Source organism: Methanomassiliicoccus luminyensis B10 (assembly GCF_000308215.1).
GTDB lineage: Archaea > Thermoplasmatota > Thermoplasmata > Methanomassiliicoccales > Methanomassiliicoccaceae > Methanomassiliicoccus > Methanomassiliicoccus luminyensis.
The window spans coordinates 56,120-111,745 of record NZ_CAJE01000015.1 but is presented as its reverse complement, the minus strand read 5'-3'; the positions used below and the strand labels follow the sequence as shown (position 1 = coordinate 111,745).

General features: G+C 61.0%; 58 protein-coding genes and 1 tRNA gene (2 of these 59 only partly in view). 41 read left to right on the top strand and 18 right to left on the bottom strand.

Going from position 1 to position 55,626, the window contains the following annotated elements; translation table 11 throughout:
- The 5 genes from WYS_RS09575 to WYS_RS09555 form a co-directional block, all read left to right on the top strand.
- Window positions 1-1,995 carry the 3' portion of a metal ABC transporter solute-binding protein, Zn/Mn family gene (locus WYS_RS09575; RefSeq protein ID WP_049796323.1) on the top strand. 129 nt of this gene lie to the left of the window's left edge, so only the last 1,995 of its 2,124 coding nucleotides appear in the window; its start codon lies beyond the left edge, outside the window; the stop codon is at window positions 1,993-1,995.
- 249 nt (window positions 1,996-2,244) lie between these two features.
- The gene (locus tag WYS_RS14950) at window positions 2,245-4,689 is read left to right on the top strand and encodes a leucine-rich repeat protein (protein ID WP_019177950.1); all 2,445 of its coding nucleotides are present in this window, start codon (window positions 2,245-2,247) and stop codon (window positions 4,687-4,689) included.
- A complete protein-coding gene (locus tag WYS_RS09565) occupies window positions 4,686-6,791 on the top strand; it encodes a metal ABC transporter solute-binding protein, Zn/Mn family (RefSeq protein ID WP_236993856.1) in 2,106 nt (701 codons plus the stop codon). Before WYS_RS14950 ends, WYS_RS09565 begins: the two co-directional genes overlap by 4 nt.
- Before the next feature lie 25 nt (window positions 6,792-6,816).
- Window positions 6,817-7,608: a metal ABC transporter ATP-binding protein gene (locus WYS_RS09560; RefSeq protein ID WP_147654319.1), complete on the top strand. Its 792-nt coding sequence runs from the start codon at window positions 6,817-6,819 to the stop codon at window positions 7,606-7,608.
- Window positions 7,598-8,473 (top strand): metal ABC transporter permease, encoded by an 876-nt coding sequence (locus WYS_RS09555; protein WP_019177947.1) that lies wholly within the window; start codon window positions 7,598-7,600, stop codon window positions 8,471-8,473. The genes WYS_RS09560 and WYS_RS09555 overlap by 11 nt, the downstream gene beginning before the upstream one ends.
- A gap of 1 nt (window position 8,474) precedes the next feature.
- Here WYS_RS09555 and WYS_RS09550 read toward each other — a convergent pair whose 3' ends face one another.
- The 3 genes from WYS_RS09550 to eif1A are packed head-to-tail and all read right to left on the bottom strand — an operon-like array spanning window position 8,475 to window position 10,119.
- Window positions 8,475-9,014, bottom strand: coding sequence for a KH domain-containing protein (locus tag WYS_RS09550; protein ID WP_026068991.1), 540 nt, complete (start codon window positions 9,012-9,014; stop codon window positions 8,475-8,477).
- A complete protein-coding gene (locus tag WYS_RS09545) occupies window positions 9,011-9,787 on the bottom strand; it encodes a serine protein kinase RIO (RefSeq protein ID WP_019177945.1) in 777 nt (258 codons plus the stop codon). Before WYS_RS09545 ends, WYS_RS09550 begins: the two co-directional genes overlap by 4 nt.
- A gap of 5 nt (window positions 9,788-9,792) precedes the next feature.
- A complete protein-coding gene (eif1A, locus tag WYS_RS09540; protein WP_019177944.1) occupies window positions 9,793-10,119 on the bottom strand; it encodes a translation initiation factor eIF-1A in 327 nt (108 codons plus the stop codon).
- 288 nt (window positions 10,120-10,407) lie between these two features.
- Here eif1A and WYS_RS09535 point away from each other — a divergent pair, with 288 nt between their 5' ends.
- The gene (locus WYS_RS09535; RefSeq protein ID WP_019177943.1) at window positions 10,408-10,587 is read left to right on the top strand and encodes a hypothetical protein; all 180 of its coding nucleotides are present in this window, start codon (window positions 10,408-10,410) and stop codon (window positions 10,585-10,587) included.
- A 56-nt stretch (window positions 10,588-10,643) separates the two neighbouring features.
- On the opposite strand, the gene WYS_RS09530 is transcribed toward WYS_RS09535, so the two are convergent.
- Entirely contained in the window at window positions 10,644-11,393 is a 750-nt protein-coding gene (locus tag WYS_RS09530) for a ZIP family metal transporter (protein WP_019177942.1), read from the bottom strand.
- A 153-nt stretch (window positions 11,394-11,546) separates the two neighbouring features.
- On the opposite strand from WYS_RS09530, the gene WYS_RS09525 reads away from it, so the two are divergent.
- A tRNA-Glu gene (locus tag WYS_RS09525) sits at window positions 11,547-11,621 on the top strand.
- A gap of 64 nt (window positions 11,622-11,685) precedes the next feature.
- On the opposite strand, the gene WYS_RS16095 is transcribed toward WYS_RS09525, so the two are convergent.
- Window positions 11,686-11,853, bottom strand: coding sequence for a hypothetical protein (locus tag WYS_RS16095; protein WP_019177941.1), 168 nt, complete (start codon window positions 11,851-11,853; stop codon window positions 11,686-11,688).
- A complete protein-coding gene (locus WYS_RS09515; RefSeq protein WP_019177940.1) occupies window positions 11,843-12,166 on the bottom strand; it encodes a winged helix-turn-helix transcriptional regulator in 324 nt (107 codons plus the stop codon). The genes WYS_RS16095 and WYS_RS09515 overlap by 11 nt, the downstream gene beginning before the upstream one ends.
- A 146-nt stretch (window positions 12,167-12,312) precedes the next feature.
- Between WYS_RS09515 and WYS_RS09510 the strand changes: the two genes are divergently transcribed.
- The 5 genes from WYS_RS09510 (at window position 12,313) to WYS_RS09490 (ending at window position 18,328) form a co-directional block, all read left to right on the top strand.
- Window positions 12,313-12,999: an SDR family NAD(P)-dependent oxidoreductase gene (locus WYS_RS09510; RefSeq protein WP_019177939.1), complete on the top strand. Its 687-nt coding sequence runs from the start codon at window positions 12,313-12,315 to the stop codon at window positions 12,997-12,999.
- A 60-nt stretch (window positions 13,000-13,059) separates the two neighbouring features.
- Window positions 13,060-13,539 carry an NAD(P)-dependent oxidoreductase gene (locus tag WYS_RS09505; RefSeq protein WP_081579939.1) on the top strand — a complete coding sequence of 160 codons (480 nt, stop codon included), beginning with the start codon at window positions 13,060-13,062 and terminating at the stop codon, window positions 13,537-13,539.
- Window positions 13,540-14,600: 1,061 nt separating this feature from the next.
- The gene (locus tag WYS_RS14945) at window positions 14,601-15,095 is read left to right on the top strand and encodes a CDP-alcohol phosphatidyltransferase family protein (protein WP_019177936.1); all 495 of its coding nucleotides are present in this window, start codon (window positions 14,601-14,603) and stop codon (window positions 15,093-15,095) included.
- Between the two features lie 140 nt (window positions 15,096-15,235).
- Window positions 15,236-15,595, top strand: coding sequence for an ArsR/SmtB family transcription factor (locus WYS_RS09495; RefSeq protein WP_019177935.1), 360 nt, complete (start codon window positions 15,236-15,238; stop codon window positions 15,593-15,595).
- 378 nt (window positions 15,596-15,973) lie between these two features.
- Window positions 15,974-18,328, top strand: a complete 2,355-nt coding sequence (locus WYS_RS09490; protein WP_019177934.1) for a heavy metal translocating P-type ATPase — start codon at window positions 15,974-15,976, stop codon at window positions 18,326-18,328.
- A gap of 56 nt (window positions 18,329-18,384) precedes the next feature.
- Here WYS_RS09490 and WYS_RS14940 read toward each other — a convergent pair whose 3' ends face one another.
- Together WYS_RS14940 and WYS_RS09480 are read right to left on the bottom strand one after the other, a co-directional pair.
- Window positions 18,385-19,767, bottom strand: coding sequence for an NCS2 family permease (locus WYS_RS14940; RefSeq protein ID WP_019177933.1), 1,383 nt, complete (start codon window positions 19,765-19,767; stop codon window positions 18,385-18,387).
- A gap of 157 nt (window positions 19,768-19,924) precedes the next feature.
- Window positions 19,925-20,389: a flavodoxin family protein gene (locus WYS_RS09480; protein ID WP_019177932.1), complete on the bottom strand. Its 465-nt coding sequence runs from the start codon at window positions 20,387-20,389 to the stop codon at window positions 19,925-19,927.
- A gap of 183 nt (window positions 20,390-20,572) precedes the next feature.
- Here WYS_RS09480 and WYS_RS09475 point away from each other — a divergent pair, with 183 nt between their 5' ends.
- On the top strand, window positions 20,573-21,127 hold the full coding sequence (locus WYS_RS09475; protein ID WP_019177931.1) for a hypothetical protein: 555 nt from the start codon (window positions 20,573-20,575) through the stop codon (window positions 21,125-21,127).
- Between the two features lie 180 nt (window positions 21,128-21,307).
- Window positions 21,308-22,915, top strand: a complete 1,608-nt coding sequence (gene thsA / locus WYS_RS09470; RefSeq protein WP_019177930.1) for a thermosome subunit alpha — start codon at window positions 21,308-21,310, stop codon at window positions 22,913-22,915.
- Between the two features lie 14 nt (window positions 22,916-22,929).
- Here thsA and purN read toward each other — a convergent pair whose 3' ends face one another.
- Window positions 22,930-23,718 (bottom strand): phosphoribosylglycinamide formyltransferase, encoded by a 789-nt coding sequence (gene purN, locus WYS_RS09465; protein WP_019177929.1) that lies wholly within the window; start codon window positions 23,716-23,718, stop codon window positions 22,930-22,932.
- A 168-nt stretch (window positions 23,719-23,886) separates the two neighbouring features.
- Window positions 23,887-24,492, bottom strand: coding sequence for an isochorismatase family protein (locus WYS_RS09460; RefSeq protein WP_019177928.1), 606 nt, complete (start codon window positions 24,490-24,492; stop codon window positions 23,887-23,889).
- A 238-nt stretch (window positions 24,493-24,730) separates the two neighbouring features.
- Between WYS_RS09460 and WYS_RS09455 the strand changes: the two genes are divergently transcribed.
- From WYS_RS09455 to WYS_RS09435, 5 genes are read left to right on the top strand one after another with little or no spacing between them, the layout of a single operon-like run.
- Window positions 24,731-26,683, top strand: coding sequence for an outer membrane protein assembly factor BamB family protein (locus tag WYS_RS09455; RefSeq protein ID WP_019177927.1), 1,953 nt, complete (start codon window positions 24,731-24,733; stop codon window positions 26,681-26,683).
- 4 nt (window positions 26,684-26,687) lie between these two features.
- Window positions 26,688-27,197 carry a DUF4430 domain-containing protein gene (locus tag WYS_RS09450; protein WP_019177926.1) on the top strand — a complete coding sequence of 170 codons (510 nt, stop codon included), beginning with the start codon at window positions 26,688-26,690 and terminating at the stop codon, window positions 27,195-27,197.
- A gap of 10 nt (window positions 27,198-27,207) precedes the next feature.
- Window positions 27,208-28,074: an energy-coupling factor transporter transmembrane component T family protein gene (locus WYS_RS09445; RefSeq protein WP_019177925.1), complete on the top strand. Its 867-nt coding sequence runs from the start codon at window positions 27,208-27,210 to the stop codon at window positions 28,072-28,074.
- Window positions 28,071-29,531 carry an ABC transporter ATP-binding protein gene (locus tag WYS_RS14935; protein WP_019177924.1) on the top strand — a complete coding sequence of 487 codons (1,461 nt, stop codon included), beginning with the start codon at window positions 28,071-28,073 and terminating at the stop codon, window positions 29,529-29,531. The genes WYS_RS09445 and WYS_RS14935 overlap by 4 nt, the downstream gene beginning before the upstream one ends.
- A gap of 1 nt (window position 29,532) precedes the next feature.
- Window positions 29,533-30,273 carry an ECF transporter S component gene (locus tag WYS_RS09435; protein ID WP_049796321.1) on the top strand — a complete coding sequence of 247 codons (741 nt, stop codon included), beginning with the start codon at window positions 29,533-29,535 and terminating at the stop codon, window positions 30,271-30,273.
- Here WYS_RS09435 and WYS_RS09430 read toward each other — a convergent pair.
- Window positions 30,268-30,600 (bottom strand): hypothetical protein, encoded by a 333-nt coding sequence (locus WYS_RS09430; protein ID WP_019177922.1) that lies wholly within the window; start codon window positions 30,598-30,600, stop codon window positions 30,268-30,270. The genes WYS_RS09435 and WYS_RS09430 overlap by 6 nt on opposite strands.
- A 114-nt stretch (window positions 30,601-30,714) precedes the next feature.
- Between WYS_RS09430 and WYS_RS09425 the strand changes: the two genes are divergently transcribed.
- The 4 genes from WYS_RS09425 to cls all read left to right on the top strand — a co-directional run bounded on the left by WYS_RS09425 (window position 30,715) and on the right by cls (window position 34,284).
- Entirely contained in the window at window positions 30,715-31,389 is a 675-nt protein-coding gene (locus tag WYS_RS09425) for a histidine phosphatase family protein (protein WP_019177921.1), read from the top strand.
- A 44-nt stretch (window positions 31,390-31,433) separates the two neighbouring features.
- Entirely contained in the window at window positions 31,434-32,006 is a 573-nt protein-coding gene (locus WYS_RS09420; RefSeq protein WP_147654318.1) for a hypothetical protein, read from the top strand.
- Window positions 32,007-32,165: 159 nt separating this feature from the next.
- Entirely contained in the window at window positions 32,166-32,741 is a 576-nt protein-coding gene (locus WYS_RS09415) for an HdeD family acid-resistance protein (RefSeq protein WP_081579935.1), read from the top strand.
- A 79-nt stretch (window positions 32,742-32,820) separates the two neighbouring features.
- The gene (gene cls, locus WYS_RS09410; RefSeq protein ID WP_049796319.1) at window positions 32,821-34,284 is read left to right on the top strand and encodes a cardiolipin synthase; all 1,464 of its coding nucleotides are present in this window, start codon (window positions 32,821-32,823) and stop codon (window positions 34,282-34,284) included.
- Window positions 34,285-34,347: 63 nt separating this feature from the next.
- On the opposite strand, the gene WYS_RS09405 is transcribed toward cls, so the two are convergent.
- Window positions 34,348-34,629 (bottom strand): hypothetical protein, encoded by a 282-nt coding sequence (locus tag WYS_RS09405; RefSeq protein WP_019177917.1) that lies wholly within the window; start codon window positions 34,627-34,629, stop codon window positions 34,348-34,350.
- 151 nt (window positions 34,630-34,780) lie between these two features.
- On the opposite strand from WYS_RS09405, the gene WYS_RS09400 reads away from it, so the two are divergent.
- The 5 genes from WYS_RS09400 (at window position 34,781) to hgcB (ending at window position 39,113) form a co-directional block, all read left to right on the top strand.
- Window positions 34,781-36,070, top strand: a complete 1,290-nt coding sequence (locus WYS_RS09400) for a glutamate-5-semialdehyde dehydrogenase (RefSeq protein ID WP_019177916.1) — start codon at window positions 34,781-34,783, stop codon at window positions 36,068-36,070.
- Window positions 36,067-37,164 (top strand): glutamate 5-kinase, encoded by a 1,098-nt coding sequence (gene proB / locus WYS_RS09395; RefSeq protein WP_019177915.1) that lies wholly within the window; start codon window positions 36,067-36,069, stop codon window positions 37,162-37,164. The genes WYS_RS09400 and proB overlap by 4 nt, the downstream gene beginning before the upstream one ends.
- A gap of 283 nt (window positions 37,165-37,447) precedes the next feature.
- Window positions 37,448-37,726: an HgcAB-associated protein HgcC gene (gene hgcC, locus WYS_RS09390; RefSeq protein ID WP_019177914.1), complete on the top strand. Its 279-nt coding sequence runs from the start codon at window positions 37,448-37,450 to the stop codon at window positions 37,724-37,726.
- Window positions 37,727-37,738: 12 nt separating this feature from the next.
- A complete protein-coding gene (gene hgcA, locus WYS_RS09385) occupies window positions 37,739-38,713 on the top strand; it encodes a mercury methylation corrinoid protein HgcA (protein WP_019177913.1) in 975 nt (324 codons plus the stop codon).
- Window positions 38,714-38,819: 106 nt separating this feature from the next.
- Entirely contained in the window at window positions 38,820-39,113 is a 294-nt protein-coding gene (gene hgcB, locus WYS_RS09380; protein ID WP_019177912.1) for a mercury methylation ferredoxin HgcB, read from the top strand.
- 134 nt (window positions 39,114-39,247) lie between these two features.
- On the opposite strand, the gene WYS_RS09375 is transcribed toward hgcB, so the two are convergent.
- Window positions 39,248-39,790 (bottom strand): hypothetical protein, encoded by a 543-nt coding sequence (locus WYS_RS09375; RefSeq protein ID WP_019177910.1) that lies wholly within the window; start codon window positions 39,788-39,790, stop codon window positions 39,248-39,250.
- 85 nt (window positions 39,791-39,875) lie between these two features.
- On the opposite strand from WYS_RS09375, the gene WYS_RS09370 reads away from it, so the two are divergent.
- The 10 genes from WYS_RS09370 (at window position 39,876) to WYS_RS09325 (ending at window position 48,425) form a co-directional block, all read left to right on the top strand.
- Window positions 39,876-41,126 (top strand): APC family permease, encoded by a 1,251-nt coding sequence (locus WYS_RS09370; protein WP_019177909.1) that lies wholly within the window; start codon window positions 39,876-39,878, stop codon window positions 41,124-41,126.
- A gap of 66 nt (window positions 41,127-41,192) precedes the next feature.
- Complete coding sequence (locus WYS_RS09365) at window positions 41,193-41,744, top strand: THUMP domain-containing protein (RefSeq protein WP_019177908.1); 552 nt, start codon at window positions 41,193-41,195, stop codon at window positions 41,742-41,744.
- Between the two features lie 339 nt (window positions 41,745-42,083).
- Window positions 42,084-42,725, top strand: coding sequence for a corrinoid protein (locus tag WYS_RS09360; protein WP_019177907.1), 642 nt, complete (start codon window positions 42,084-42,086; stop codon window positions 42,723-42,725).
- 13 nt (window positions 42,726-42,738) lie between these two features.
- Window positions 42,739-43,851, top strand: a complete 1,113-nt coding sequence (locus tag WYS_RS09355) for a uroporphyrinogen decarboxylase family protein (protein WP_147654316.1) — start codon at window positions 42,739-42,741, stop codon at window positions 43,849-43,851.
- Between the two features lie 253 nt (window positions 43,852-44,104).
- Window positions 44,105-44,773 (top strand): GTP-binding protein, encoded by a 669-nt coding sequence (locus WYS_RS09350; RefSeq protein ID WP_019177905.1) that lies wholly within the window; start codon window positions 44,105-44,107, stop codon window positions 44,771-44,773.
- Between the two features lie 2 nt (window positions 44,774-44,775).
- Complete coding sequence (locus tag WYS_RS09345) at window positions 44,776-45,243, top strand: hypothetical protein (RefSeq protein WP_019177904.1); 468 nt, start codon at window positions 44,776-44,778, stop codon at window positions 45,241-45,243.
- A 4-nt stretch (window positions 45,244-45,247) separates the two neighbouring features.
- On the top strand, window positions 45,248-45,610 hold the full coding sequence (locus WYS_RS09340; protein WP_019177903.1) for a hypothetical protein: 363 nt from the start codon (window positions 45,248-45,250) through the stop codon (window positions 45,608-45,610).
- A gap of 54 nt (window positions 45,611-45,664) precedes the next feature.
- Complete coding sequence (locus WYS_RS09335; RefSeq protein ID WP_147654315.1) at window positions 45,665-47,701, top strand: hydantoinase/oxoprolinase family protein; 2,037 nt, start codon at window positions 45,665-45,667, stop codon at window positions 47,699-47,701.
- Entirely contained in the window at window positions 47,698-48,042 is a 345-nt protein-coding gene (locus tag WYS_RS09330; RefSeq protein WP_019177901.1) for a putative zinc-binding protein, read from the top strand. Before WYS_RS09335 ends, WYS_RS09330 begins: the two co-directional genes overlap by 4 nt.
- Window positions 48,039-48,425, top strand: a complete 387-nt coding sequence (locus tag WYS_RS09325; protein ID WP_019177900.1) for a putative zinc-binding protein — start codon at window positions 48,039-48,041, stop codon at window positions 48,423-48,425. The genes WYS_RS09330 and WYS_RS09325 overlap by 4 nt, the downstream gene beginning before the upstream one ends.
- Here the strand turns inward: WYS_RS09325 and WYS_RS09320 are convergent, their stop codons facing one another.
- From WYS_RS09320 to WYS_RS14925, 4 genes are all read right to left on the bottom strand, one after another.
- Window positions 48,426-49,547 carry an HAD hydrolase family protein gene (locus WYS_RS09320; protein WP_019177899.1) on the bottom strand — a complete coding sequence of 374 codons (1,122 nt, stop codon included), beginning with the start codon at window positions 49,545-49,547 and terminating at the stop codon, window positions 48,426-48,428. It abuts the gene before it with no gap.
- A gap of 157 nt (window positions 49,548-49,704) precedes the next feature.
- Entirely contained in the window at window positions 49,705-50,667 is a 963-nt protein-coding gene (locus WYS_RS14930; RefSeq protein WP_019177898.1) for a carbohydrate kinase family protein, read from the bottom strand.
- A gap of 82 nt (window positions 50,668-50,749) precedes the next feature.
- Window positions 50,750-51,709, bottom strand: coding sequence for a diphosphomevalonate decarboxylase (mvaD, locus tag WYS_RS09310; protein WP_019177897.1), 960 nt, complete (start codon window positions 51,707-51,709; stop codon window positions 50,750-50,752).
- Window positions 51,706-52,110, bottom strand: coding sequence for an archease (locus WYS_RS14925; RefSeq protein WP_019177896.1), 405 nt, complete (start codon window positions 52,108-52,110; stop codon window positions 51,706-51,708). The genes mvaD and WYS_RS14925 overlap by 4 nt, the downstream gene beginning before the upstream one ends.
- Before the next feature lie 82 nt (window positions 52,111-52,192).
- Between WYS_RS14925 and nadX the strand changes: the two genes are divergently transcribed.
- On the top strand, window positions 52,193-53,011 hold the full coding sequence (gene nadX, locus WYS_RS09300) for an aspartate dehydrogenase (protein ID WP_019177895.1): 819 nt from the start codon (window positions 52,193-52,195) through the stop codon (window positions 53,009-53,011).
- Between the two features lie 52 nt (window positions 53,012-53,063).
- Here the strand turns inward: nadX and WYS_RS16335 are convergent, their stop codons facing one another.
- Complete coding sequence (locus WYS_RS16335; protein WP_019177894.1) at window positions 53,064-53,423, bottom strand: hypothetical protein; 360 nt, start codon at window positions 53,421-53,423, stop codon at window positions 53,064-53,066.
- 138 nt (window positions 53,424-53,561) lie between these two features.
- Between WYS_RS16335 and WYS_RS09290 the strand changes: the two genes are divergently transcribed.
- Together WYS_RS09290 and WYS_RS09285 are read left to right on the top strand one after the other, a co-directional pair.
- The gene (locus tag WYS_RS09290) at window positions 53,562-54,650 is read left to right on the top strand and encodes an aminopeptidase P family protein (RefSeq protein ID WP_019177893.1); all 1,089 of its coding nucleotides are present in this window, start codon (window positions 53,562-53,564) and stop codon (window positions 54,648-54,650) included.
- Window positions 54,650-55,626: the 5' portion of a TldD/PmbA family protein gene (locus WYS_RS09285; RefSeq protein ID WP_019177892.1), read on the top strand. 400 nt of this gene lie beyond the right edge of the window; 977 of the gene's 1,377 nt are visible here — the first part of the coding sequence; it begins with the start codon at window positions 54,650-54,652; its stop codon lies beyond the right edge, outside the window. Before WYS_RS09290 ends, WYS_RS09285 begins: the two co-directional genes overlap by 1 nt.

Below are 55,626 nucleotides of genomic sequence, written 5' to 3'. Positions count from 1 at the left end.
TTCTACCCCTTGGCCTACATGGCCAAGACCATAGGCGGAGACAAGGTATCTGTCTCTACGCTGATTCCCGAGAACACCGAGGTGCATTCATGGTCACCCTCGGCGGCGGACATACTGGCCGCTGACAAAGCCGACCTTTTCATATACAACGGGGCGAGCCTTGACATGTGGGTGGAGAACCAGCTCCTGCCGGCCATCGATACCAGCGACACGACCGTGGTAAAGACCACCGCGGGCATGGTCCTGCACGAGGGCTCCGGCGAGGATGCCGTGGAGGATACGCGTTTCTTCGTGTTCGACAACGACAAGCAGCAGCTCCTGGTCTACGACTCCCACGATGGGGCCATGGTGCTGTCCCAGACCTTCCCCTTCGGGTTGAACATGACGGCGACCTATTCGGGTTATTTCGACCCGGCCATCGAGGCCACCAACTCCGCGGGGTACAAGCTGCTGTTCATACCGAACCTCAATAACGTCACCGTTCTGAACACCGGCCTCCATGGGGATCATTTCCACGATGCGGAGGTGGTCACAGTGATAGACGTGGGCAAGCCCCTGCACGCTCACGTGTCCGAGGACGGGCAGTACGTGGCCTTCGCCCTGGACAACGACAACGGGGTTCTGATAATACCCGTCAACGCGCCCGCAGAATACAAGGTCGTCCTGGACCCCGCCGGTTCATCCTCTACCAACCACGCCACCGTGGTCTTCGACGATGACAACCTGGTATATTATGCGGACATGAGGGAGACCGGGAACAATCCCGAGAACCTCATGATCGTAGATGCGGAAACCGGGGAGATCGTGCTTTCCGGCGGGTACGCCGGGAACGCCCCCCATGGGGGACAGTACTCCTCGGTGACCGGCAAGGTGTACCTGGACTGCGCCGACGGCCTGGCCGTAGTGGGTCCCGACGGGTACGAGAAGACCATCCCGTATGGGCATGATGGGGGCCGCCTCTCCCGGTCCTGGATCAGCGAGAACGGGACCTGGGTCATATCCTATGTGGGAGATACCGGCCGGGGGCTGGCCTATGCCTCCATCGTCGCCTATGACATTGTCAACGAGTCCCTGGTCGCGGAGATAGATGTAGAAGTACAGCAGAAGGCCAACCACGGCTGGCCCGCCTCAATCCTGCTGGAGGACGGCCGCACTGTGGCCATCTCAGACCCCGCGACCGGCAAGGTGCTGCTGATCGACGTAGCCACCGGTACTGTTGATGAGATCGACCTCGAGGCGGAAGCGCCTCTGATGATGAGGCTGGTCCAGGATGTCGACAGCCACAATCTGTGGGTGGTGACCGGTGACAACATGATGTACCTTATCGACCCGGAGCACGGGCACGTCGAGCTGGAGATGGAGGTCCCCGAACCCGAACTGGGCAGGAACATCGTGATGTCGGCCGTTTCCCCTACCGAAGGGGAAGGCCACTCTCATGACCATGACCATGACCATGAGGGGGTGTACGATCCCCACACCTGGATAAGTCCGTTCAACGCCCGGCAGCAAGCCAAGGCGATCTACGACGCCCTAGTGGCCGAGGACCCCGACAACGCTGATTACTACGCCGAGAGGTGGGAGGAGCTGGACCAGAAGCTCGCCGACCTTGACGAGAGGTACCAGAATGAGCTGGCGGAGACCTCGGCGGACGTGATCTTCGTCACCCACGAGGCCTATGGATATCTGGCGGACCGGTACGGCTTCGAGCAGGAGGGCGCCATAGGGATCTCTGCCGACGAGCAGCCCAGCGCTTCGGCCCTGGCCCATCTTGTCGAGGAGATGATGGAGCACGGGATCTACGTCGTCTACCTTGACCCCGTATACACGGACAGCTACGCCAACACCCTGAAGAACAACGTGGAAAGCCTGTCCGGACACAGCGTGCAGGTCCTGAAGCTCTACCTCATGACCGGTACCGTGGACGGCCTGGACTGCCTGGGGCAGATGGAGGCGAACCTGGAGAGCCTTAAAACGGGGCTAGGGGCGAGCGGATAAGCGCTATGCCCGAAGAGGGACGGTAGGCGGCCGTCCCACCAAGAAACCCTGGTCCGGGAGATCCTCGTGGTCGAGGGCCTCACCGGGCCCAACGGGGGAGTGGAGTCTAATATAACTAACCATGATGATAACGGTACATTATTAAAAATGTTAATTTATCATAGTTTATGTTAATAGTTATCTTAATAAAATCTAACATCATGCCCATAAAAAGGTTAGGTTATGGCCTCGAAAAAACACACATTGGCAATGGCCAGTATCGCGATCATATTACTGTTGTCCACGATCATAGGGCCCGTTCCCCTGGCCGGCACGGTGTCAGGCGCTGTGAGCGGCGACTACACTTACCAGCTGATCAACGGCGACACTGAGGTGGAGATTACCAAGTACAGCGGTACTGGTGAAGCTGTAATACCTGAGACGATTGAAGGGAAGAATGTCACCAGCATAGGGTATAGGGCGTTCTATCAGAACACCTTCGTGACCTCCATCATCATACCGAACAACGTCACCACCATCGGCGACCAGGCTTTCCGCGGTTGCACCGCCCTGGTCTCCGTGACCCTGCCGAACAACATTACCAGTATCGCCACCTATATGTTCTACGGGTGCTCCGTTTTGAGCTCGGTGACCATCGGCAACAAAGTTAGCACCATCGGCAACTATGCGTTCTTTGGCTGCACCGCCCTGACCTCCGTTACCATACCCAACAGCGTCACCAGCATCGACAACTATGCCTTCGCCGCTTGCTCCGCCCTGACCTCGGTGGTCATACCTGAGAGCGTAACCAGCATTGGCATCGGTCCGTTCCAGAGCTGTTCCGCCCTGACTGGGATCAACGTCGATGAGAGCAACGAGGATTACGCCAGCATCGACGGTGTTCTGTACAACAAGACCATACAACTGCTTGTTCAGTTTCCCGGAGGCAAGAGCGGTGACTTCACCATACCCAGCAGTGTTACTGCCATAAACGATCGTGCGTTCTCCTTATGCAAATCCCTGACCTCGGTGGCAATACCAGGTAGCGTTGTTACTATCGGAAGCTATGCCTTCAACAATTGCCAAAATTTGAAAGAGGTTACCATATCTAACGGTGTCAACACCATCGGCCTGCAAGCGTTCTTTGGCTGCTCCGCCCTGACCTCCGTTACCATACCCGGCAGCGTTACCAGTATCGGTCAGCAGGCGTTCGGCTCTTGCGCCGCCCTGAAATCGGTGATCATCGAAGACGGCGTTACCACTACCATCGGCCTGCAAGCGTTCTTTGGCTGCTCCGCCCTGACCTCCGTTACCATACCCAACAGCGTCACCAGCATCGGCAACAGTGCGTTCCAGAACTGTGTCGCCCTGACCTCCGTTACCATACCCAACAGCGTCACCAGCATCGGCAGCAGTGCCTTCTCCGGCTGCACCGACATGGTCACAGTGATCATAGAGGACGGCGTAACCGCCACCATCGGCAACTATGCCTTCTCTGGCTCCAAGGCCCTGACCACATTGACCATACCCGGCAGTGTCACCACCATAGGCAATGGTGCCTTCTCCGGCAGCTCCAACCTGAAATCAGTGGTCATCGAAGACGGCGTCACCGCCATCGGAGGCAATATGTTCCAGGGCTGCGTCAACCTGACCTCCGTTACCATACCCGGCAGCGTTACCAGTATCGGCAACAGTGCGTTCCAGAACTGTGTCGCCCTGACCTCCGTTACCATGCCCGGCAGTGTAACCACCATCGGAAACTATGCCTTCAGGTATTGCGCCCTGACCTCCGTTACCATACCCGGCAGCGTTACCAGTATCGGTCAGCAGGCGTTCGGCTCTTGCGCCGCCCTGACTGCGATCAATGTCGACGAGAGCAACGAGAACTATGCCAGCGTCAATGGCATACTGTACAGCAAGGACCTTAAAACATTAATACAGTGCCCGGCGGGCAAGAGCGGCGAGCTCATCGTATCCGACAGCGTCACCACCATCGACTACGGGGCCTTTTCTGCTTGCGCCGCCCTGACATCCGTGACCATCGGCAGCAACGTTACTGCCATCGGCAACGTTGCATTTTCTTCCTGTACCGACCTGACCTTAGTGGTTATCGGCAGCAACGTTACCGCCATCGGCAACAGTGCGTTCTACGGCTGCGTCAACCTGACCACAATGGTATTCCACGGCAACGCGCCCTCGGTCGGAAGCAGTTGGACAACAGGTGCCGACAACTTGGTGATATACTACCACAAAGGCGCGACCGGCTTCATCACTCCGATATGGAGCGATAACTACTGCTACCCCCTGAGCTATATCAACGGGACCGTGCTAGACGCTGATGGCATTGCGATCAGCGGCGCCACCGTGACGCTACCGGACGGGGTGTCCGTTCTCAGCGGACCAGACGGCAACTACACCATCGACGGCGTCCTTCCTGGTACGTACAACATCACCATCGAGAAGGAGGGGTACGTTAGCATCATTCATGAAGTTGAGGTGGAACAGGCTGAAGATGCGGTGGTGGAGCCGCTGAGCATGTCCCTGGTCCCCGCCGATCCAGATCCCATCGACCCTGACCCCAGCGATCCCGACCCCCAGACGAACCCCAAGAATGACGATGGGCTGGACATCACGCTCATCGCCGGAGCCGTGGCGGCGATCGCCGCGGTAATTGTGGCGGCGGTGCTGTTGGTGCGCAGGAGGTCTGGACCGTGATCTCGAAAAACCAGAAGATTTTCGCGATTGGCATAGTGGCTATATTGGCAATGTCAGGCATCGCGGCCCTCGTCCTTTCACCCGGAGGCGTTTCACCGGGGGACGAGAACGATGCGGACAAGCTGAAAGTAGTGACCGCGTTCTATCCCTTGAGGTACATGGTCGAGACCATCGGAGGGGACAAGGTCGAGGTCAGCTCACTGCTCCCCGATGGCACCGAGGGGCACGACTGGTCCCCGACGACCAGTGACATACTGAAGGCCGGCAAAGCGGACCTGTTCATATATAACGGCGCGGGCATGGACGATCCGTGGGTGGAGAACCAGGTCCTCCCGGCCATCGATACCGACAAGGTCACCGTGGTGAAGTCCGCCGAGGCGGTGGCCCTTTCCGAGAGCACCGTCAAGGGCACCAGGTTCTTCGTGTTCGACAACGACAACGACCAAACGCTGGTGTATGATTCATCCGACGCGAAGGTGGCCCTGGGCACGACCTTCGAATTCGATCTGGATGTCTTCGCGGCCTATTCGGGCTACTACGACCGGGCCGTCGAGGCCCTCAACTCCGCGCACTACAACCTGCTGTTCATACCGGGAGCCGACAGCGTCACCGTGATGAACACGGGCGCTCACGGGGACCATTATCACGCGCCCTCTATATCCGCGACCATCCCCGCTGGCAAGCCCATGCATGCCGCCGTATCGATCGACAATAAGTATGTGGCCTTCGCGCTGGACGGTGAAAACGCTGTCCTGGTGATCGATGTCAACGCGCCCGCCAGCTACTACAAGGTTGCGGACACCGCCGGCTCCTCCACCACCAACCACGCTACCGTGGTCTTCGACCAGAACAGCCTGGTGTACTACGCGGACATGAGCGAGATCGGGGACAACCAGAAGAACCTCATGATAATCAACGCGAAGACCGGCAGCAAGGTCCTTTCCGGCGGCTATGCCGGCAACGCTCCCGAAGGAGGCGTATATTCCTCCGCTACCGGGAAGGTCTACTTTACCTGCGCCGACGGCCTGTCCGTGGTGACCTCGAGCGGGTACATGAAGACCATACCATACGCGCATGAGGGGGACCGCCTCTCCAGGTCTTGGATAAGCGATAACGGGACCTGGCTGATATCCTACGTCGGAAGCGCCTCTCAAGGCCTCGCCTACTCCTCCATCGTCGTGTACGACCTCGTCAATGAGACCCTGGTCGCCGAGATGCCGGTAGCAGTGGCGCAGACGGCCTCCCACGGTTGGCCCGCCTCCATGCTGCTGGATGACAGCCGCACCGTGGTCATCACCGATCCTGCGACCGGCAAGGTCATCTTGGTAGACGTCGTCGACGGCGCGGTCAGGGAGGTCGACCTCGAGGTCGAGGAACCCGTTTCCATGAGGCCGGTCGAGGACCTCAACCGCCACAACCTGTGGGTGGCGACCGGCGAGGGCAAGTTGTACCTGATAGATGTGAATGCCCTCAGGGTTGAGACGAGCATGGAAATGGAGTCCTCGCTCGGCAGGAACATCGTGCTGTCGATCACCTCCCTCGTCGCCGAGCAAGGCTCGAACGAACCCATGTACGATCCCCACACCTGGATCAGCCCCCACAACGCCCGGCAGCAGGCCTTGACGATCCTCAACGCCCTGGTGGCGGAGGACCCCGACAACGAGGACTACTACACCGAGAGGTGGGAGGAGTTTGACGAGAAGCTCGAGGACCTGGACCTGCGGTACAAGGCGGAACTGGAAGGAAAAACCGTGGACATGGTATTCGTCACCCATGAGGCCTACGGGTACCTGGCGGACCGGTACGGGTTCAATCAGAAAGGCATCATAGGAATATACGCGGAGGAGCAACCGAGCGTATCAACCTTGAAGGCCCTCGTCGCCAGCATGATCGAGCATGAGGTCTACGTAGTCTATTACGACCCCACGTGGACCGACAAGTGGGCGAAGACCATGAAGAGCAGCGTGGAAAGCCTGTCCGGCCACAGCGTCCAGATGCTGAAGCTGTACCTTCTGGTCGGCGACGTGGACGGACTAGACTTCCTGGAGCAGATGGAGGCGAACCTGGACAGTCTGAAGATAGGTCTGGGGGCGAGCGGATGAGCACGCATGAAGGGAGGGCGGCAACATGACCGCCATACCAGGAGTGGGGCCCGGAGCGGTCCTCGAGATCGAAGACCTGACCGTGGTCCGGGGAGGCGCGAAAGTGATCGATGAAGCTGACCTCTTGATAGAGAGGGGCGACTACGTCGGCCTGGTGGGGCCCAACGGAGGGGGCAAGACCACTCTCATCCGCGCAATACTGGGCTATCTGCCGAAGGAGGACGGGAGCATCCGCCTCTTCGGCAAGGACATCGAAGGGTTCGATGAGTGGCACCGGGTGGCCTACGTGCCCCAGGACGCCATCAACTTCGACCAGCAGTTCCCCCTGAGCGTCAGGGAGCTGGTCTCGCTGGGCCGGGTGCGCAGGTCCAACCTGTTCCGCCGGCTCAACAGGGACGACTGGGAGAAGGTCGACGAGGCCCTGGAGTTCATGGGCATCGCGGACCTGTCAGAAAGGAGGATCGGGCAGCTGTCCGGGGGGCAGAAGCAGCGGGCCTTCGTGGCCAAGGCCCTGGTCCTCGATCCGGAGCTCCTGATGCTCGACGAGCCGCTGTCCGGCATGGACGCGGGGACCCAGGAGAAGTTCTATGGGAAGCTGAGCGAGCTGAACCGGGAGAAGGGGACCACCATCATGGTGGTCTCTCATGACCTCACCGCGGTGTTCGACAGGATGACCCGGGTGGTCTGCGTCAACCGCCGCGTGCACGAGTCGGGTGTGGGGTCCGGGGAGGAGACCCTCCGCAAAGCCTATGGGGACCATTTCCGCTTCGTTTACCATCGCCCGGAGAGCGAGGAGGGGAGCACCGATGGCGTCTGAAGCGCTCCTCGGCGACCTCCAGATCCTCCTGGGCATGCCCTTCTTCCAGATGGCATTGATCGGCGGATGCCTGGCGACCTTCGTGTGCGCTACCATGGGCCTGTTCATAGTCCTGAGGAAGGAGTCCATGATCGGGGACAGCGCGGCGCACACTTCCTTCGGGGGCGTGGCCATCGGCCTGCTGCTGGGACTGGACCCCATCCTCTTCGCCCTGGTGCTCTCCACCCTGGCCATCCTGGGCATGTCCTATATGAAAAAGAAAGGCATCGCCCAGTCCGACGCAGCGATGGCGGTGATGCTGGCAACGGGCTTCGCGATCGGCCTGATCGCCATCGGCATATCCGGCGGCTTCAATGTCTCGGTGATGGACTATCTGTTCGGCTCCATACTCACCATATCCTCCGCCGACCTGACGCTGATGGCCCTGCTGAGCGTGGCAGTGCTCTCCGTGGTCATGCTGTTCTTCAAGGAGCTGGTGGCCATGACCTTCGACGAGCCATCGTCCCGCATGAACGGGATACCGGTGAGCTGGCTCTCGCTGACGTTCAACATCCTCATGGCCGTGACCGTGGTGCTGTCCATCAAGGTAGTGGGAATAATACTGGTGGTGGCGCTCCTGGTCATACCGGCCCTGGCGGCGCTGCAGCTCAACCTGTCGTTCCGCAAGACCCTCATGGCCAGCATGATCATCGGGGTAGGGAGCACGCTGTTCGGCATCATGCTGTCCGGCCTCATCGATCTGCCCGCCGCCGGGGTCATCGTGCTCGCCGACGTGTTCATGCTCCTCACCCTGGTGGCGTACCAGCGCTTGGGGCGCCCGTCGGGCTCCGGGTCAGGGCAGGGAGAGAAGGCTCGCACCGGTTAGTTCAGACGTCGAAGCCCATCTCGGCGATGCGCAGGGTGGCCCTCGACCTCTCCAGGTACCGGTACACCGTGGCGTGCTCGCTGCCGCGCAGGATCATCTCCACCGCGGTCTTGGCCACCGGCAGCTGGACGGAGTTGCCGATGAGCGAAACGGTGCTCCCGTAGATGGACATGTGCGCCCCCGTCAGATCCTCGATGATCCTCCTGGTCTTGCCGTTCGTCCCGATTAGCCGGGACCTTACCCTGGAGAGCTGGTCCGACTTCTTGCCGATGAAGTCACCCAGTTCTATGATCTCGAGGTACTCGTCGTCGTCCAGCAACCTGATGGCCCGCTGGGGGGAGAAGCCTCTCCCGATCGCTTTCACCAGGTCCATGGTCTTGAGCGCGGCCAGGGGGTCCTGGGGGTTCTCCTCGATGTTGACCTCGCCCTCGGTGTCTATCTGCAACTTGACGCCGGCGCGCCTCTCGATGAGATCCTTGGTCTCGCCATCAGTGCCAATGAGCGCGCCGACGCGCTCCTTTGGTATGCGCATGAGTCTCATTTTGGTGCCCCCGTCACGGTCTGGAAGACCTCTTCCTTGTCCATAATATCAACCTCAAGGCTCCTAAAGTATCGGTTAATGTTCTCTATATCGCGTTTGAGGAAGTCCTTGGCGTTGACGTGCTCCGTCAGCACCGCCTGGCCCACGTCGATGATGACCGGCTTCTTCCGGTAGTAAAGGATGTTGTACTCGCTGAGGTCGGCGTGCACCAGCTCCGCCTCCTGGTACGCCAGGCGCATGTACTCGATGACGGTCTCGTAGACAGCCTGCGGATCTTCCAGCACCACGTTCCTTAGGGTCGGGGCGGGCCCGTTCTTGGTGCCGATGTACTTCATCACCACCATGTTGCGGTGGAAGCGTATGGGCGTGGGCACGTTCACCCCCGCATCCTTCAGCCGCTGGAGGTTGCGGAACTCCTTGCTGGCCCAGGCCATGATGATCTTTCTCTTGGAGCCGGCGATGCCCCGGAACCGCTTGTCCCCCTCGATGTACCTGGAGATGCGGTTGAAGGTGGCGTTCGACGTCCTATATATTTTGAGGGCCACCAGCTTCCCGTCGTAGTCCTTGGCGGCGAACACGTTGCCTTCTTTGCCCGTGGACACGGGGTACTCGATGGTGTCCACGACGCCGTCGGTCATGAGCTTGTAAATGCCCAGAATGGTATCGCGGTCGAAGACCTCGTCCAGCGTCTTTCGCTCGTCCCCGGTCCGGGAGTTCTCCCGGAGGGCCATTATCTTATGTTCGAGCTGGGCGTAGGCTTCTTTCTCGGGCATAACGCTCAGAACACGTCGAGGTTCTTAGGAATGGCCCTGCGGCGGTGGAGATAGCTCGCCTGGGTCTTGGTGTAGCGGTACATGATGTCCGCCTTGTCGGCCTGGAACTCCCACGGTTTTACGATGAGCAGGTCGCCCTCCCTGATCCACATCCTCTTGCGGATCTTTCCCGGAATGCGGCCCATGCGGGAAGTGCCGTCCTCGCACATTACCTTGATGCGAGAAGCGCCCAAAAGCTGGTCCGCCACCCCAAACATCTCCCCCTCCTTGCGGTTGGGGAACGGGCACCGGGTAATCTCCTCATTTACTTCTTCGGAATCGTATGAGCTCAAGTGAAGCCTCCAGATGAACGATCGGCCGCAGACGTGTTACACGCCTGGCGCCATAGCTAGGTCGGACCGACAACCCATGACATAAACCCATCTATTATTCAAGGTTTCCGTTCGCGGCCCTGTTCCAGCAATCCCCGGAGCTGGAGGACGGTCCCGGCCGGGAGCCGCCGCCCCCGGACCCGGGCAGGGTGGTTCGCCATAGCGTCGGCCTCGGCGCCTCATCCCAAGGATTGCTCTCGACAAGGTATAACATCAGCAAGGTCCGTGGTCGCCGCAGAGGTATCGTGCATGACCAATTGCAGCGACATGAAGATGGGCCAGACGTATGTGTGCGGAGAATGCGGCCTCGAGCTCAAGGTAGTCACCGAGTGCAGCGAGTGCGGGCCGTCGCCCCCGTCAAGCTCGTGCGGCTGTGTCGAGAACTGCGTGTTCGAATGCTGCGGCCAGCCCCTCAGGGTCAAGGGCTGAGCGGACCGCCTCCTTCGAACCAAAAGCTCGCTACCAAACCCCCACTCTTTTCCCGATCATCCGATGTAGAGTGACGCCAGGTTGAACAGGAAGAACGATCCGATCAGGATGAGCACATTGATCCTGGAGTCCCTCTCCCCCCTATGGGCCTCGGGAACGATCTCCTCCGCAATGAGGGTGAGGAGCAGCCCTGCGGCGAACGCGATGATGCATAGCTGGTAGATCTCCGGCTGTCCGCGAAGTCCCCAGTAGCCCAGGGTCACACCGAGGAATATGGGGAGGGCCAGGGTCAGCAGGATGACCTCGCGGGACCTCTTGTTGGTCCCGAAGCTCCGGAACGAGATCATGGTCGCCAGGCCTTCGGGGATGTTACTGATCATCTGGCCGATCGCCAGAACCAGGGCCAGCGACATGGAGAGGATAGTGCCCGTGCCGATCAGCAGGCCGTCGGTGAACAGCTCCAAGGCTACGCCCACGTACAGGGGCCACGGTCCCCCGGGACCCTCCCCGGTCCGGCCGCCCACCCGATAGCTGACGTGGCTGGTGACGCTGTCCAGCGCCAGGAAGCCGATCCCTCCCATGGCCATGAATGTGATGGTGATGGCGGCGTGCTCCTCCTGGAGGATGAGCGGCAACAGCTCCACCGAGACGATGGAGACGATGATGCCGGCGGTCCCGTGCAGGGCCATGCTGAGCGCCCTCTTGGAGACACTTATGCCCTCGGCTATGGCGCCTCCGAGGAGATACCCTGCGGCCGGAAGCAGGCACAGTATCAGGGCGGAGTAGAAGACGTCGGCATCGGCCATTCCACCGCATGATTGGACGCCGGGTTAGATAAGCATCACAGGCCGATGCAGGGGCGTTCGATAGGGAGCCCCGGTCCATATTGGACGTCGATGCACGCCGCGCCCCATCTGGATAAGAGTTAAGTACTACTTTCCTTATCGAACATGCCACACGCTCCTGTAGTGTAGTCCGGCCAATCATTCGGGCCTTTCGAGTCCGATACCCGGGTTCGAATCCCGGCAGGAGCACTCAACCACTTATCCAGACATTCTTATTTTCGGTTCAATTAAAATGGTTTTTATCTCGACCCGCTCAAACCCTTTCCCTCTTTATCTGGCCGACCGGCCGGAGCTCGCTGTTCGGACCCTTCATCCAGTTCCACCACCCGGACCCGTCCAACAAGCGAGAGAACGTCGGGAGGAGATCGTTCACGGCCACTCTTGGAAGACCGTGCAAGTTGAAGAGGGCCTTATTTTTCATCCTCCTTAAGCCATTTCATCCCCCATTTGACCATGGCGAAAAAGACCTGTTCGAAGTCACGTCCTTTCTCTGTTAGGCCATACTCCACTCTGATTGGGGAAGTGGGATGCACGATACGTATAACGATCCCGTTGGATTCAAGGCTCTTCAAGGCGTCTGAAAGGGATTTTGTACTGATCCCCAAGGTCTTACTCAGTTCGTTAAAACGTTTTGGTCCCGAATGCAATTCCCCCATTATAACAAACGACCATTTGCCTCCGAGGATGTCCATTATCTGTTTGACTGCTTTTGCACACTCGCTATGGCGCTCCATGCTCTCAGACCTTTTATCCTAAAGTGTTTTTAATTGATTATAGTAAGTATATTATTATTTACTAAGTATAGTTAAGTAACGTAATTTATATTATAAAGTAACTCCTTCAAGTAAAGTCGCCTTAAAAAATCGAGGGGTGCAATATCATGAAAACGATGGTCATAGCGGGTGCTGGTAAAGGGCTGGGGCTGTCTCTTGCCAAGCGTTTCGGTGAAGAGGGCTTTCAAATCGCGCTGGTGGCACGCAATGCCGAAAATCTTCAATCAATGACAGCTGGGTTGAAGGAGAAAGGGATCGAAGCTTCCTACTTTATTGCTGATGTCAGTAACAAAGATCAGATGCAAAAAGCCGTGTCCGATATAAAAGCAAAATATGGTCGGATTGATGTCATGGAGTTTAGCCCAGCATCAAGAGGCACTATGCCCGCCACTGCATTGGAGGTGACTGCGGAAAACACGAGAGAATATTTTGAGAATGTAGTGATAGGCGCGATTAATGTGGTAAACAGTATCGTTCCAGATATGGTGGAGCGCGGTGAGGGGGCCTTGCTTTTTACCAGCGGGCTATCCGCAATGTATCCCATCCCTATGCTGAGTAACGTCGGCATATCTATGGCGGGATTGCGCAACTATGTCGCCAATCTTCATGCCGCATTGTCTCCTAGAGGGATCCTAGTGGTACACCGCCCATTGGGAGTATTGATAAAGGCCGGGACAGGTGCGGTGAACGATCCAGACGTAATCGCGGATATGTGGTATGATGCATATGTAAAAAAGCTGGATGGCGAAGAGGAATATCCGAAGGGCGTCACCCCCAAAACAATGATGTTTTGACCTTCAGCGGCAGGAAAAGAGAGCATTTTACCAGTGAAAGCATGCCTGAAGGAAGACTAAATGAGACTCACGGTGTTTGGTTCAACGGGGAGAACAGGACAGGAGATTGTCCGTCAAGCATTGGGTCGCGGATATGCGGTGACAGCCTATGCCCGCAACCCCCAGAAGATTGATTTTACACACCCCCATCTGACCGTGGTGCCGGGAGAGCTGAGCGACAGGGACGCCATGAAGGTGGCCGTACTGGGAGCTGATTGCATCATCAGCGCCCTAGGGCCCGCCGGTCCGGTGCGCGATACCGCCCTGAGCGACGGCGTGGGCAACATGCTGTCCGCGATGGGGGAATGCGACGTGAGCAGGCTGGTCCTGCTGTCCACGATAAGCTCTCCTGACTCCAATGACCACGGGGACCTTCGCTCCAAGCTCATGGTGGGCATGGTAAAGCGGAGCTATCCCGGCAACTATGCCGAGATCGTCCGCATCGGCCAGTTGGTGAGCGGTTCCAACATTGATTGGACTCTGACAGGATACCTTTGCTGAACGATAAGCCCCTCTCCAAGAAGGTGCGTGCAGGCTACTTGGGGCACAAGGCCGTTGGGTCGACCATCTCGCGTGCGGACCTGGCCTGGTTCATGCTGGAACAGGTGGAGAGTTCGGAATATTCTCGGAGAGCGCCCGCAGTTAGCAACTGAAAGGGCTTAGTCTAGTGTTTAGTTTTATATCGGCATGGATAGGCGCTAGCTTATTGATCGGACGTCTCTGTTGCAAAACTCGCGCTCCGGTCGAAATATGGGCTGGACGCATCGTTCGACAGTGGTTTAATCATTACCTCTCGATCAATCTTTTGTTGTCTGAAGCGGCAGGTCGGTGGTATATAATCATGCGCATCTAAGGCGTATCTGGTCGTTATCATGATCGCCTCGCTACCGCTGCAGATAGAAACGTCTGCTCTAACACACTGATGAGTTTTGAAACAGGACCTATCCATTCTCCTAGAATTGCGGCCGATCAACCCGCTCAATATCCTGACCATGAAAACGAGACTCTATGAACCAGTGAAAAGCAACCTTCGCCCGTTTATGGCGATATATTTACCACAGCGTAGCCGCTTCAGCAGAGCATCAATCCTGGTAGCGACAAAGCATGATAGGCATTGGCCCCAGTGCGCCAGGTTAGGTCCCGGTAGGGGCTGGGAACCGTTCCCCTACGTTCCGCTAAGGCTCCCTGGCGACGAGCGGACTCTGCCTCATCTGTATGGGGATGAATAGCCGCAGACGATGTATCAGCGGGCATCTAACCTAACTAAAGAAACTTATGGGAAAGTGGATTACCAGTATTATTTGAGTCGCTCCCTGGCAGGAGCCTTCACCACTCTAATGGCCGAACTTTTGGCCGCCCCTTCTAGCGTGTTTGGTGCACATATGCTTCTCCTGAAAACATGGATGCAATCCTAAAATAGTCCCTGCCGTATCGCTAATCGATAGTTAAGTCATGGTGCCGAGGAGCTCGACCTCATCGAGCGCCGACTGACACGGGCGGGGAGAAAAATAGCTTTCAGGGATGGGGACCTCATAGCCGGCTACAGGGCGAGCTATGGCTTCGTGCCGTCAGCGATCACCACGTCCAGGGTCCTGGCTGTGCCGCTGTTCTCGTACACTATCATCAGAGAGTTCCGGGAGGCCTCGCTGCTCATCCTCCTGCTCCTGTGCCTCACCGACGTACTGGATGGCTATGTTGCCAGGAAGCTCAACGCAACCTCGTCCGCGGGGGCGTACTTCGACGCCTTCGCCGATTTCCTGGTGGTCACGGCGGCGCTGGTCGCGTTCACTGTCAACGGCACGTACCCGTTCTGGACAGTGCTGATCGTGATCGCCATGTTCTTGCAGTTCCTAGCGACCTCGAGGCTCTGGGGGCCGGTCTACGACCCGGTCGGGAAGTACTATGGCGGGGCCCTGTTCATGATGGTGCTTCTCACGTTGGTGTTCCAGGATAGTTTAGTCTACGGTATTCTGTTCGCCGCGTTCATTTTGTTAACCATAGTGTCATTGACAAGCCGTTATCTGTTTCTGTTTAGCCGCTGGACCGGGAGCAACTGACCCCGCGGCAAATGCGCAAGTTTTTGGCGGTTTCATCAGGGGTGTTGCCATCGATCGGTCCGCGTCGGCCCTGCTGACGTTCCCTGGCACAACCATTAATCAATGACAATGCATTGTCAATCCCCAAGGAGAGGCAATGAATGAGGCGCAAAGCCGTCACATGTTCCTGCGAGACCGTCCCCCACGATGTTATAGAGAAGGTCGATCGGGCCATGCTGCCCGCTTCTGAAGTAAACGGCCTCTCCGCGATATTCAAGATAATCGGTGACCCGACCCGCATCCGCATCATGTGGGCCTTGAACGAATCAGAATTGTGCGGGTGCGAACTGGCGGCTGTGCTCGGCACGACCAGGTCCGCTGTGTCCCATCAGCTCAGGACATTAAGGGACGCGAAGCTGGTGAAGTTCAGGCGCGAAGGAAAGAACGTGTACTACAGTTTGGACGATCAGCATGTGACCGACATCGTCAGATTGGCCCTGGCCCACCTTAACCACGAGTGAATGGGGCGGGACGAACGCCTTTCATTTTTCTTTTTTTGCATCTTTCTACTAATGTCAATGGGCCAGCAAATTCGAGATGGAGGGCGGGGCACCCCCGTTCGTGTTCCCTGGTGATCAGCACCATGCCCCGATGCGATCCCGCCTAGGCCCGTATCCCCTCTCAATACTCAAAACAGTTGAGCAAACATTCAAGTATTCCCTGTCCATACGATTGAACAGTCATTCAACCGTATGTACCGGAAGGGGAACTAATCATGAACCCCCTGGGCCGGAAAGGCCGGATTGCGCCGACCGCGCAGCATAGGGTGAAAAGTAGAAAAAAAAGGCTGGCATCAACTCAGCCAGTGCGAATATCATAAGTGCGTTAACGGGGACAAGATGATCAGCGCCGACTCGATATTAGTAGCCTCTAACCAGCAGGTCGAGAAAGAGTTCTACGTAAGCGGTTCGGACCGCGCAGGGGCGGCATCCGAGATAGAGGCAGCAGCAATGATGGTTCCGGGAGTGAAGAGCACCCACCTGTCGCCCGCGACCCGCAGGCTGCTGGTCGCCGCGGACACCCCGGGATTCGATTTTTCGAAAGTGGAGGAGGCCATAACAAGGCTGGGCTACTCGGTAGGGCTCGAAAGCTCCGGTCGGCCTTTGCGCCTAAGGGTGGAGGGAATGTGCTGCGCCAACGAGTCCGAGATGCTGAGGAAAAAACTGAAATCGATCAATGGGGTCGACAAGATCGAGATAAATCTGGTTTCCCAACAGGCGGACCTCTCCTACGATCCGGCCCTGACCTCGGTGCAAAGCATCATCAAGGCCATCGCCGAGACCGGCCTTAAATCGTCCCCTGTCCGGTCGGTGGAAGAAAAGCCCGCAAAGACGTGGAGGGAACGCATACAGATAATCTCCTTGTCAATATGCGGAACTCTGGTGGTCATAGCATTGCTGATGGAGCTGCTCCATTTTCCCCAGGGTTCGACCCAGATCGTATGGGGGGCGGCGATCCTGGTAGGCATCTACTTCCCCGCCAAGATGGGGATTATGGGCTTGAGGACCCTGACCCTGAACATACGCATGCTGATGGTCGTCGGGGCGATAGGGGCCATCCTGCTGGGCCTTTGGGAGGAAGCGGCGATCCTGGTGTTCGTATACTCGTTGGGTGACGTATTGGAGACCTATGCGGTGGACCGGGCGAGAGGGGCCGTGCGGGCACTGGTGGAGCTGGCGCCCAAGGAAGCGTTGATCCGCAGGGATGGCTGCGAGGTCACCTTGCCGGTCAGCGAGATCAAGGTCGGGGATGTGGCCATCGTGCGGCCTGGGGTGAAGGTCCCTGTCGATGGCACCGTCATATCCGGGACCTCGTTCATCGACCAATCGACCATCACCGGCGAATCGGTACCTGTGGAGAAGAAGCAGGGGGACGAGGTTTTCGCCGGGACCATCAACCAGAAAGGCTCCGTTGAGGTCTCCGTGGCCAAGGCGTCGAATGATACCACCTTGGTCAAGATCATTCATGCGGTCGAAGAGGCCCAGGCGAAAAAGACCACATATCAGAGGTTCGCCGAGAAGTTCAGCAAATACTACACCCCCGCCATGTTCCTGCTCGGTGTGGCCGTGGCCACGGTCCCGCCGGCATTTTTCGGTGCAGACCTGGAATCTTCGATCTATCGAGGGCTTACCGTCTTCGTCGTCTCCTGCTCTTGCGGCCTGGCCCTGTCCGTTCCGGTCGGCATAGTGTCCAGTACGGCCAAGGCGGCGAGGAATGGAATACTGTTCAGGGGTGGGGCCTACATCGAGTCGGCGCAGTCCGTCAGAGCAATCGCTTTCGACAAGACCGGGACCCTTACCATAGGGAGGCCGAGCGTGACGGACATAGTCGTCACCGATGGGTACTCGGAAGAGGAGATCCTGGCCATCGTGGGCGCCATCGAATCCCGTTCGGAGCACCCCATCGCCGAGGCCATAGTCAGGAGGGCAAGGGAGAACGGGCCTCTGGACCTTGAGCATATGGAGCATTTCGAGTCGATCTCCGGGCTGGGGGTCATGGCGTGGATGAACGGCACCGAATATTACCTGGGAGATCCAAGGTTATTCCAGAAGATGGGCGTACCTCTGGCCGGGGCGCAGGACGTCATCTCCCGTTTGCAGAAGGAGGGCAAAACGGCGGTCGTACTCGGTTCCAGGGAAGGAGCGGTCGGTGTTATCGCGGTGGCCGACCGGATAAGGCCCGAGGTACCGCAGGTGATCGCTGACCTCAAGAGGTCGGGCCTTAGGGTGGTGATGCTCACTGGGGACAACGAGGAGGCGGCAAAGGCCATCGCCTCATCGGTCGGGGTCGACGAATATCTCGCACAGTTATTGCCCGAAGCGAAGGTGGATGCCTTGAAAAAGCTCAAGGAAAAATATGGGCACGTGGCCATGGTGGGCGACGGGGTCAACGACGCTCCCGCGCTGGCCACGGCAGACATCGGCATCGCGATGGGCGCAGCCGGTACGGACATCGCCATAGAGACCGGGGACATCGTCCTCATGTCGGACGACCTTTCGAAGCTGCCTTTCATGCTAAAGCTGAGCAAGAGGGCGACCAGGAACATCAAGCAGAACATCGGAGCATCGCTGGCCATAATCTCCTTCCTGATCCCGGCAGCTCTGTTAGGGTTCCTGAGCCTCACGCTTGGGTTGTTCATCAACGAGTCCGGCGCGCTTCTGGTCATACTTAACGCGCTGCGGCTCCTCAGATGACCGTTGCGTATTCAACGCATGGCCCGTCCCGTGATGAGGCAGCGGTCTCCGTCCCCTCAGTAGGGATACACCGCGAACAACATCAATCCAAGCGCGAAGAGCAGCCAGATGGTGCGGTTCAGCTCGCTCTTTCTCCCCGATGCCACCATGGCCAGCGGATAAGCTATCAGCCCAATGGCCAGGCCGAACCCGATGTTGAAGGTGAACAGCATGAAGGCGATGGTGAGGACCACCGTGATGGCCTGGGGCATGTCGTCGAAGTCGATCTTCTTGATGGGGGTCATCATGCTTATGCCGACCACCACCAGCGCCGGGGCGGCCACGATGCCCAGGAATCCCGTGGGGATGCCCCCGAAGAACGGGGTCAGCGCGAGCATGGACAGGAACAGCAGCCCGGCCACCACGGCCGTCTTCCCCGTCCGCCCGCCCTGCTCCAGCCCCGACGCCGACTCCACGAACGTCCCGGCGGTGCTGGTCCCGAACAGTCCGCCCACCACCGTGGATGCGGCGTCCACCTGCATGACCCTGTCGATACCGGACATCCTCCCCTTCTCGTCCAGCATACCGGCCTTGGAGCCCAGTCCCAGGATGGTGCCGGCGGTGTCAAAGAAGTCCATCATGAACATGACCAGGATCACCGGCAGCAGGGTGAGGTTCAGCGCCCCGGCTATGTCCAGCTGGAACAGCACCTCGCCCCAGTCGGGGATGGGGCCGAACGGCGACGGCACCGAGGAGGGGAGATCGGTCCCGATGCCCAGCCCTCCCAGCAGGAAGCCCAGGGCCAGCATTGCGCCCATGCCTATCAGGATGGAACCGGGCACCTTCTTCAGGTGGAGGAACAGGGTCACGGCGATGCCGATGAAGACCAGGGCGATCTCCGGACGGGCCAGGTCGCCGATCTGCACCGGCGCTCCCGGCGACCCCGGGACGGCGATGCCGGCGTTGGCCAGCCCGATGAACAGGAGGAACAGGCCGAGCGCCACCCCCCACGCCGCGGACAGGAACGGGGGGATGGAGTCCAGAAGGGTCTTCCTCCATCCGGAAACGGAGATCAGGAGGAACAGCAGGCCGGCGATGAACACCGCGCCGAGGGCGGCGTTCCAGGTGACCCCGAGCCCGAGCACCACCGCGTAGGCGAAGAAGGCGTTCTCGCCCATGTATGGGGCCATGGCGAAAGGCTTCTTGGCATAAAGCCCGCAGGCCAGGGTCGCCACCCCCGCGACGATGATGGTCGCGACCATGGTCGGTCCGAAGGGCATGCCCGCGGCCGACAGGATGATCGGGTTGACGATTATGATGTAGGCCATGGTCATGAACGTGGTGGCCCCGGCCAATATCTCCCTGCGATTATCGGACATTACGGCCGGCCTGTCATCGGTCCGGACCTCGCGAGAACTTTCTTCAGCGGTGGCATCCATGGCCTTGGTCCCTGGGACCATGCAATGCCGCATTATTATCTTGTCGCCTCTTTTCCAATGCGCTTCCAGACCTCGGAGCGATGCTGCGAGGGATGGGGAAGGCCGTCAGAACGCTTCACCGGCGTGACGTCCCGTACCCACGAGCCCGAATGAGGCGATGCGGCCGATCTCCCTGCTGTTACTTTGGCAGCGCTTTCGCCAGCTCCCTGCCCCAGGCCAGGGCCTTCTCTTCCTCCCCGGCTTTCAACTTGGGGAGCTTCTCCTCGTTAGCCACATAAGATATCAGCGGCGGAGCGGCGATCCTGAAGCCCATCTCGGTCAGGCCCTTCTCCATGTGCTTGTTGGCGTTGCCGCTCACGCTGGACTCGAACTGGGTGTCGAAGGTCGCCGCGAGCTTTCCCGAGAAGTCGCTCCCCTTGAGCCCGGCCAGGTATTCCTTCATCCTCTTGGACGGCCTCCAGGCCATGGTGGGCGCGCCCACTACGAGGCAGTCATAGTCCTTGACGTTGGCCTTCCCGGCGTCCTCGACAAAGTACGAGTCCACCGCCGTTCCGCTCTCCTTAAGCCCCGACACCACCAGCTCCGCGACCTTGCCGGTCACCTTCGCTGCCGACACCGTATCGTACACTACTAGCACTTTCATGCAAACTCCTCCTCTTTGGGCAGAATTTGTATCTTCGTCCGGCATAATAATGGTATCACCGGATCGTAAGGTGGAAAATGAGGGAAGTATGACCCTCTGGCCCGGCCGTCCTATATAATTCCCCCTCCCTCCATTCTTCTCATCGGTTAGTGAAAAATGCCAGCGTTCCTTCCCCATCCATCCATGCTCCGAGATATCGAAGGTCTGATCGCCGAATTGTGCTCCAACGTCACCCATCTGCTCAACGACCTTGGCTCTGAAGGCTCGGCCCCCCGCCCCCTTCCCGTGGACCGACTGAGGAACTGGGCCCGGGAGAGCTATCAGGACCTGTACCGGGAAAAAGCGCTGCTCGTAATCAGGAAGCTGAAGCTGAACGAGCTCCTCGACCCCGACGAGATCAGGCTGGTAGGGGAGTGGATGGTGGGCGATCTTGAGATCTACCATCGCGTGGAGGACCACGTGGAGATGTGGAAGAAAGATCTGAGGGAGGTATGCCAGAGGCTCTCCGACCTCTCTCACGGCGGGGTCAGCACCGACGCCAGGTCATTGCTGCACATACAGGCCGAGGCCATAGAGATGGACCACCTCCTGAAGGACCTGGACCGCTACCATCGCACCCTCGACCGGGTCAGGAGATACCGTGCCTTCATCGGGCAGGACATCAACGCCATGAAGCGGGAGGAGAAGGTCCGTCTTGCCGACCTGCTGAGGGCGATGGTCTATTCTGATGAGATATAACGGAGCATGGCCCTCTCCGGGTCCCTGCTCCGCGGAAGGGCGGAACCATCAAGAACCGCCAGTGACAGATAGGCATTGTAGTCCGCAGACGGGGGACCGCGTCCGGCCGCTCACGACGGATCATCGCCGGGGAGACCGCACTGATCGTGCCGTCTAGACCGGACAGGAGGAGGACTGGAAATGGGCATGGGTGGAACCCCCATATTGCTGTTCGAGGAAGGCACCAAGAGGGAGCAGGGAAAGGACGCGCAGTACGACAACATCAGGGCCGCCATGACCGTGGCCGACGCGGTCAAGAGCACCCTGGGCCCGCGAGGAATGGACAAGATGATGATCAGCTCCGCCGGGGACGTCATCATCACCAATGATGGCATCACCATCCTGAAAGAGATGGACGTCCAGCACCCCGCCGCCAGGATGATGGTGGAGGTCGCCAGGACCCTTGACGAGGAGGCCGGGGATGGCACCACCACCGCCGCGGTGCTGGCGGGCGAGCTGCTAAAGAAGGCCATCGGCCTCATCGACTCCAACATCCACCCGACCGTGATCGCCAGCGGGTACAGGATGGCCTCGGAGAGGGCCATTGAGGTCCTGGGAACGCTCGGCATCGCCACGGCCACGGACGACACCGCGGCGCTCAGTAAGGTCGCCATGACTGCGATGATGAGCAAGGCGGTCACGGGCTCGAGGGAGCACCTGGCGGACCTGGCTGTGAAGGCGGTAGGAGCGGTCGCGGAGGTCGTCGGGAACCGCCGGTCGGTGGACCTGGGCAATATCCAGATCGTGAAGAGGCAGGGCGGCTCGATGGAGAGTTCCGAGCTAGTGCAGGGCGTCATCCTGGACAGGGGCCCGGCCCTTCGCTCGATGCCAAAAGCGGTGAAGGATGCCAAGATCGCCCTCCTGAGCTCGGCACTGGAGGTCAGGAAGACCGAGGTCTCCGCCGAGATCAAGATCACCGAGACCTCGCAGCGCCGGGCCTTCCTGGAAGAGGAGGAAGCCTCCCTTAGGCGGATGGCCGGCCGGCTGAGGAGGGCCGGGGCCAACGTGGTCATCTCGCAGAAGGCCATCGACGACCGCATCCAGAACATCCTGGTCAAGGAGGGTGTCGTGGCGGTGCAGAACGTAAAGGCGCCGGACCTGGAGAAGCTGTCCAAGGCCACCGGGGCCAACATCGTGGACCGGCCCAGCGAGCTGGAGCCCGGGGACCTGGGAAGTGCAAGGTCCGTCGAGGCTAGGAAGGTCGAGGACGGCGAGCTCACCTTCGTCACCGGGTGCAAGGACCCCAAAGCGGTCGCGCTGCTGCTCCGCGGGGGCACCGCCCATGTGGTGGACGAGGTGGACCGCTCATTGGACGATGCCCTGAACGTCGTCAGGCTGGCCGTCGAGGACGGACAGGCGGTCACGGGCGGCGGCTCCACCGCAGTGGAGCTTTCGATGAGGCTGCGGGACTATGCAGACTCGGTGGGCGGCAGGGAGCAGATGGTGGTGTCCGCGTTCGCCGATGCGCTGGAGGTGGTGCCGGCGACCCTGGCGGAGAACGCTGGGCTGGACCCCATCGACATGCTCGTCGAGCTGCGCAACGCTCACCAGGGGGGGAAGGTGAACGTCGGGGTGAACTTGCTCACCGGCAAAGCATCGGACATGCGAAGGGAGAACGTGCTGGAACCGATGAGGGCCAACCGGCAGATCATAAGCTCGGCCGCCGAGGCCGCCATAATGATAATCCGCATCGACGATGTGATCTCCGCAAAAGGATCCCCCCGCCAGGAGAGCATCGGCCCGGAGTGAGCGGGCCTCGCGCCTCACTCTATCCTGTCGCCGAGCCATAGGAGCTTGTCGACCTTCCGGCCGTCCCTGTCATAAAGGACGCCGCCCCTCATCACCATCTCGCCGTCGACCAGCATCTTGATGGTCTCCATGAGCAGCGGGGCCTCTCTCCTGACCTCCTCGGCGCGGATGCTCTTGACGAAGTCCTCCTTGGACTGCTCGCCCTTCCTCAGCGGCCCGATGTCGAAGGAGTCATAGGCGATGATGGGCCCGCGGTCCAGCTCGGGGCTGCAGATGTGCACGGTCGAGCCGTATTCGGCGTCGTTGTTCTCGACCACCTGCCCCACTATCTCCTCCCAGGTACCCTTGTAGGTGTCCGGCAGAGCGGGGTGGAGGTTGATCAGCGGGAACCGCCGGCAGGTCTCGGGGTCGATGATCAACATGTAGCCGGCCAGGACCCCGAAGTCCATGTCGTACTTGGATATCCGCTCCCTGACCTTTTCCCCGTAGGCGTCCCGCCATGCCTCGATATCCTTCTGCTTCAGCTCGGGCATGAAGGCGTCCGAGGGAAAGATGATGACGGGGATGCCCCGTTCCTTGGCCATCTCGATAATCTTGGCGCGGTACTCGTTGCCCTTGACGTCCCTGTTGATGAAAATGAACGAAAGCCGGGCGTCGATGTCCCCATCGCTCAACCGGTCCAGCATCATGGTGAAGAGATTGAACGACCCGGGGCCTCTGGCAGTGGTGAACCAACCGATCTTCTTCATGGGATCCTCGGGCATCGACACGGTGGTCCCGGACCGCGTCCGGGAAGCTACCATGGTATTACTGGACATCGATATAATATGTATCGATACGTTCCGGCCTGCTGGATTCTTCGGAGAGTGCCCCTGATAGCAACAAATTTCGTTTCATAGAAACCATTATATCTCAATAGGAGATTTAATATCGGGCCAGCCGAGACCTATCTCCAACTTCCCCACATTTTCTTAGTCTGGGCTGGTCACACTTTTTCTCCCTAATCTCAGCGCGGCCAGTATCTCTTGGGTACTCCTCACTTTGCCCAGCCTCTTGAGGATCAGCTCCACCGACATATCGTGGAACTCCTTGGACGCGGAGGTCATGGCGTCCTCGGCGAATATCTGGTCATACCCAAGCTCGTATGCGGCCCTGGCGGTACCCTCCACCCCGAAGTTGGTGGCGATGCCGCACATAATGATGGTCCTGACGCCCAGCCGGCGCAGCCGCAGGTCCAGATCGGTGCCATAGAACGCCCCCCACTGTCTCTTCGTGACGATAATGTCCGTCGGCGCCGGCATAACTTCGTCGACAAAGTCCGCCCATCCTTCCGGTGAGTCAAGAGGGTCGAGGGGAGGCAGGTCGCTGTCGGGGTCCAGCGCGATGTCCCTCCTCAGCTCGACGCGCACCAGGAAGACGGGGATGGACCTCCCCCGGAACGCCTCCATCAGGCGGACGGACCTCTCGATGACTTCCTTCGCAGGGTAAGGCCCCAGGTCCGGGTCCCCCGCTATGCCCTTCTGCAGGTCGATGACCACCAAGGCGGTGCTCTCTCCGATCACGAGGTCTCGGGACATGCTGTCCGATAGGGCGCCGTTAGTCCATAAACATGCCCCAAATGCGGCGGCAGACGTTGGCAGGGTCCTGACTAGATCATCGGGAACGCCCCCGCCGTTCCGATAGACCTGTCTAACATTACACCTGATAAATTCGCTGCCGAGGCGCTACTCTTATAGAAAACCCTTTAATTCTCATGCTCTTCTCCCCTATCGAGTTGGATATTATATCCAATATGATCCAAATGGAGGACGTTCGGTGAAGATAAAAGTCCTGGCTATGACCATATTCAGCGCTCTATTGATATCATCCATGCTTGTGCCCATATCGGCGTCCGATGAAGGCGACGACACGATCGCGGTCCTGATCGACTTTGGCAGCGGAAGGGTCGCCTGGGCAGATGTTTCGGCGACCCCGGACATGACCGCGTGGGAGGCCTTGGTCAATGCCACTGAGCAGCTGGCATTGCCGATGAACGGCGCGGGGGGTGGCGTGAACTCTATCGATGGTCATGTGAGCGACTACGGTGCATACTGGTGGCACTTCTGGGCCTGGAACTCGACCACTGGAGAATGGGAGACGGGCATGAGCATTTCACCCAACACCGTCACCGCCTCCGACGCTGACGCCGTGGCCTGGAGCTATGCCAAGGACATCTCGCAACATCCGGACTGGGTATTTCCCCATCCTCCCTTGGCCACCCCGGAGCACCGCTATCCCTGGGCCAGCTTCAGGCATGACGCCATGAACACAGGTTACCAGCCCGCCTTCGCGCCCGTTAATCTGACGTTGCAGTGGCAGAGGGACCTGGGCAATGGTGCCATCGACTCTCCCATAGTGGTGGTGGATGGGTTCTCCTATGTGACCACCAGCGGCGCTATGGACCAGACGTACGCGTTTGTGACTAATTCCACCGTGTACTGCCTGGACCCCAACGGCGCGATCGTCTGGAAGGCGGATATCGGACCCGGGGGATACCAGACCTCCGCATCGTTGGTCTACGGTGGGATGCTCATCGTGCAGTCCTTTGACGGGAACGTATACGCGCTCGACCTTGAGGACGGTTCGACCATTTGGACGTACAGTACGGGGATATCGTCCTATGACAACTACGGAATGCCGTCCCCCATGGTCTACGACAACAAGCTTATTGTGGCGACCACGGACGGGAAGATACGCATCCTCAATGAGGACGGTACAGAAGCCGTCAGCTATGTCGTGGGCGAGCACATCTATTCCTCGTCCCCCGCCATCCTTAACGGCGTCATTTATATAGGCACTGAGGATGGCGCCCTTGTCGCCAACACGACCAGCGGTGGGGCGATATGGTCCGTCACCCTCGGCGACAGGATCCGAGCCTCCCCGCTGCTGCTCGACGACGGCATAGTTGTCACCTATACCAACGTCACTGGCGAGGGTCTCTACCCCAGCCCCGTGTCCGGCGGGCTTGCCCGGGTCGATTACAGCGGTAACATCGTCTGGCAGACCGATCTTAACGTGACCCCCTCCTCCGCCGCGCTCACCGAGAACGGGCTCGTGGTCATGACCTATACCGAGATGATCATGGTCAGCTTTGACGGTGAGGTCTTGTGGACCATTGACCTTGGAGAAGGGCTAGCCAACAGCGGAGCCCCCGTCAGCGTCGATGGCACCATACTCGCGATCACCAATGAGGAGTCGAGCAGGCTGGTTGCGGCGACCGATGACGGCGACCTCTATTTCCAGCAGGTACTGTACCCTGCACAGTACGCTATGGGCTCCCCTACTGTTTCCGACGGCCTGGTGTTCGTGGCCACGGACAGCGGGTACATGTACGTGTACAGGTTGAACAGTGCAGTTCCTTCGGTCGCGGGGTTCACGAGCGGCACTGACGGCTTGGCCGCCTCGTTCTCCGCCTCCACCCCCGCGGGCGCCGGCCCATTCTCGTACGTATGGAACTTCGGTGATGGGAACGCGGCCACCGGACAGCAGGTCGAGCATACCTATGCGGAGGCCGGGCTGTACACCGTCGTGCTGAACATATTCGACCAGCAGGGCGAACTGGAGAGCACCGTGAACAGTGAGGTCGACGTCAAGGCGATCGCTCCTATCGACGATAATCCCCAGAACGGCCCTGGAGGCGACATCCCCATATGGGCCATCGGCTTGATGGTCGTGGCCATTGCGGTCATAATCCTGGCCGCGGTCGCAGCAATTCGCAAAAGGAAGTGAGGTCATGAAACTGGACTGGAAGAACGTGGTCCTGGTGGTCGCCCTCGTGGCAGTCGTCGCGGTAGTGGCGATCACCCTCTTCTCGGATGGGGCGGGCACCGACAGGACGGTGACCACCAACCTGACCATCAACTTCTACGATGCCCCCGACGTCGCCGTTCACAAGGGCAACATCACCACTTGGACATTGGTGAACGGGGAATGGACGTACACCTCGGAAGCACAGCAGGGCGGCAATACTACCTGGATCTTCCAGGGCATTACCGGAAGGTCCAACTGCTACGACCAGGTCAAGGCGGCGGTCGAGATCGCCGGAACGTCCCTGGCGGCGGAGGACCAGCCCTTCGGGACGTTCGTGAAGTCCATCGACGGAGTGGATAATGAGGAGCACGATTCACGGGGATGGCAGTATTACGTTAACGACGTGTACAGCAACAAGGCGTGCAACAAGTACGCCATCAACGACGACGACATCGTGAGATGGGAATACATCAAGAACCCCTTCGCGAGCTGAGCTGACCCCTATGCTGTTCCCGTACCAGGACAAGGACACCCGGATACATAGGCTGGACGCCCGACCCAAAATAGTGTTCGTGCTGTCCATCTTTCTCATCTCTATCCTGATATCGGACATCTTCTATCTGGCGGTCCTGTTCGCGATGGTCATGGCGGTCGTGGCGGTGGCCAAGGTGGTCAGGCCCACCCTTGGCCTCCTGAGGTACACCGTCTACGTGGCGGCGTTCCTGTTCCTCTTCAGCATATTCTTCGCTCAGGGGAGCCACGTCCTGTTCGCGGTGGGGCCGATTAAGATCACCCAGGAGTCGCTCCTGTTCGCCACCAGCATGACCTTCAGGCTGTTCCTGGCCATCAGCGCCTTTGCCATCATGACCTTCGCCATCCATCCCGACCAGCTGCTGCGGGTGCTGTCGAAGTTCGGCTTCAAGTCGATGACCAGCCTGTCCATCGCCACCCGGATGTACCCCACCATCGCCGACGACTCGAGGAACATACAGGACGCCATGCGGGCGAGGGGGGCGGAGTTCGACGGGGGCAGCTTTATGCAGAGGGCCAAGGCCCGCGCCCCGATCATGATGCCGCTGCTCCTTAACTCCATGGACCGGTCCATGGAGATCGCGGAGGCGATGGAATCGAGGGGTTTCGGGGCACAGAGCAGGACGCACTACTTCGACCGGCCCATGACTGCCCGCGACAAGCTCATGATTGCCCTGTTCCTGGCCGCCATCCCCTTCGGGGTGGCGATGTTCATGATGGGGTTCGGCAACGCCGACTACCTCGCCGGGGACACGCTGTCGGTCGGCGGCATCGATATCATCGTCGCATTGCTGGAGGCGCTGTTCTTCGCGCCCATGCTCCTGGGGGAAGCCGCGTGATCGAGCTGGACCACTTCTCATTTACCTACGGCGGGTCGTCCAGGCCGGTGCTGGATGATATCAATCTGCAGATCAAGGAAGGCGAGTTCGTGGTCGTGGTGGGCCTATCCGGTTCCGGCAAGTCCACCTTCTGCAGGGCCATCAACGGGCTCGTACCTCACTTCTACGGCGGGAAGGTCTCCGGGAGGGTCAGGGTGGACGGCCTCGATACCAGGACCGCTGCCCCCGCCAAGATGGCCCGGACAGTGGGGATGGTGTTCCAAGACCCCGAGAACCAGCTGGTGATGACCAATGTGGAGAACGAGATGGCCTTCGGGATGGAGAACCTGGCGCTCCCGAGAGAGGAAATGAGGGAGCGGGTCCGCCAGTATTCCAGCTACTTCGACCTGGAACGTTTCTTCAAGAGGTTCATTCCCGAGCTGTCGGGCGGGGAGAAGCAGAAGGTGGCGCTGGCCTCGGTCATAGCCATGAGGCCCAAGTACATCGTGCTGGACGAGCCGACCTCCCAGCTGGACGAGGAGACGGCCTCCCTGTTCCTGAGCTTCCTGGAAAAGGTCAACCGCGATCAAGGGGTCACCGTCATACTGGTGGAGCACCGCCTGGAGAGATGCCTCCGATTCGCCAAGCGCATTGTGGTGATGAAGGACGGCCGCATCGAGGTGGACGGCGTGCCCCAAGAGGTGGCACCGCACCTCCAGGCCATGGGATTGCTGACGGAGATTAAGGGAGCGGCGAGGGGAGGACCCTCGGACGACGTCGTCATCACCGCCCGCGACATCTCCTTTGGGTACAACGGGACCAAGGTGCTCGACGGGCTGGGGCTAGAGGTGAGGAAGCAGGAGATCCTGGCCATCATCGGTGCCAACGGCAGTGGGAAGAGCACCTTGCTGAAGCAGCTGAACGGCCTATTGAGGCCGGCCCACGGGGAGGTGGCCCTGATGGGACAGGACATCTCCAAGGTCACCACGGCCCGCCTGGCCAGGGACATCGGGTACCTAGGGCAAAATCCTAACAACTATCTGTTCGAGGAGACACTGGAGAAGGAGCTGGAATTCACCCTGAGGAACCTCAAGGTGAGCAAGGCCGAATGGGAGGAGCGCATAACCTGGGCCCTTCAGGTTCTGAACCTGGAGAGGTACCGGCACACCTTCCCCAGGGACCTCAGCTGCGGGGAGCGGGAGAGAGCGGCGCTGGCCTCGATCATCGTCGGCCGGCCCAAGCTTCTCATACTGGACGAGCCGACCCGGGGGCTGGACCACTGGAACAAGAGCAAGCTGGCGTCGATCATCGACTCGCTGCGGGAACAGGGGATGACCACGATATTGGTCACCCACGACTACCGTTTCGTGGCCGAGCACGCCACCAGGGTGCTGTCGCTGGAGGGCGGGGCGCTGCGGGAAGTGGACGCGGGCGAGGTGGTCGGTCTCGCCAAGAAAGCCGAGGAGATGGTGGCCTGATATGAGGGTGAGTCTCAGCGCGGTGATGATACTGGCGACCCTGGCGATGGCCGGGATCATAGTTTACATGGGTGTGTTCATGAACAGCCTGCTCGGCGAATATGCCGCCTTTCTGTCGTTCATACTCATGCTGCTGATCATCGGCATACTCATCGCCAAGTTCGAGGAGTCCAAGCTGACCTCCAAGGAGGTCGCCCTGATAGGCATTCTGGCGGCTATCACCGCCGCGTCGCGCATACCGTTCGCGGCACTGCCCAACATTCAGCCGTGTACGTTCCTCATCATCGTCACCGGGCTGGTGTTCGGGAAGCTGGCGGGCGGCATGGTGGGGGCCATGACCGCAGCCCTCTCCAACCTATTCTTCGGGCAAGGTCCCTGGACCGCCTGGGAGATGGTGTCATGGGGCATGGTCGGCATAGTGTCCGGCTACATCGGCCAGAAGCTAAGCACCATCACTGTCAAGGACATCATGATCCTGGGCATAGTGCTGGGGCTGGCCTACAACACCCTCATGGATTTCAGCAGCTGGATCACTTTCTATAGGGGCGAGCCAGGCCTCTTCATCCCCACGTTCGCGGCCGGGCTGCCCTTCGGTGCGCTGCACGTCATGGGGAATACAATCTTTGCCGTGCTCCTGGGGAAGCCCGTGCTCGCGCTGTACCAGAGGTTTAAGCGGCGCTCCCATATCACCTACGAGCCGGACAGGCCGCCGGGCCCGCTGGACGCAGACCAAGCCTCATAACGGGCCGGTCAGCGTCGGCAGGAAAACGCCCACGAACGCCGTCACTATCCATATCAGGAAGGCGATGATCAGGGCCTTGAGCCATCCGATCTTGTAGAGTATCTTCAGCACCAGCAACCACACTATGCCCGCGGCGATGGATGCCAACAGACCCTCTGCCAGGAAATAGTACACCGCAGTGTACACTATCGTCCCCAATAGGGCGGCCAGGAGGGCAGTTCCTATGCCCTCCCTCTCCCCAAGCACCTTCGTTATGAGCCAGATGATCACCGCCGAGACTATCAGGGCGATGACGAAGGATACGATCGCGCCGGTTACCTCCACCATGTAATCTAGATTCTATCGCGCTGTATTTATGGTTAGGGTTGCCCTCGGACCGCGCCGCCGGCGCCCTTTCTCCGCATGCCATCGTTTATCTGCGGTACCGCGCTTTGAGGTGGCATGAACGGCTCATGTTTACCGAGCGTGCCCGCCGGCCACAGCGGACCTGCGGCGCTGATCGTCCGCCATGCCGAGCGGCACCCCATACCTGACCTCCGAAGCGCCCTGGAGGTCGGGCTGACCGAGAAAGGGAAGGGGGATGCCAGGGACTTCGGCTCCCTGCTCCGGGGCTTCGAGACCGTCCGCGTGTTCCACAGCCCGGCACTGCGGTGCCGGGAGACCTCCGAGGGCATCATGGAGGGCGTGCGGGGCAACGGCACCTCGGTCCAGGGTCTCACCGAGATACCGGGCTTGTGCGCGCCGTACATCCGGGACCCCCGTCGCATCCTGGGGGAGGCGGGGCGCCTGGGGAGCGTATTCCTAAGGCAGTGGTTCGACGGGAAGTATGGTGAGGACCTAATAATGCCGAGCAACGAAGCGGCGGACCTGGTGCTGTCGCAGATACTCGCCCGGCTCGCCGAGCCGGGAGGGGACGGCCGCCTGGACGTCCACGTGTCCCATGACTGGGAGATCCTCCTGCTCAGGGAGATGCTGATGGGAGCGCGATACGAGGAGGACGGCTGGATCGGATACCTGGAAGGCATAATGTTCGTCCCCGACGGGGACGGCTTCCTGGCGCTCATGAACGGCCGCTCCGGGCGGTTCAGGTACCGGGACGGGCGGCGGGTGGACTGACCTACCGCCAGCGTTATTAACCGATGAAGTACCATGAGCTAGACGTGAGTAAAGCAGAGGTCCTAGCGCAGGTCGAGGAAAGGCTCACCCTGTTCAGGGGCCTGAAGGGCCTGAGGTTCGTGGACGCAGGCTTCAAAAGAGGCCTCGAGGACATGGAGCGGCAGGCGGAGACGCAATCCAAGGAGGCGGGCCTGATGCGCGTCATCAACGAGGGCTTCTGGAACACCATGGACAGGGATGTCCAAGTGGCCCTGGTGCTGACCCCGGACAACTATCTGATCAGGCGGAGCAACGACCTGCTCAAGCTCAAGGACGGCGGCGGAAACCTCCTGGGGGAGTGGATCAATCCCGAGCGGGCGGAGGAGATGAAAGAGCGCGAGGACGTGCGCTTCATCTCCCATGATTTCGTTCTCTACAAAGGCGCCGACATGGAGGGAGAGCCGTACTTCGTGCTGCCGGACGTGGACTTCCTCTACCTGGAGGGGGTGGAGGGGATATGCAACATCACCTCCAGCAGCCCCTCGGGCCCCGCTGACGAGTACATCCGGAAGGAGCTCGGGCTCGACGAGCCGAGGCTCATGAGCCACCTGATAGGCTTCGACATCGTGGAAGATTGACGCCCCCTTGCCACAGGGTGCCGTTCTCGCCGGAGGCATCGCGGACCCGCTCCGCTATCCGGACGGCCTCGAAGACCAAGTATTAACTACTTAGCGCCCGCAAATCATTATCTGCCCCGATAGGCAGATTCTGCGCATCGGGGACCAAGGAGGCGTTCAATGAGTTCGGAAGGGTTCACAAGCAGATGGTGGGGGAGAGTGATCTTCGGAGTAATCGCGATCCTCTTCGGCCTTGCCATAGTGGTATTCCCAGGCCTGAGCCTGACGGTCTTCCTATGGATCTTCGGGTTCTTCATGCTGATCTCGGGGCTGGTCCTGGTCAGCTACGGGCTGAAGAGGGAGAAGGGGATGCACAGAACCTTGAACCTGGTCGAGGGTGTACTGGGCATAGTCATCGCGGCGATCGCGTTCCTGGCTCCTGGGCTGACCGCGGTCACGGCCGTGTACCTGGTGGCATTCTTCGCTGTGGTCTCCGGGCTGCTGCAGCTGGGCGAGGCGTTCACGATCCCCATGGGGACCACCATGCTCGGCACCAGCAGCAGGTGGTTCCTGGCGGGGTCCGGCGTGCTGTCCATAGTACTCGGTGCGCTGCTGTTCCTATCCCCCGGGTCGGGCATCCTGGCCTTCCTGTGGCTGGTCGCCGCGTTCATCATCCTGGTCGGGATCTTAAACATCGCCACCGGCATCAGGCTGAAGAGGTCGATCGGCGCGACCACGGTCACCAGGCCGAGATGAGGGACCTCCGGCCCCTCATCATTTTTTATCGGAAACCCATTCGGTCCACCGCAAGGTGCGATAACCGCGGAGACCGCCTATGGATATCTTGGGCCACCCCATCAATCTCATATTGAGGCTTATTTATGACATACTCGCGGTGATCACTGTCATCAGCATAGTGTTCTTCCAGCGGAGGGACCCCGCCAATGCGCTTTCCTGGTTGCTGGTGCTCATCTTTCTCCCGTACATCGGCTTCGTCCTGTACCTGATCTTCGGGCTCCACTATTACAAAAGAAAACAGTTCGACGTCAAGGCGAGCGCCGACCGGGAAATGCTCATGGGCTTTGTGGCCAAGCAAAAGCTCCTCATCACGGAGGGGCGGGACAGGTTGACCGAGCAGAGGCTGGAAGGCGTTCTGGAACTGGCCAACATGCTGCTCAACGACAATTATGCCGTCATCACCGATGGCAACGAGGTGCGCGCCTTCACCGACGGGAAGGAGAAGTTCGGCGCCCTGCTGGAGGCGATCAGGGGCGCCAAGGACCACATTCACATGGAATATTACATCATCCGGGACGACGAGCTTGGCAATCAGATCGTGGCCGCGCTGACGGAGAAGGCCCGGGAGGGGGTGGAGGTTCGCCTCCTCTACGACGGCCTGGGCAACAAGATCCGCACCAAGGGATATCGGGACCTTCGGGCGGCCGGCGGGAAGGTCTCGGAGTTCTACAGGGTCCTGGTCCCCTACCTGACCGTCCGGATAAACTACCGCGACCACCGGAAGATCGCGGTCATCGACGGCAAGGTGGCCTTTCTGGGCGGCTTCAACATCGGCGACGAATATATAGGCAAAGGTCCTCTGGGTCATTGGAGGGACACCGCCGTCGAGCTGAAGGGGGAAGGCGCCCGGTGTCTCCAGCTGAGGTTCCTCCTGGACTGGAACTTCGCCACCAAGGAGAACCTCTCGCTGTCCGACGCAAGGTACTTCCCCGCGGTCCCGGGCAAGGCCGAGGGTCCTCTCGTCCAGATAGTCAGCGGCGGCCCCGATGCCCTGCAGAACCCCATAAAGGAGGAGTATCTCAAGCTTACAAGCATTGCCCGGAAGCACATCTACATCCAGACGCCCTATTTCATCCCGGACGTCAGCGTCATGGACGCTCTGAGGGTCGCCGCCCTATCCGGCGTGGACGTCCGCATCATGTACCCCAGCAGGCCGAACCACCTCTTCGTAAACTGGGCCAGCATGTCGTACCTGGGCGAGCTGGTGGAGGCGGGGGTCCGGGTCTACCAGTACAAGAACGGGTTCATTCATGCTAAAACGGCCACGGTGGATGACATGGTGTCCTCCGTCGGCACGGCCAATTGGGACATGCGAAGCTTCAAGCTGAACTTCGAGACCAATGCAGTCATCTATGGCGAAGAATTCGCGGAGGAGCAGAAGAGGGCGTTCCTGAAGGACACTGAAAACAGCTCGGAGCTGACATTGGCCGAGTACAAGGGCCGCTCCATCGCGGTCCGCATCAAGGAATGCGTTTCCAGGCTCTTCTCGCCCTTGCTCTGAAAAGGGTTGAAGGCGGCGGGGGTCCGGGCGCCCGCCGATGGTGCACGGCGTGAACCGGAGATCTCAGTACTTCTTCTGCTCGTCCTCGTCCCTCACGTCCTCGAAGGGGGCCTCCGGCTTGCATTCCCCATGCATTCCATGCATCCCTTGCATCTTGTGATGTCCCATCCCGTGGGCCGCGGACCCCGCGGCCTTCTTCAGGTTCATCTTGTCCATGATATGGGCCCTCCTCATGCCTGCCGCTCCCACGTTCACTATCCCGCTCACCATGGTCGAGACCGCGGCGGCCACGGCGACGACGGAAGCGAACATCAGGAAGAACGCCACCAATTTGCACAGCGCCATTTCATCACCTCGGCGTTTACGATTCGAGCCGCTTCGTCTAAATACCTTTTGGACCCCGTGCAGTGTCTCAGGAACGATACCAGCCGGCGTCCGCGGTCCGCATCATACAAAGCGAAAGGCATATGGCCCCGCTCTCTTTTCATGAACTGTCATGAAGCCCGTTCGAGCAGCCGCGGAAAAGGCGAGGGAAGCGTCCTATCGCCTGTCAAGCTTGCCCCTTGCCGTCAGGAACAAGGCTTTGGAGTCGATAGCCGAGGCGCTCCTGTCCCGGCAGGACGAGATATCCAGGGCCAACGCCATCGACCTGGAGGCGGCTGAGAAGGCCAAGATCTCCAAGGTCCTGGTCAAGCGGTTGAAGTTCGACGGGCCCAAGATCGAGGAGGCGGTGCGCGGCGTGCGCGCTCTGATCGAGCAGGAGGACGTGGTGGGAAAGCTGCTGTCGAGGACCGAGCTGGACGACGGTCTCGTCCTCGACAAGGTGTCCTGCCCCATAGGCGTGATCGGCGTTGTCTTCGAGTCCCGGCCCGACGCCCTGGTGCAGATCTCCTGCCTCTGTCTGAAGTCGGGGAACGCAGTCCTGCTGAAGGGCGGCTCGGAAGCCAAGGAGACCAACGAGGTACTGGCGAGGACCATCGTCGACGCCGTCGCCGGCGTCGACGGGCGCTTCGCGGATGCGGTCCAACTGCTCTCGACCCGCGAGGAGTTCAGGGAACTGCTGAAGCACGACGACCTCATCGACCTTATCATACCCCGCGGCTCCAATGAGCTGGTGCGCTCGATCAAGGAGAGCACCCGCATCCCGGTGATGGGGCACGCCGCCGGCATCTGCCATACATATGTGGACAAGGACGCCGACCTGGACATGGCGGTGAAGGTGTGCTTCGACGCCAAGGTGCAGTACCCCGCGGTGTGCAACGCCATGGAGACCCTGCTCGTGCACCGGGCCGTGGCGGAGGATTTCCTGCCCCGCATGGCCGCAGAGTATGGGAAGGCCGCGGTGGAGCTGCGCGGCGACGACGCCACCCGCAAGCTCATCAAGGCGGTCCCGGCCACCGAGGGGGACTGGTCGGCCGAGTACAACGACCTGGTGCTCGCCGTCAAGATAGTGGGCTCCTTGGACGAGGCGATAGAGCACGTCAACCGCTTCTCGTCGCATCACACCGACGCCATCGTTACCAGGGACGAGGGAGCGGCCCAGCGCTTCATGGACCTGGTGGACTCGTCCTCGGTCATGTGGAACGCCTCCACCCGGTTCGCCGACGGGTACCGCTACGGCCTCGGCGCGGAGGTGGGCATATCGACCAACAAGACCCACGCCCGCGGGCCGGTGGGGCTGGAAGGCCTGGTCATTTACAAGTACAAGCTTCGCGGTACCGGTCAGACGGTGGCGGAGTACAGCGGAAAGGACGCCCGCAAGTTCACCCATGGGAAGATCGCATGAGGGACCTCAAGGCCAAGCGCGTCGTGGTCAAGATCGGCACCAACACCATCTGCAAGAGCGATGGCACCGTGGACCGCGCCTACATCGAGGACGTGGCGAGGCAGGTCGTGGAGCTGGAGAGGAAAGGCGTCCAGAGCATCGTCGTGACGTCCGGCGCCATCGGCTCCGGCTCCTCCGAGCTGGGTCTGGACGGCCGGCAGAAGGACATCTCCATGAAGCAGGCCTGCGCCGCGGTGGGGCAGGCCCTCCTCATGATGGCCTGGAGGGACGCCTTCCGGGACCACGGCAAGAGCGTGGGCCAGGTGCTCCTGACCTATGGGGCGTTCTCCAAGCGGGACCGCTACCTGAACCTGAGGAAGGCCATCGATTCGATGTTCTGCCTGGGCGCCATCCCCGTGGTCAACGAGAACGACGTCATCGCCACCGATGAGATAGAGGACATCTTCGGCGACAACGACAAGCTCTCCGCCCTGGTGGCGAGCAAGATGGACGCCGACCTGCTGATACTGCTCACCGACGTGGACGGCCTGTACGACCGCAACCCCGAGGCGGACAAGGACGCCAGGCTCATCCCCACCGTGGACGAGATCACCAAGGACATCGAGCGCATCGCCGGGAGTAGGAAGAACGAGCGCTCCACCGGGGGAATGCGCACCAAGATCAATGCGGCCAAGATCGCCATGGAGTCAGGCTGCAACATGGTCATCGCCAACGGAAGGCTCGAGAACGTCATCGTCAGGGTGGCGGACGGGGAAGAGATCGGCACGCTGTTCACCGCGAGGTCGCAGTACACCAACAAGGAGCGCTGGATACTATTCGCCTGCCCCCTCGGGAAGATCGAGGTGGACGAGGGCGCGGAGAGGGCGCTGCGTTCCGGGAATTCACTCCTCCCGTGCGGTATTCTGTCGGTGGAAGGCAAGTTCAAGAAGGGCGACGTGGTCCGCATCGGCACCTTCGCCAAAGGTATCGTGAACCTCTCCTCGGCGGAGCTGCGCCCCCTGGTGGACGCATGCCTGCGGGCCAAGGCCGAGGGCCGGAAGAACGGCAACGGGCACACCGCGGTCAGCAGCGAGAACATCGTCATCCATGAATAGGCAAAAGGTCTCGGAGTGAGCCCGGTGTCCCAAGATGTTTCCCCCAGATCCCGGACCCGGCGGGGCCGCTTATTCTGAAATATTGGGGCCTCGTGAGCTTGGAACGAGGCAAATCCCGGAATTGCAGAATATGGGCCTGCAGGCCGGCCGCGCCGAGTTCATCCATGCTATTGTGCCATCCGTGCCCGGAGGCGCATCGGCCATTCCGCTGAATCATCAGCGAAATCAGAAAAATCAGAATTTTATATATAGCGGGCCCGCCCTTGCATGGCGAGGAGATATCATGGTCAAGGCCGCCAAGAACGATGATTGCTGCTCCGCCGCCGAGGCGGGGTCGCTGAAGGTAGAATCGATCATGAGCATGGACGAGCGGGGGCAGATGGTGCTCCCCAAGGAGATACGGGACAAGGCCGGCCTCAAGGCAGGGGACAAGCTCGCCGTGGTCACGAGAGAGCGGGACGGCAAGGTGTGCTGCATCTACCTGTTCAAGACCGATATGCTGATGGAGACCGTCCGCGACAGGCTGGGCCCGCTTCTCGACGAAGCGGGAACGGACAGGTGAGGCGCGGCGTCGATGGACCTCTTCACCACGACCTCGGAGCTCACTGGGCGTGACCGCCGGGAGCACCTCCAGGCCCGCCTGGGGTACCGCCGCATGGACCACCGGGTGGAGCCGGGCCTGTACCGCCTCGGGGCCCCCAATGCCGGTTCTCCGGTGTTCGTGTCGGCCAATTATTCGCTGAGCTTCGACGCGCTGCGAACCGCCCTGAAAGGGATCGACGGGTACATCCTGGTCCTGGATACCAAGGGCGTCAATGTATGGTGCGCCGCGGGCAAGGGGACCTTCGGCACCGAGGAGCTGGTGCGCAGGATCGAGGACACCGGCCTGGCGGGAGTGGTGGAGCACCGCACCCTGATCCTGCCGCAGCTGGGAGCCCCCGGCGTAGCGGGTCATGAGGTCAGAAAGCGCACCGGCTTCAAGGTCGAGTTCGGTCCGGTGAGGGCGGCGGACATCCCCGAGTACCTGCGGTTGGGAAAGGCCACCCCGGAGATGCGGAGGGTCACGTTCCCCCTGAGGGACCGGGCCGTCCTCATCCCGGTGGAGATCAAGACCGCGGCGCCGTACCTGATAGTGGTGGCGGTCCTGCTGTTCCTGATCGGAGGCCCGTTACCTGCCCTGATCGCCATAACCGCGGTCCTCGGAGGCACCGCCCTCTTCCCCATCCTCCTGCCCTGGCTGCCCACCCGGGACTTCTCCTCCAAGGGCCTCGTTCTCGGGGCCGTCCTGGCCGTCCCCTTCGCCCTGTGGTCCGTGGCCGCCGGCGGGGAGGCGGGGTGGGTCCTCGTCCTGTACGCCGTGTCCATGATCCTGCTGGTCTCCCCGGTGGTGGCCTACTTCGCCCTGAACTTCACTGGGTGCTCCACCTACACCTCGCGCACCGGGGTCAAGAAGGAGATTTTCCGGTGGGTCCCCAAGATGGCGGCGATGGCCATAGTGGGCGTTGTTGCGCTGGCGGTCTCGGCGGGAAGCTCGATGGGGTGGTACTGATGGCAAGCGAGATATTTAATGATTGACTATAAAATCAATTATTGCATTTATGAATCAAGAATCTGAACCCGAGGTTGCTATGGATCATCAGAGTCAGGAAATACCGATGGTCTTCGTAGAGGACATCGTCCAGAACTCCTTGAACACTCTGCGCTACCTGCCTGGAAGGTGCGTCAACTGCGGCCGCTGCTCCGAGGTCTGCCCCCACGGGGTCTTTGAGGCCGGGGAGAAAAGGGCCAGGCTCGCCGCGCCGGAAAGGTGCATGGAGTGCGGGGGCTGCCAGATGAACTGCCCCGCCGGAGCGATCGGCGTGGAGTCGGGGGTCGGCTGCGCCGCGGCGATGATAAAAGCGGCCCTCACCGGCAAGGAGGCGACCTGCGGCCCGGACTGCTGTAGATGATGCGCAAGGTTAAATCTCCTCAACCGGAATAATATCATCATGGCCGTTTCCACCATCCACCTTCGGCATGTTCTTCCTGTCCATCGTGCTGGGCTTCGTGGTGTATCTGGCTCTCGTGTGATGCGTCCCCGCGCTCAACGGCGGAGGCCGCGCCCCCTCAGCTCCTGCCATACATAGAAGTACATCACCACGGCATACGCCGCCCCCAGGATGGAGATGACCATACCGATCACGATGAGCAGCCGGAACAAGCCATTTACCGCCCCGCCGAACGACCCTTGGATGCCGGCGGGCAGAAGAGCTACCAGCTGGCCAAAGTCGAACGGGAAGACCGTCAGAAGATAGGACCATGACGCCACGGACACCGCCGCGCTGAGGACCTCCACGAGGCGGCCGATGTTCCTCCTTCCCGTCAGCGCCCTGGCCAGGTTGGGGACTGTCCCGAAAAGCATGGAGCCGTAAAAGGCCGCCTGCTCCGCCGCCCCGAACCCCGAAGTGAAGAACCCGTCGAGGAGCCCGTCCTGGAGATAGCGCACCACCAGGACGAACGCGGCAATGAATGCCGCGCCGATCAGGTTGCCTCCTCTCTCCCCCGCACCCAGGCGCTCCCGGTCCGCCTCCTTCGACACCGCCCTCTGCCACCACGTGCTCGTCGCGGTCGGCCCCGCCTCCTCCATGATGATGCAGAGGATGGCCCGGCCTAATAAATCCGCGCGGGGCGTCCACCTTATTATATCAGCGAGCCGATTTAGAGCTGATACAATGGCCGGCGAGCTCAAGCGCGAGATCGGTTTGTTCGGGGCGGTGGCCTATGGGGTGGGCACCATCGTGGGCGCGGGCATCTATGCGCTCATCGGGGTCGCCGCCGGGCGCGCCGGGAACGAGGTATGGCTGGCCTTTGCCATCGCCGGCGCGATCGCCGCCTTCACCGGCCTGAGCTACGCCCGCCTCTCCGCGCTGTTCCCGGTGAGCGGCGCCGAGTATGTGTACGTCGAGGAGGCCTTCAAGTCGCGCTTCGGCGCCTTCATCGTGGGCTGGCTGGTCATGCTGTCCGGCCTGATATCGGCCTCCGCCGTCGCCCTGGGCTTCGGCGGCTACCTGTCCGCGCTGGTGCCGGTGCCCCGGGAGCTGGCGGCCGCAGCCCTGATAGCGGCGCTCTCCCTGGTCAACTATCGCGGGATCAAGGAGTCCATAGCGCTCACCGTCGTCATGACCCTCATCGAGCTGGCCGGCATAGTAATAATGATCGTGCTGGGAGCGAACTTCTTCGGGAGCGTGGACTATCTCGAATCGCCCACCGGCTTCTCCGGCATCATCGGGGCGGTGGGCATAATCTTCTTCGCGTTCATAGGGTTCGAGGGGCTGGTGAAGATCGGGGAGGAGACCAAGGACCCCACCAAGACCATCCCCCGGGCGCTCATCCTGTCCCTGGCCATATCCACCGTGCTCTACATCCTGGCGGCCATATCCGTGGTCAGCATAATGCCGTACGGCGAGCTGGCCACCTCCCCGTCGCCGCTGGCGGACGTGGCCATGAGGGCCCAGGGCGCCGAGTCCGCCGCTCTCCTGACCGGGATCGCGCTGTTCTCCACCACCAACACCGTGCTCATAATACTGATCGCCACTTCCCGCATAGCCTACGGGATGTCCGTGGAATCGGTCCTCCCCAAGGCGCTGGCCACCCTTCACCCCGAGAGGGGTACGCCGAGGCTCGCCATCTTCCTGACCATGGTGGGCGCGATAATATTCTGCTTCATCGGGGACATCGAGTTCACCGCCAACATCGCCAACTTCACCATATTCCTGGTGTTCCTGGCTGTCAACCTGGCGGTGCTGCAGTTCATCCGGAAGGGGTTCAAGATGAAGCGCAGCGCGGCCCCTGCGGCCTTGGCGGGCGCGGTCACCTCCCTCCTCCTGCTGACCCAGTTCGACTGGCTGGTCGTCGCGGTCTCGGCGATCGTCATCGCGGTGGGGGCCCTGGTCTACAGGTTCGTGGCCTTCGACCTGCGGTGAACGTCTCCGCCTCCGGAGCCCGATAGGATTAATAGGTGCGACTGGCCAAGTAGAACGGGGGCCGAAATGCAGGACTACAATATCCTTGTGACGTTCCATCACAACGAGAAGGCCAGGGCCGAGGAGGAGGTGGCCAAGCGCATAAACGATTCGGGGCTGGTCCTCGAGGACCTCATGGAGTCCAGCGTTCCCGGCCTGCTGCTGGTGCGGGTGGCCGGCGATGGCAAGGAGGCGGTGAAGCGGCTCCGCGGGTTTGCTTTCAGGTTCCCGGAGATGTTCCGCTACACCTATCACTGGACCCCCGTGGAGGAGTGGGTCAGCTCCGACATTCCCGCCATGATCGGCGCGGCCAGGGAGTTCGGGTCCAGGATCGGGAAGGGCCGGACCTGGAAGATGGAGCTGGAAAAGCGCCGATACCACCAGGAGGGTTCGGTGCTCGATCTCATCAAGACGCTGACCGATCCGATAGATGCCGGAACGGTCGATCTCGAATCTCCGGACCTGGTGCTCAAGGTGGAGATAATCGGCGACTTCGCCGGCTTCGCCCTGGTGAGCGACGATGAGGTGCTGGAGGTCAACCAGATCAGGCAGACCATCGGGCTTGCGAAGATCACTTAGGGCGAGGACAGCTGGGGAGCAAGGAACATCGTCAAGGGCCGCGAGGATGCGCTTCACCGGATGACTTAACTATTGTGACTAATTACATTCACATACATAGTATATAAAATTTCTAATTATTTTACAGAACTTCTTAACAATAATAAAGATGAAAGGCCAACAATTATGATTTCCTTAATTAAAAAATAGCAACAATTGTGAACGTCGGATAGACGCAAATCATTTCGGACTATTTCCGTGAGATAGTATATTATCCTATTATCCGGACTTTTCGAAAAGGCGACGGATGATTTGCCGGTTGCCGCGGGGGAATCAGGTCGAGTTAGGGAATGTGAGTACATGAGCGACAAGGAGCAGATTTTGAGCGCGCTGGAGAGCGCGGTGCTAAGGGGTAAGAAGGATGAGTCCAGAAAGTATGCTCAGGAGGCCATCGACAGCGGCATCAATGCGCTCGACGCCATCGATGCCGGTCTGATCCGGGGCATGATGGTGGTCGGCGAGAAGTACGCCGCGCGCCAGATGTTCCTGCCCCAGGTTCTTCTGGCCGCCGACTCCATGTACGCGGCGCTTGACGTACTGCTGCCCCATATGCCTAAGGAGGCGGCTGCCAAGAGGGTCAACATGGTCATAGGCGTGGTGGAGGGCGATGTCCACGACATCGGAAAGAACATCGTCAAGACCATGTTCACTGCCGCGGGATTCAACGTCCACGACATCGGCAAGGACCAGTCCGCCGAGTCCTTCGTGGAGGCCGTGAAGAGCAGCAACGCCCAGGTAATGGCCATGAGCACCCTCATGACCCCGACCATGGACAGCATGAAGTCGTCCGTGGACGCGCTCGTCGAGGAGGGCGCCCGCAAGGGCGTCACCATCATCATCGGCGGGGCCCCCACCTCCATGGATTTCGCCAAGGAGATAGGCGCGGACCTGCACGCCGTGAACGCACAGGAGGCCGTGGCCAAGGTCAAGGCCGTGGTGTGAGGAGGGATGAGAAATGTCCGATAAGATGAGTCACATAGATCGTGCGATGGGTGCTCTGCAGGACCAGCCGGTGGACCGCCTGACCGCCTACCCAATCGCCTGCGGCGTGTGCAGGAAGCTGCTCAACAACGGGGCGGGGATCACCTATCATGACTGGGCGACCGACCCCAAGAAGTTCGCCAGCGCGTTCATCGCTGGCCAGAAGTACTTCGACTTCGATTTCGCCATCATGCTGATGGACCTGTCGGTGATGGCAGGCGACCTCGGCAGCCACATCCGCATGGACGAGCAGAACACACCCTTCGTGGACGAACCGGTCATCAAGGATGTGGAGGGCTACGAGAATCTGGAGGTCCCGGACATTACCGACCCCAAGAGCCGCAGCGCCACCCTCCTTGAGGGGACCAAGCTGGTCGTCGACGCGCTGGGCAAGGAGGTCATCACCGCCGGCTTCCTGGAGGGACCGCTGCTCGCTCTGACGCAGTCCCGCGGGGCCGAGTTCGTGTTCAAGGACATGTACGACAACGACTCGTCCAGGGCTGCGGTGCACAAGGCCCTGGCCACCATCACCGATTACGACAAGGCCATGGTCAAGGGGTTCGCCCAGACCAAGTGCGCCGGCCTGGTGTGGGACTACCTGTGGGGCTCCTACTCATGCCTTGGCGATCCCGAATACGAGGAGTTCGAGGGACAGAAGAAGTACGCGGGTTGCCTGAACGAGCTGACCTCCAAGGAGGGCATGGCGTTCTGCATCCACAACTGCGCTGACCTGCCGCACCTGGACACCCAGGTGAAGGCATGGAAGCCGGCCATCTACTCCATGGCCTACTACCCCCTGGTGCCGGGCAGCCCCACCGCCAAGGAGTCCATACTGAACGGGTACGCCGACAACACCCTCCTGGCCGGGAACATCGACCCCCAGGGCTTCGTGAGGTGGAAGCAGGACAAGATCGAGACGGTCACCAAGAACCTGCTGAGCGAGGTATCCGCGGCGCTGAAGGAGAGGGGGCACAACTCCCGCTACTGCGTCGCCTCCGGCTGCGAGGTCCCGCCGTCCGTCTCCACCAAGATGGAGAACATCAAGGCGGTCGTGGACACCACCAAGCAGTTCGGTCAGGTACAGTGAGGATGAAAAGAGTGGAAGAAGGCTCGCTCCACCAAACCCTTTCCCGCCCTTCCCGGCAAGCCCGTTCCAGGCCGCGCCGGGCGGGGCCCATGAGGGTCTGGAGCGGGGCCTAGGATGAGATAGCCAGGGCACGGTCCCTTTCCATGAAGTTGAACATCATGATCACACCGCCATGTCAGCGCGCCGTTCGAACGGCGCACGCCAGTTGCGATTATTATTATACCGTCCAGGGCATACGTCTCCAGGTGGCAGAATGAAGATAGCTCAGATCGCAGGTTTTTTGGGAAGTGGCAAGACCACTTTGCTCATCGAGGTCGCCAAGGAATTGGTCAACCGGGGAAAGAGGGTCGCCATCGTCGTGAATGACGTCGGCGAGATCAATGTGGACTTCAAGATAGTGGAGTCCTACGGGCTCAAGGCCAAGGAACTGTCCGGAGGCTGCATATGTTGCGAGATCGCCGGGAACTTCGCCAACACCCTGGCCTTATTGTACTCCAAGTTCGACCCGGACATCGTCATCGTGGAGCCTTCCGGGGTCGCCATCCCCTGGGGTCTGAAGAGGGCCGCGGAGTATGCCGAGGAGGAGGTGCCGGTCACCATCGAGCACGCTCCCGTCCTCACCCTGGTGGACTCCACCAGGATCGACACCCTGCTGGGGACGGTCCGCCGCCTGGTGGTCACCCAGATCAGGGAGGCGGACATCTGCCTCATCAACAAGGTGGATGCGTCCGACGAGGGCCGCATCAGGAAGTCCGAGGACCTGGTGAAGCAGATCAACCCCAAGTGCGAGATAATGCGCATCTCCACCCATAAGGGCCAGGGAGTAAAGGAGGTCGCCGACATCATAGCCAACCGGACCTCGTCGAGGTACGATGAGGCGGTGGAGAAGGAGCTGCTCCGGCAGCAGTACGGAGGAGGATGAGAATGGGAGAGATGGATGAGGACATTCACCTGGCGATGCACCGCGAGGCCGACGAGCTTGGAAAGTTCGCCACCCAGCTGTCGGTGCACGCGCCCGAGCCGATGCACCGCGAGGCCGCCGCGGCGGTGATCGACGAGATGCTGTACCAGATCACCAAGAACTGTTTCGACCACGGCGCCGACCTGGTGGGACATGTGAAGGCATTCCTGAAGGCCAAGAACGGCGCGCTTTCGGCCAGCCTCATAGACCTCGGCAAGAGGTCCAACGTCACCAACGATTTCGGGGAGGACGCCAACTTCCAGGACGCCGAGCTGACCCTGCACGTCATCGTTCACGGCATCTGGGACCCCGAGGTCAGGGAACAGTCCCTGCTGGGTATCGAGAAGGTGTTCAAGCAGCACGGCCTGGAGTATCGCGTTATCAAGGACTATTACGAGACCGAGAAGGGCATCGCCCACCACAAGAAGTGAGGACATGAGCGGCAACGAGGAGGAAGGGAGGAGCGTCAGGAGCGTTCACATCGACCCGGCCTACGCGATGGCGATGCGAGAAAAAGGGTTCAGCTGGAACACCCTCGCATCCATCCGCAAGGTGAGCTGCCCCCAGTGCGGCTTCATGTTCTCCCTGACCTACTCGAGGACGGTGGCCTGCAAGGGGTGCCCCATGGCCACCCAGAACTGTCCTAAGGCCCGGTGCGCCAAGTGCGACCACGAGTTCTACCTCAACGAGATGCCTCACGTGGGCAACAACAAGTACACGGCGCGGTCGGTGGCGGTGCACCAGTCCAATATCGAGAGCCAGTACAACGAACAGCTCGGAAGGAAGAGGCATCGCTGAAACCCTGATTCTTTTGAACTAGCCAACAAGCAGCAAGCAACGGAGAGTGCATTGATGAATGCGGACATCGACGGAGCAATGAACCTGGGACTGGGGATAGACACCGGCGGCACGTACACCGACGCCGCGATCCTTACCATCGACAACGGCGGCAGGGTCCTCAGCAAGGCCAAGGCACTGACCACCCGGGGCGACCTGGCCGAGGGGATCGGGAACGCCATTGAGCGGCTGGACCACTCGCTGTTCCCCAACATCCGCCTGCTGGCGGTGTCCTCCACCCTGGCCACCAACTCGGTGGTGGAGGGCAAGGGGTGCCGGGTCGGCCTCATAGTGGCCGGCCATGATGTGGAGTCCCGCATCCCGGTGGACGAGAGCGTGCGGATCAGGGGCGGGCACAACCTGCAGGGGAACATGGTGGAGGCGCTGGACCTCAACGCCGCCAGGGAGTTCATTCTCAAGGTGTCCGGAAAGGTGGACGCCTTCGCGGTGTCCAGCTACCTGAGCGTCCGCAACCCCGAGCATGAGGTGGCCTTGAAGCAGCTGATACAGTCCCTGACCTCTTGCCCGGTGGTCTGCGGGCATGAGCTGTCGTCCGCGCTCGGGTTCAACGAGCGCACCATCACCGCGGTGCTCAACGCCCGGCTGATACCGGTCATCGCCGACCTCATCGCTTCCATCAAGAGGGTCCAGGAGCGGCTGGGCATCAACGCCCCTCTCATGATCGTCAAGGGCGACGGCTCCCTCATGGACGAGTCGGTGGCGAAGGAGCGGCCGGTGGAGACCATCATATCCGGCCCCGCCGCCTCCATCATAGGAGCGAAGGCGCTGACCAAGCTGGACGACGCCATCATCGTGGACGTGGGGGGCACTACCACCGACATCGGCATACTCAGAGGGGGCCGGCCCCGCCTGGACCCCGAGGGAGCGGTACTGGGCGGCTGGCGCACCAGGGTGAAGGCGGTGGACGTGTTCACCTCCGGCATCGGGGGCGACTCCCGCATCGTGATCCTCGGGGGCAAGGTCCACCTCAGCGCGCTGAGGGTGATACCGCTGTGCATAGCCTCTTCCTCCTATCCCGGCCTGCTGTCCAAGCTGCAGTCGCTGAAGGGTTCCCGGGCCCGGTGGGTCCCCGCGTACATGGACCCCGATTCCGTTCCCCAGCCCACCGAGTTCTTCGTCTTCTGCAAGAACGTGTCCGGGACCGATGTCGGGCCGGAAACGGAGCGGATACTTGACATCGTCAAGGCCGAGCCGCGCTCCCTGTACGAGATCGCCGAGATCATGAGGGTCCACCCCCTCTCGCTCAACCTGCGCAAGCTGGAGGCCATGGGATCGGTGCTGCGTATCGGGCTCACCCCCACCGACATCCTGCACGCCGAGGGCTCCTACGTCGAGTACGATGCGGAGGCGTCCAAGATCGGGGTGGAGTTCCTGGCGGCCAACGCGGAGATGGAGGTCCCTGAGTTCATCCAGGTCGCCAAGACCGCGGTCATCGAGAAGATCACCATGGAGGTCCTCAAGAAGCTCATCCATGAGGAGGTGGGGGAGGCCAAGATGTGCGACGTCGCCACCTCGCTGGTCGACAACATGGTCCGGGGGACCGGCCGCAAGGACTTCGCCTGCAAGCTCGAGCTGAACAAGCCCATCATCGGCATCGGCGCGCCGGTCGGCGCGTACCTCCCGGGGGTGGCGGAAAAGTTCCACACCGAACTGGTGCTGCCGGAGCACTCCGAGATAGGGAACGCCGCGGGGGCCGTGTCCGGCAACGTCATGGAGTCCCTGGAGATGCTCATCAAGCCCAACCGGGGCCTGGGCACCATGGACAACCCGCCCTGCATCCTGTACTGGATGCAGGAGAAGAAGGAGTTCGAGACCCTGGAGGAAGCACTTTCCTACGCCCGCACCGAAGGCGCCCGCCTAGTGCGCGAGAAGGCCATCGCCGCCGGCGCCGATACCGTGGAGATCCTGGTGGACAACCACCGGAAGGAAGCGAAGCTGGACAAGGGCTGGGGCGGCAACGTACTGATCGAGATCAATCTGACCGTCACAGCGGTGGGCAAGCCCCGCCTGTTCTTCGAGGCCAGCTCATGACCGGGGTGAACGTGGTCATGTGCGCCGGCTTCTCCCCGTCCGCCCGGATGGTGCGAAAGGCCCTGCGCAAAGTCTCCGAGAGGGCCGACATTCTGGTCATCACCCCCTGCCCGGCGGGGGCCGGCCTTTCCAAGTACATCGAGGAGCTGAAGGACCTTGACCCCGCCAGGACCATCGCGGTGGAGGGCTGCGAGGCCTGCTGCGGCATGCAGACGCTGCTGCAGGCCGGCGTCTCGCCGTCCCAGCTGGTGGTCATGGAGAAGATTGCGGCGGTGGACGACAAGGCCGTGGCCGATGCGGAGGAGCGCATCCTGGCCGCCCTGAAGGAGGTGGGGCCGTGAGGGTCGCGGTCGTCGTATGCGGCGCCAACGGGGAGAGGGCCGCGATAATCGAGAAGGCGGTGGAGAAGTACTCCAAGAAGTACTTCGACCGCACCCTGCAGTTCTCGGCGTGCACGGTGGCGGCGTCGCCGATCATCCTGGAGATGAGCGGAGTGGAGGCCGCGCACACCGTGGCGGTGAACGGCTGCCGAAACAAGTGCTCCGAGATCCTGATGAAACGGGCCGGGATGGGGCCAAGAGTGTCCGTGGTCCTCGACGACGTGGTGGGCCGCGAGCTTGGCAAGTGCGGGAGCTGCGCCAGCTTCGTGTTCCCGGAGGTCAGGGAAGACGAATGGAACAAGCTGGCCGAGGTGATGGGGAAGGCCGTGGAGGATGCGTCCTGATCAGCCCAGGGTGCCCACGACCTCGCCCCTCACCGAGCGCCGGAGCGCCATGCTCTGGCGGACCAAACTTTTCATGTTCTTCGGGGTGACCCGCGCCACCGTGGGCAGGTTGTGCGGGAACACCTTCTCGAACTCCTTCAAAAGGTACTCGTTGGCCACGCCGGCGCGCTTGAGGCTGCTCATGCTCCAGTCGTCCACGAGGTTGTTGATCCCCTCCATGCCGGCCTTGTGGAACGTCTCGGCCAGCACCGAGGTGACCACGGTGTTGTCGGATATGACCGCGACCTCCGCCTCCCTCAGTGCGTACTCGTTGCCGTTGAACGACACCGACAGCCCGCCGCCCTCGCGCACCAGCTGGAACGCCTGTACGTCGGTGATCGAATCCCCGACGTACATGGTGTCCTCGAGGCCGATGCCCGTGCGCCTCCTTATGTCCAGGACCGCCGAGGCCTTCTCCTCCCCTCCCACGGGGTTCACCTCCAGCACGAACTGGTAGGTGGACATATCGGTGAGCTCCTCCCAGAAGATGGCGTCCAGCCGGCGGATGGTCTCCTGGTCCTGGCGGCTGAAGTCCTCGATGGTCTTCGCTCCCTCGGGAATGTGCATCAAGCTCATCCGCGAGATCTCGTGGGCGTACTTCTTGAGGATGTCGCCCTCCGACGGATCCATCTTCACCGAGTCCATGTCCAGGGCGGTGCAGTAGGTGTTCTCCAGCGGAAATCCGATGGCGTCGCATACCGCGGTGATATAATGCTCGTAGGAGGTGGCGACTATGAAAGGGGTCATGAACTCCTGCACGAAGCGCATGGTCTTCTTGGCCCCCGGCACGGTGAGGATGTTCTTGCGGGAAAACTCCAGCATGTTGGAGTCGGTGACCCCGCAAGCCCGGAGGAACGGCAGCACCAGCTTCAGGGTATCGCCCGCCTTGTAGTTGGGCCGCTGGAACACGTCGGAGAGGATGTCGTCGTACTTGCTGACGATCTTGAAGAACTCGTCCCCGTTCTCGATGAACTCGCTGCACAGCTCGAAGGCATTGTCATTCTTGGTGATGGGTCCCTCGCCGTTGCTGATGAACTGTCTCCATCCGCCCGCCAGGGTGTCCTCGAGCCCGTCAAAGTCCATTGTGAGCCTCCTTGGTCCTTCCGCTCCGCGTCCTTTCCGGGACGGGCCTCAGGTTCATCTGGTCCTTCCCTCCACCGTACAGACACGCATCCGTTAATTGAATTTTTCTATGGGGGAGCGACATGCTGGTAACATCCTCTCGTCCGGGCCGCCGCATCTACGCCAGCTCCGAGGCATATCTCCTGAGGAACCTTTCATCAGGGTATCCGCTGCGGCCATATGACGCTATGCTCAGCGCGGCGGCGGCCGAGGCGATTTCCCCGCACACCTCTAGGGTGGCGCCGTCGAGGTATCCGGCCAGGAACCCCGCCGCGTACACGTCCCCCGCTCCGGTCTTATCCACCACCACGGTCCTCTTCGCCGGCACCTCGATCTCGGAGTTCTTGGTGATGATCCATGAGCCCCTCTCCCCCCGAGTGCAGGCGACCACGTTCGGTCCCACGTCCAGCAGCGCCCTGCTCCCTTCCTTGGGCCCCAGGCCGGTCAGCAGCTCGACCTCCCGGTCGTTGACGAACAGGATGCGCGACCTGGCGACGAGATCGCGCATCTGCTTCAGGCCCCTCCTGGCGTACCTCTCCCCCGGAGCAAATGACACGTACACCTGGTCGTCCAGCTGCTCCACCAGGCGCTTCTGCGCGTTGAGGGGATTGTCCCCGGCGAACGAGCTGAGGTGCACGAACTTGGAGGAGTTGAGGAACCCGACATCGTCCTCGGTGAAGGAGAAATACTCATTGGCGTTCGGCAGGACCAATAATGAGCGGTCCCCGCCGTGCAGCATGGAAACGCACATGCCGGATTTTTGGAATTTCTTGACCCGGGAGGTGTCCGCTCCCTCCATGGACCTGAGGAGGAACTTCCCATGGTCGTCCTTGCCCACCACGCCGAGGAACCCGGTATCGTAGCCCATGCGGGACAGCGCGGCGACGGTGTTCGCGGCGGATCCGCCCCCGCTGCGGCCGACCAGCTTGCCGCGCCTGCCCAGGTCGTCGGAAACCTCGGTGAAGGAAGCTTCATCCAGGAACGCCTGGCCGCCCGGCTCGAACCTGCGGCCCGCGATGCTCAGGTCGGGAACCTCGTAGAACAGGTCCACGTTCAGGGCTCCAACTCCGATGACGTCCATGAAATGGACCTAATCAAATGCTGTTTAAAATACGTTGGGTGATGACGGTCCCCGCCGGGGGTCCGCAGAGATGCAGGCGATCTCAGAACAGGTGCTGCGCCTCAACCCTGGCGGGGCCGCCCACCGAGCAGGTCATGGTCCTGATGCCCAAGCCTTCGATCCTCCCCCGGATCAGGTCCACGTCGGCGGCGTGGGCGTTGATGTAGACCGTCGCCCCGGTATCGATGGAGAAGTAGCACCTCACCCCTTCCTGCCGCATCGCCTTGACCTCGAGGATCACCTTCACCGTCTCCGGGCGCCACAGCACCATCTCGTCCGCCCCGGTCATGGTGATGCCGTGCAGGAGCAAGGTGTCCGTTTCGGCCAGCCTGCCCATCTCGTCCACGTCCCCCCTGCGGACGGCATCCTCCATCCTGTCCAGGACCGTCGGCACGTACTCCAGCCGGGCCTTGAAGAACGGGGAGCTGAGGACGTCCTTGTGCGCCAGCTCGGTGAACTTGTGCGCCGGGACCAGCGCCACCAGCATGGCGAGGTCCATGTCCCCGGGATGGGGGACCTCCTTGGATATGGAGTCCCGGTCCCCCGTCCCCGCGTACCACCGGGAGAACCCTCCGGTCACGGCGCGGGACGCCGAGCCCGCTCCCCGGCGGGCATAGCGGGATAGCTCCTCGAGCGATAGCTCAAGACCAAGCGCGGCAGCGGCAGCGACGGTCAGCGCGGCGAAGCCCGAGGCCGATGCCCCCAGCCCGATGTTGGACGGAAAATCGTTCAGCGACACCATCCTCATCCCGGAGCGCTCGCCGGCCTCCTCGCGCAGAGGGTCGATGACGTCCCGGATGCGCTCCATGTCCCGCTCCGAGGCCTGTACCCGGTCGATGGTGGCGTGGTCGTGCTCATGACCGAACTCCACGGTGGTATGGGTGTGCATGGGGGCGGTACAGACAGAAATGGAATCGTGGAACGGGAGCCTGAGCCCCTCGTCCCTGAGGCCGTGGTACTTGATCAATCCCTGGATGGGGTGGGCGGCGGCGGAAGCTTTCATACATCAAATAGGACGGTGACCGACGGCTCGGTCACGTCGACCTCCAACATATGATAGGTCACCGCCTTTATCTCTGTTTTCGGCTCGTGCTTGGCAGGGTCGAAGGGCTCCCCCCTCGCCCGGCACCGGAGCTTTTTGTCGCCGAGCTCGACCTCGAACTCCACCAGCGCGAGGCGCCTGGCGTCGAAGATGAACAGTTCCTCGGACAAGAAGCTGTACAGGAGGTCCTCCATGGTGTCGCCCTCGGCCTCGATGATCGTACTATCCCTCGCCTCGACCCTGGAAGCGTCCAGCATGGTATCCGTCATCGCGTACGCGGCGTTCTCGAAGCACTCCTTCAGGGTGGAGCCGTGGGCCTTCACCATGACGTCGGCGGTGTGCTCGAGCCTCTCGTACCTCATGCGTCCCAATCGTAGCCTGGGATGATAAATTATTTGCCGCCGGGGACAGAGGTATATACATCTCTAGCGATGAGGCCACCTAATGCGCATATTGATCATCGGCACCGGGTCCATCGGCTCGGTGCTGGCCAAGGCTGTGCATGATATGCCAGAGGTCGACAGGGTCTACGTCACCGACCAGAGCAGGGACTACGCGGTCCACCTGATCGAGTCGCTGGAGAAGGCGCAGTACGTGGACCACACCAACGGGCAGCTCGCGAAGGTCCTGGGAGAGGTGGACCTGGCGGTAGAGGCCGCCACCCAAGAGGCGGCCAAGAAGTACGTGCCGTTCGTACTGGAGAACGGCGCGGACATCATGGTCATGAGCGTGGGGGCGTTCTCGGACGACGCCTTCAGGGAGAAATGTTTCACCCTGGCCAAGAAGCACCGCTCCAGGATCTACGTCCCCTCCGGCGCCATCTGCGGCACCGACGGCCTGCACTCCGCTGCGGCGGCGGGCATCAGCGAGGTGCGCCTGATCACCCGCAAGGGGCCCAAAGGCCTTCGCGGCGCTCCCGGCCTCGCGATGCGGGGCATCGACGTCGACTCGCTGACCGAACCGGCAGTGGTGTTCGAGGGCAACGCCCGCGACGCCTCGTCCCAGTTCCCCAAGAACCTCAACGTGGCGGCGACCATCTCGCTCCTCGGGGTCGGCTTCGATGAGACCAAGGTCACCATCATCTGCGATCCCACCGCGGAGAAGAACTCCCACACCCTGATAGTGAAGGGCGACTTCGGTGAGCTCCGGTGCGAGACGCAGAACCTGCCGTCGCCGAAGAACCCCGCCACCAGCTACCTGGCCGCGCTGTCGGCGGTGGCGGCGATAAAGCGCATCCTAGGCAACGTGTGGATCGGCGTCTGAGCGGACGGTAAAGAACAGGAAGAGGTTTGCGGGGATTTCAGCGGAGAAGGGCTTACTTTTTCTTCTTCGCGGCTGGCTTCTTCGGAGCCTTAGGGGCCTTCGGAGCGGCCTTGGGTTTCGCCTCCGCCTTCTTGGGCGCGGCGGCCGCCTTCTTGGCAGCGGGCTTCGCGGCCGGCTTGGCAGCCTTGGTAGCCTTCTTGGGCGCCTCGACCTCCACGACCTCGACCTCTTCCTCCTCATCGACCTCCTCGTAGTCGAGGAAGTCCAGCATGGCATCCTCCAGGTCGGTAAGGATGGTCACGGCCTCGTCCTTCTTCCCCTTGTCCAGCAGGTCAAGGGCTTCCGACACCATGTCAAGCATGCTCTCCATCTCATTGTCCAGGTCCTCGAATGCGGTTCCAAGTGTGACCATGTGATTCACCTTTTATTGCAATTGATATAACATTCCGGCTTTGTATATAAATGCTTAGAATTCGGACCGTTCCGGCGATGCCACACGTTCGTGATTAAGTATTTCCGAGCAAGGGTCAATCATGAAGCGAGTGAACCCATGAAAGAAAGGGTCTTGCGCATCTTCTCGAACCTCGCCGAGCCGGTGGACGCTATTCTGCTGATGAACGACCAGGAGCCTATGGCCGACGCGGGGTTCTTCTACGCCGCCGGTGTCGAGTCAGGATTGTTCGAAGAGTGTCCGGCCATCCTGTGGCCGGACGGCAGGGTTCAGCTCCTCACCTCCCGGTTGGAAGAGACCTCGGCGAGGGCCTCGTCGGCGGACATCCAGGTGTTCTTCTCCTCGGCCGAACGGGAGGCGCTTCTCCAGGAGGCGCTGAAGGGTGTCAAGAGACTTGGCATCAACGGGCCGGGGATCACCTGCCGCGGGATGAGGGCGGTGGAGAAGGCCGTCCCCGAGGCGAGGTTCGTGGATGTCGAGCAGGCCATCGGCAGGGCCCGGATGATCAAGGACCGCAAGGAGGTGGAGAACATCCGGGAGGCCTGCCGCATCGCGTCGAGGGTGGCGGACCAGATCCCCGACTTCCTCCGGCTCGGCATGCCCGAGTACGAGGCCGCCGCCGAGATCGGGTACCGCATGCAGAAGATGGGGGCGTCGTCCGTCTCCTTCGATACCATCGCCGCGTTCGGTCCCGGGTCCGCGGAGCCGCACTATGTGCCCGGGGACCGCAGGCTGGAGGCCGGGGACCCGGCGCTGTTCGACTTCGGGTGCAAGTACCGCCGGTACTGCTCGGACATCACCCGGACCTTCCTCGCCGCTTACCAGGAGAAGCAGGCCAGGCGCATGTACGAGGTGGTGCTGGAAGCGCAGAGGAGAGCGATCGGAGCGGTGCGCGCCGGCGTGGCCGGCTCTGATGTCGACGCCGCCGCGCGGTCGTACATAGATTCCACCGAGTTCAAGGGGAGGCTCATCCACTCCACCGGCCACGGCCTTGGCCTCAACGTCCACGACGGCGGGAGGCTGGCGCCCAACATCGACCTGGTGCTGGAGGAGAACATGATCATGACGGTGGAGCCGGGAGTGTACTTGCCGGGTGTGGGAGGCGTCAGGATCGAGGATGATGTCAGGGTGACAAAGGACGGATGCGAGGTGCTGACCTCGGCGAAGAGGGAGCTGCGGGTGATCTGATGGAGGACGTGCTGGAGAAGGCGGTGGAGAGGATGCGCGACCTGGGGGCGGGGTTCTGCGATGCCCGGTTCCAGGACAGTTCCGGCCTGTCGATAAGGATGTCAGATCGGGAGGTCCGCACCCTGGCGGACAGCCGGCTGGCCGGCGTATGCCTCCGGGCCCGCGTGGGCGGTTCCTGGGGCTACGCCTCCGCGGTGAGGACGGACCGGAGGACGCTCCTTCAATTGGCGGAAGAAGCCGTCGCATCGGCCCGCTCCGGCACCAGCCCGGGAAAGGGGATACCGGAGCAGCTGGCCAGGACCGGGACGTACCAGGCCAAGGCGCGCATCCCCCCGTCCTCGGTGCCGGTGGAAGAGAAGCTCGCTCTCGTCAGGGACCTGGACAAGGCGCAGAGGACCTCGCCTAAGATCATCAACACCAACTCCACCTATCTCGAGGGGGCCAGGACCACCGTGCTGGTCAACTCCTTCGGCTCCCGGCTGAGATGGGAGGACTCCCGCATCCGCCTGATGGCGATGAGCATCGCCTCCGACGGCGGGCGCAAGGAGATGTACTGGAACTTCACCGACGGTACTGGGGGAATGGAGCTGCTCCGGCAGTGCGACGTCAATGAGATGGGCTCCTCCGCGGCCAAGGAGGCCATCGTGCAGCTCGGGGCCGTCAAGCCTCCGTCGGGAGAGGTCACCTGCATCACCGACCCCGTGGTGTCAGGGCTTCTCGCCCATGAGGTCATGGGCCATGCCTCGGAAGGGGACGAGATCGTGAAACGCCGCTCGTTCCTCACCGACATGGTGGGAAATGAAGTGGCGAACGAGCAGATCACCATGGTCGACGACGGGACCGTGGAGGGCGCCTACGGCACCCTGCGGTTCGATGACGAGGGCACCCCGTCATCGCGTACGCTCATCATCGAGGACGGGGTCTACCACGGCTACATGCATTCTCTGGAGACCGCCGCCGAGATGGGGGTCCCTCC

What these genes read in the sequence shown, in the direction of transcription:
- WYS_RS14950 (WP_019177950.1), top strand. Translation starts at nt 2,245, where the DNA reads ATGGCCAGTATCGCGATCATATTACTGTTGTCCACGATCATAGGGCCC.
- WYS_RS09560 (WP_147654319.1), top strand. Translation starts at nt 6,817, where the DNA reads ATGACCGCCATACCAGGAGTGGGGCCCGGAGCGGTCCTCGAGATCGAA.
- WYS_RS09555 (WP_019177947.1), top strand. Translation starts at nt 7,598, where the DNA reads ATGGCGTCTGAAGCGCTCCTCGGCGACCTCCAGATCCTCCTGGGCATG.
- WYS_RS09550 (WP_026068991.1), bottom strand. Translation starts at nt 9,014, where the DNA reads ATGAGACTCATGCGCATACCAAAGGAGCGCGTCGGCGCGCTCATTGGC.
- WYS_RS09545 (WP_019177945.1), bottom strand. Translation starts at nt 9,787, where the DNA reads ATGCCCGAGAAAGAAGCCTACGCCCAGCTCGAACATAAGATAATGGCC.
- WYS_RS09535 (WP_019177943.1), top strand. Translation starts at nt 10,408, where the DNA reads ATGACCAATTGCAGCGACATGAAGATGGGCCAGACGTATGTGTGCGGA.
- WYS_RS09530 (WP_019177942.1), bottom strand. Translation starts at nt 11,393, where the DNA reads ATGGCCGATGCCGACGTCTTCTACTCCGCCCTGATACTGTGCCTGCTT.
- WYS_RS16095 (WP_019177941.1), bottom strand. Translation starts at nt 11,853, where the DNA reads ATGAAAAATAAGGCCCTCTTCAACTTGCACGGTCTTCCAAGAGTGGCC.
- WYS_RS09515 (WP_019177940.1), bottom strand. Translation starts at nt 12,166, where the DNA reads ATGGAGCGCCATAGCGAGTGTGCAAAAGCAGTCAAACAGATAATGGAC.
- WYS_RS09510 (WP_019177939.1), top strand. Translation starts at nt 12,313, where the DNA reads ATGAAAACGATGGTCATAGCGGGTGCTGGTAAAGGGCTGGGGCTGTCT.
- WYS_RS09505 (WP_081579939.1), top strand. Translation starts at nt 13,060, where the DNA reads ATGAGACTCACGGTGTTTGGTTCAACGGGGAGAACAGGACAGGAGATT.
- WYS_RS09495 (WP_019177935.1), top strand. Translation starts at nt 15,236, where the DNA reads ATGAGGCGCAAAGCCGTCACATGTTCCTGCGAGACCGTCCCCCACGAT.
- WYS_RS09490 (WP_019177934.1), top strand. Translation starts at nt 15,974, where the DNA reads ATGATCAGCGCCGACTCGATATTAGTAGCCTCTAACCAGCAGGTCGAG.
- WYS_RS14940 (WP_019177933.1), bottom strand. Translation starts at nt 19,767, where the DNA reads ATGGTCCCAGGGACCAAGGCCATGGATGCCACCGCTGAAGAAAGTTCT.
- WYS_RS09480 (WP_019177932.1), bottom strand. Translation starts at nt 20,389, where the DNA reads ATGAAAGTGCTAGTAGTGTACGATACGGTGTCGGCAGCGAAGGTGACC.
- WYS_RS09475 (WP_019177931.1), top strand. Translation starts at nt 20,573, where the DNA reads ATGCTCCGAGATATCGAAGGTCTGATCGCCGAATTGTGCTCCAACGTC.
- thsA (WP_019177930.1), top strand. Translation starts at nt 21,308, where the DNA reads ATGGGCATGGGTGGAACCCCCATATTGCTGTTCGAGGAAGGCACCAAG.
- purN (WP_019177929.1), bottom strand. Translation starts at nt 23,718, where the DNA reads ATGGTAGCTTCCCGGACGCGGTCCGGGACCACCGTGTCGATGCCCGAG.
- WYS_RS09460 (WP_019177928.1), bottom strand. Translation starts at nt 24,492, where the DNA reads ATGTCCCGAGACCTCGTGATCGGAGAGAGCACCGCCTTGGTGGTCATC.
- WYS_RS09450 (WP_019177926.1), top strand. Translation starts at nt 26,688, where the DNA reads ATGAAACTGGACTGGAAGAACGTGGTCCTGGTGGTCGCCCTCGTGGCA.
- WYS_RS09445 (WP_019177925.1), top strand. Translation starts at nt 27,208, where the DNA reads ATGCTGTTCCCGTACCAGGACAAGGACACCCGGATACATAGGCTGGAC.
- WYS_RS09435 (WP_049796321.1), top strand. Translation starts at nt 29,533, where the DNA reads ATGAGGGTGAGTCTCAGCGCGGTGATGATACTGGCGACCCTGGCGATG.
- WYS_RS09430 (WP_019177922.1), bottom strand. Translation starts at nt 30,600, where the DNA reads ATGGTGGAGGTAACCGGCGCGATCGTATCCTTCGTCATCGCCCTGATA.
- WYS_RS09425 (WP_019177921.1), top strand. Translation starts at nt 30,715, where the DNA reads ATGAACGGCTCATGTTTACCGAGCGTGCCCGCCGGCCACAGCGGACCT.
- WYS_RS09415 (WP_081579935.1), top strand. Translation starts at nt 32,166, where the DNA reads ATGAGTTCGGAAGGGTTCACAAGCAGATGGTGGGGGAGAGTGATCTTC.
- cls (WP_049796319.1), top strand. Translation starts at nt 32,821, where the DNA reads ATGGATATCTTGGGCCACCCCATCAATCTCATATTGAGGCTTATTTAT.
- WYS_RS09405 (WP_019177917.1), bottom strand. Translation starts at nt 34,629, where the DNA reads ATGGCGCTGTGCAAATTGGTGGCGTTCTTCCTGATGTTCGCTTCCGTC.
- WYS_RS09400 (WP_019177916.1), top strand. Translation starts at nt 34,781, where the DNA reads ATGAAGCCCGTTCGAGCAGCCGCGGAAAAGGCGAGGGAAGCGTCCTAT.
- proB (WP_019177915.1), top strand. Translation starts at nt 36,067, where the DNA reads ATGAGGGACCTCAAGGCCAAGCGCGTCGTGGTCAAGATCGGCACCAAC.
- hgcC (WP_019177914.1), top strand. Translation starts at nt 37,448, where the DNA reads ATGGTCAAGGCCGCCAAGAACGATGATTGCTGCTCCGCCGCCGAGGCG.
- hgcA (WP_019177913.1), top strand. Translation starts at nt 37,739, where the DNA reads ATGGACCTCTTCACCACGACCTCGGAGCTCACTGGGCGTGACCGCCGG.
- hgcB (WP_019177912.1), top strand. Translation starts at nt 38,820, where the DNA reads ATGGTCTTCGTAGAGGACATCGTCCAGAACTCCTTGAACACTCTGCGC.
- WYS_RS09375 (WP_019177910.1), bottom strand. Translation starts at nt 39,790, where the DNA reads ATGGAGGAGGCGGGGCCGACCGCGACGAGCACGTGGTGGCAGAGGGCG.
- WYS_RS09370 (WP_019177909.1), top strand. Translation starts at nt 39,876, where the DNA reads ATGGCCGGCGAGCTCAAGCGCGAGATCGGTTTGTTCGGGGCGGTGGCC.
- WYS_RS09365 (WP_019177908.1), top strand. Translation starts at nt 41,193, where the DNA reads ATGCAGGACTACAATATCCTTGTGACGTTCCATCACAACGAGAAGGCC.
- WYS_RS09360 (WP_019177907.1), top strand. Translation starts at nt 42,084, where the DNA reads ATGAGCGACAAGGAGCAGATTTTGAGCGCGCTGGAGAGCGCGGTGCTA.
- WYS_RS09355 (WP_147654316.1), top strand. Translation starts at nt 42,739, where the DNA reads ATGTCCGATAAGATGAGTCACATAGATCGTGCGATGGGTGCTCTGCAG.
- WYS_RS09350 (WP_019177905.1), top strand. Translation starts at nt 44,105, where the DNA reads ATGAAGATAGCTCAGATCGCAGGTTTTTTGGGAAGTGGCAAGACCACT.
- WYS_RS09345 (WP_019177904.1), top strand. Translation starts at nt 44,776, where the DNA reads ATGGGAGAGATGGATGAGGACATTCACCTGGCGATGCACCGCGAGGCC.
- WYS_RS09340 (WP_019177903.1), top strand. Translation starts at nt 45,248, where the DNA reads ATGAGCGGCAACGAGGAGGAAGGGAGGAGCGTCAGGAGCGTTCACATC.
- WYS_RS09335 (WP_147654315.1), top strand. Translation starts at nt 45,665, where the DNA reads ATGAATGCGGACATCGACGGAGCAATGAACCTGGGACTGGGGATAGAC.
- WYS_RS09330 (WP_019177901.1), top strand. Translation starts at nt 47,698, where the DNA reads ATGACCGGGGTGAACGTGGTCATGTGCGCCGGCTTCTCCCCGTCCGCC.
- WYS_RS09320 (WP_019177899.1), bottom strand. Translation starts at nt 49,547, where the DNA reads ATGGACTTTGACGGGCTCGAGGACACCCTGGCGGGCGGATGGAGACAG.
- WYS_RS14930 (WP_019177898.1), bottom strand. Translation starts at nt 50,667, where the DNA reads ATGGACGTCATCGGAGTTGGAGCCCTGAACGTGGACCTGTTCTACGAG.
- mvaD (WP_019177897.1), bottom strand. Translation starts at nt 51,709, where the DNA reads ATGAAAGCTTCCGCCGCCGCCCACCCCATCCAGGGATTGATCAAGTAC.
- WYS_RS14925 (WP_019177896.1), bottom strand. Translation starts at nt 52,110, where the DNA reads ATGAGGTACGAGAGGCTCGAGCACACCGCCGACGTCATGGTGAAGGCC.
- nadX (WP_019177895.1), top strand. Translation starts at nt 52,193, where the DNA reads ATGCGCATATTGATCATCGGCACCGGGTCCATCGGCTCGGTGCTGGCC.
- WYS_RS16335 (WP_019177894.1), bottom strand. Translation starts at nt 53,423, where the DNA reads ATGGTCACACTTGGAACCGCATTCGAGGACCTGGACAATGAGATGGAG.
- WYS_RS09290 (WP_019177893.1), top strand. Translation starts at nt 53,562, where the DNA reads ATGAAAGAAAGGGTCTTGCGCATCTTCTCGAACCTCGCCGAGCCGGTG.